Origin of the sequence: Ensifer sp., assembly GCF_031989085.1 — a bacterium.
Classification (GTDB): Bacteria; Pseudomonadota; Alphaproteobacteria; order Rhizobiales; family Rhizobiaceae; genus Ensifer.
Map to the genome: position 1 here is coordinate 1 of NZ_DALZXU010000001.1, position 55,536 is coordinate 55,536.

55 protein-coding genes (1 of these 55 only partly in view) are annotated in these 55,536 nt (G+C 63.0%); 32 read left to right on the plus strand and 23 right to left on the minus strand.

The window, feature by feature from the left end; genetic code table 11:
- Positions 1-250: 250 nt before the first annotated feature.
- From RTP54_RS00005 to deoA, 7 genes are all read left to right on the plus strand, one after another.
- Positions 251-2,590 (plus strand): heavy metal translocating P-type ATPase, encoded by a 2,340-nt coding sequence (locus tag RTP54_RS00005; protein ID WP_312359814.1) that lies wholly within the window; start codon positions 251-253, stop codon positions 2,588-2,590.
- A gap of 250 nt (positions 2,591-2,840) precedes the next feature.
- The gene (locus tag RTP54_RS00010) at positions 2,841-4,376 is read left to right on the plus strand and encodes an ABC transporter ATP-binding protein (RefSeq protein WP_112809401.1); all 1,536 of its coding nucleotides are present in this window, start codon (positions 2,841-2,843) and stop codon (positions 4,374-4,376) included.
- A complete protein-coding gene (locus RTP54_RS00015; RefSeq protein WP_112809400.1) occupies positions 4,373-5,506 on the plus strand; it encodes an ABC transporter permease in 1,134 nt (377 codons plus the stop codon). Before RTP54_RS00010 ends, RTP54_RS00015 begins: the two co-directional genes overlap by 4 nt.
- A 3-nt stretch (positions 5,507-5,509) precedes the next feature.
- Positions 5,510-6,481 carry an ABC transporter permease gene (locus RTP54_RS00020; RefSeq protein ID WP_312359826.1) on the plus strand — a complete coding sequence of 324 codons (972 nt, stop codon included), beginning with the start codon at positions 5,510-5,512 and terminating at the stop codon, positions 6,479-6,481.
- A 4-nt stretch (positions 6,482-6,485) separates the two neighbouring features.
- Positions 6,486-6,878 carry a cytidine deaminase gene (locus tag RTP54_RS00025; protein ID WP_112809398.1) on the plus strand — a complete coding sequence of 131 codons (393 nt, stop codon included), beginning with the start codon at positions 6,486-6,488 and terminating at the stop codon, positions 6,876-6,878.
- Positions 6,875-7,681 (plus strand): purine-nucleoside phosphorylase, encoded by an 807-nt coding sequence (locus tag RTP54_RS00030; RefSeq protein ID WP_312359829.1) that lies wholly within the window; start codon positions 6,875-6,877, stop codon positions 7,679-7,681. The genes RTP54_RS00025 and RTP54_RS00030 overlap by 4 nt, the downstream gene beginning before the upstream one ends.
- Positions 7,678-8,994, plus strand: a complete 1,317-nt coding sequence (gene deoA / locus RTP54_RS00035; RefSeq protein ID WP_312363107.1) for a thymidine phosphorylase — start codon at positions 7,678-7,680, stop codon at positions 8,992-8,994. Before RTP54_RS00030 ends, deoA begins: the two co-directional genes overlap by 4 nt.
- Here the strand turns inward: deoA and RTP54_RS00040 are convergent.
- From RTP54_RS00040 to RTP54_RS00070, 7 genes are all read right to left on the minus strand, one after another.
- Entirely contained in the window at positions 8,987-9,517 is a 531-nt protein-coding gene (locus RTP54_RS00040; protein WP_112809395.1) for a TIGR02281 family clan AA aspartic protease, read from the minus strand. The genes deoA and RTP54_RS00040 overlap by 8 nt on opposite strands.
- 142 nt (positions 9,518-9,659) lie before the next feature.
- Positions 9,660-10,289 carry a uracil phosphoribosyltransferase gene (gene upp / locus RTP54_RS00045; RefSeq protein WP_077499538.1) on the minus strand — a complete coding sequence of 210 codons (630 nt, stop codon included), beginning with the start codon at positions 10,287-10,289 and terminating at the stop codon, positions 9,660-9,662.
- Positions 10,290-10,417: 128 nt separating this feature from the next.
- The gene (locus RTP54_RS00050) at positions 10,418-11,386 is read right to left on the minus strand and encodes an adenosine deaminase (protein ID WP_312359837.1); all 969 of its coding nucleotides are present in this window, start codon (positions 11,384-11,386) and stop codon (positions 10,418-10,420) included.
- Positions 11,383-12,603, minus strand: coding sequence for a phosphopentomutase (locus RTP54_RS00055; RefSeq protein WP_312359839.1), 1,221 nt, complete (start codon positions 12,601-12,603; stop codon positions 11,383-11,385). Before RTP54_RS00055 ends, RTP54_RS00050 begins: the two co-directional genes overlap by 4 nt.
- Positions 12,604-12,743: 140 nt before the next feature.
- Positions 12,744-13,316 carry a TadE/TadG family type IV pilus assembly protein gene (locus RTP54_RS00060; RefSeq protein ID WP_409517079.1) on the minus strand — a complete coding sequence of 191 codons (573 nt, stop codon included), beginning with the start codon at positions 13,314-13,316 and terminating at the stop codon, positions 12,744-12,746.
- Positions 13,317-13,344: 28 nt separating this feature from the next.
- Positions 13,345-13,974, minus strand: coding sequence for a TadE/TadG family type IV pilus assembly protein (locus RTP54_RS00065; RefSeq protein ID WP_312359841.1), 630 nt, complete (start codon positions 13,972-13,974; stop codon positions 13,345-13,347).
- Between the two features lie 115 nt (positions 13,975-14,089).
- On the minus strand, positions 14,090-14,512 hold the full coding sequence (locus tag RTP54_RS00070; protein WP_312359843.1) for a pilus assembly protein N-terminal domain-containing protein: 423 nt from the start codon (positions 14,510-14,512) through the stop codon (positions 14,090-14,092).
- 265 nt (positions 14,513-14,777) lie between these two features.
- Here RTP54_RS00070 and RTP54_RS00075 point away from each other — a divergent pair, with 265 nt between their 5' ends.
- From RTP54_RS00075 to RTP54_RS00115, 9 genes are all read left to right on the plus strand, one after another.
- Positions 14,778-14,957 carry a Flp family type IVb pilin gene (locus RTP54_RS00075; RefSeq protein ID WP_312359846.1) on the plus strand — a complete coding sequence of 60 codons (180 nt, stop codon included), beginning with the start codon at positions 14,778-14,780 and terminating at the stop codon, positions 14,955-14,957.
- Between the two features lie 204 nt (positions 14,958-15,161).
- A complete protein-coding gene (locus RTP54_RS00080) occupies positions 15,162-15,674 on the plus strand; it encodes a prepilin peptidase (RefSeq protein WP_312359848.1) in 513 nt (170 codons plus the stop codon).
- A gap of 150 nt (positions 15,675-15,824) precedes the next feature.
- Positions 15,825-16,637, plus strand: a complete 813-nt coding sequence (gene cpaB / locus RTP54_RS00085) for a Flp pilus assembly protein CpaB (RefSeq protein ID WP_112809388.1) — start codon at positions 15,825-15,827, stop codon at positions 16,635-16,637.
- Positions 16,634-18,190, plus strand: a complete 1,557-nt coding sequence (locus RTP54_RS00090; RefSeq protein WP_312359850.1) for a type II and III secretion system protein family protein — start codon at positions 16,634-16,636, stop codon at positions 18,188-18,190. Before cpaB ends, RTP54_RS00090 begins: the two co-directional genes overlap by 4 nt.
- 56 nt (positions 18,191-18,246) lie before the next feature.
- Positions 18,247-18,942, plus strand: a complete 696-nt coding sequence (locus RTP54_RS00095) for a CpaD family pilus assembly protein (RefSeq protein ID WP_312359851.1) — start codon at positions 18,247-18,249, stop codon at positions 18,940-18,942.
- Positions 18,943-18,960: 18 nt separating this feature from the next.
- Positions 18,961-20,250 (plus strand): CpaE family protein, encoded by a 1,290-nt coding sequence (locus tag RTP54_RS00100; RefSeq protein ID WP_312359852.1) that lies wholly within the window; start codon positions 18,961-18,963, stop codon positions 20,248-20,250.
- A 29-nt stretch (positions 20,251-20,279) separates the two neighbouring features.
- Positions 20,280-21,743: a CpaF family protein gene (locus RTP54_RS00105; protein ID WP_112809384.1), complete on the plus strand. Its 1,464-nt coding sequence runs from the start codon at positions 20,280-20,282 to the stop codon at positions 21,741-21,743.
- Positions 21,744-21,751: 8 nt separating this feature from the next.
- A complete protein-coding gene (locus RTP54_RS00110; RefSeq protein WP_312359855.1) occupies positions 21,752-22,762 on the plus strand; it encodes a type II secretion system F family protein in 1,011 nt (336 codons plus the stop codon).
- 9 nt (positions 22,763-22,771) lie between these two features.
- Entirely contained in the window at positions 22,772-23,758 is a 987-nt protein-coding gene (locus tag RTP54_RS00115; RefSeq protein ID WP_312359856.1) for a type II secretion system F family protein, read from the plus strand.
- A gap of 199 nt (positions 23,759-23,957) precedes the next feature.
- Here RTP54_RS00115 and RTP54_RS00120 read toward each other — a convergent pair whose 3' ends face one another.
- Positions 23,958-24,782: a tetratricopeptide repeat protein gene (locus tag RTP54_RS00120; RefSeq protein ID WP_312359857.1), complete on the minus strand. Its 825-nt coding sequence runs from the start codon at positions 24,780-24,782 to the stop codon at positions 23,958-23,960.
- A gap of 134 nt (positions 24,783-24,916) precedes the next feature.
- Here RTP54_RS00120 and RTP54_RS00125 point away from each other — a divergent pair, with 134 nt between their 5' ends.
- The 3 genes from RTP54_RS00125 (at position 24,917) to RTP54_RS00135 (ending at position 27,710) form a co-directional block, all read left to right on the plus strand.
- Positions 24,917-26,308, plus strand: a complete 1,392-nt coding sequence (locus RTP54_RS00125; RefSeq protein WP_112809380.1) for a leucyl aminopeptidase family protein — start codon at positions 24,917-24,919, stop codon at positions 26,306-26,308.
- Between the two features lie 190 nt (positions 26,309-26,498).
- Positions 26,499-26,849 carry a MarR family winged helix-turn-helix transcriptional regulator gene (locus tag RTP54_RS00130; RefSeq protein ID WP_312359863.1) on the plus strand — a complete coding sequence of 117 codons (351 nt, stop codon included), beginning with the start codon at positions 26,499-26,501 and terminating at the stop codon, positions 26,847-26,849.
- A gap of 6 nt (positions 26,850-26,855) precedes the next feature.
- A complete protein-coding gene (locus RTP54_RS00135) occupies positions 26,856-27,710 on the plus strand; it encodes an NlpC/P60 family protein (RefSeq protein ID WP_312359866.1) in 855 nt (284 codons plus the stop codon).
- 12 nt (positions 27,711-27,722) lie between these two features.
- Here RTP54_RS00135 and RTP54_RS00140 read toward each other — a convergent pair whose 3' ends face one another.
- From RTP54_RS00140 to RTP54_RS00160, 5 genes are all read right to left on the minus strand, one after another.
- Positions 27,723-28,679 carry a glyoxylate/hydroxypyruvate reductase A gene (locus RTP54_RS00140; protein WP_312359867.1) on the minus strand — a complete coding sequence of 319 codons (957 nt, stop codon included), beginning with the start codon at positions 28,677-28,679 and terminating at the stop codon, positions 27,723-27,725.
- 10 nt (positions 28,680-28,689) lie between these two features.
- Complete coding sequence (locus tag RTP54_RS00145) at positions 28,690-30,318, minus strand: ABC transporter ATP-binding protein (protein ID WP_312359868.1); 1,629 nt, start codon at positions 30,316-30,318, stop codon at positions 28,690-28,692.
- 8 nt (positions 30,319-30,326) lie between these two features.
- On the minus strand, positions 30,327-31,469 hold the full coding sequence (locus RTP54_RS00150) for an ABC transporter permease (RefSeq protein WP_112809376.1): 1,143 nt from the start codon (positions 31,467-31,469) through the stop codon (positions 30,327-30,329).
- Positions 31,469-32,551: a microcin C ABC transporter permease YejB gene (locus RTP54_RS00155; protein WP_112809375.1), complete on the minus strand. Its 1,083-nt coding sequence runs from the start codon at positions 32,549-32,551 to the stop codon at positions 31,469-31,471. Before RTP54_RS00155 ends, RTP54_RS00150 begins: the two co-directional genes overlap by 1 nt.
- A 183-nt stretch (positions 32,552-32,734) precedes the next feature.
- Entirely contained in the window at positions 32,735-34,591 is a 1,857-nt protein-coding gene (locus RTP54_RS00160; protein WP_112834278.1) for an extracellular solute-binding protein, read from the minus strand.
- A 200-nt stretch (positions 34,592-34,791) separates the two neighbouring features.
- Here RTP54_RS00160 and mepA point away from each other — a divergent pair, with 200 nt between their 5' ends.
- From mepA to RTP54_RS00190, 6 genes are all read left to right on the plus strand, one after another.
- Positions 34,792-35,865: a penicillin-insensitive murein endopeptidase gene (mepA, locus tag RTP54_RS00165; protein ID WP_409517080.1), complete on the plus strand. Its 1,074-nt coding sequence runs from the start codon at positions 34,792-34,794 to the stop codon at positions 35,863-35,865.
- A gap of 85 nt (positions 35,866-35,950) precedes the next feature.
- On the plus strand, positions 35,951-36,331 hold the full coding sequence (locus RTP54_RS00170) for a methylglyoxal synthase (RefSeq protein WP_112809372.1): 381 nt from the start codon (positions 35,951-35,953) through the stop codon (positions 36,329-36,331).
- A 142-nt stretch (positions 36,332-36,473) separates the two neighbouring features.
- The gene (locus RTP54_RS00175) at positions 36,474-37,493 is read left to right on the plus strand and encodes a glucokinase (protein ID WP_312359883.1); all 1,020 of its coding nucleotides are present in this window, start codon (positions 36,474-36,476) and stop codon (positions 37,491-37,493) included.
- Positions 37,494-37,604: 111 nt separating this feature from the next.
- A complete protein-coding gene (locus RTP54_RS00180; protein WP_312359886.1) occupies positions 37,605-39,407 on the plus strand; it encodes an ABC transporter ATP-binding protein in 1,803 nt (600 codons plus the stop codon).
- 25 nt (positions 39,408-39,432) lie between these two features.
- The gene (dapB, locus tag RTP54_RS00185) at positions 39,433-40,251 is read left to right on the plus strand and encodes a 4-hydroxy-tetrahydrodipicolinate reductase (protein ID WP_112809370.1); all 819 of its coding nucleotides are present in this window, start codon (positions 39,433-39,435) and stop codon (positions 40,249-40,251) included.
- A gap of 31 nt (positions 40,252-40,282) precedes the next feature.
- Complete coding sequence (locus tag RTP54_RS00190; RefSeq protein ID WP_112809369.1) at positions 40,283-40,918, plus strand: 2,3-bisphosphoglycerate-dependent phosphoglycerate mutase; 636 nt, start codon at positions 40,283-40,285, stop codon at positions 40,916-40,918.
- Positions 40,919-40,970: 52 nt separating this feature from the next.
- Here RTP54_RS00190 and RTP54_RS00195 read toward each other — a convergent pair whose 3' ends face one another.
- On the minus strand, positions 40,971-41,843 hold the full coding sequence (locus RTP54_RS00195) for a methylated-DNA--[protein]-cysteine S-methyltransferase (protein ID WP_112809368.1): 873 nt from the start codon (positions 41,841-41,843) through the stop codon (positions 40,971-40,973).
- Positions 41,844-41,916: 73 nt separating this feature from the next.
- Positions 41,917-42,414 carry a DUF2244 domain-containing protein gene (locus tag RTP54_RS00200; protein ID WP_112809496.1) on the minus strand — a complete coding sequence of 166 codons (498 nt, stop codon included), beginning with the start codon at positions 42,412-42,414 and terminating at the stop codon, positions 41,917-41,919.
- A gap of 22 nt (positions 42,415-42,436) precedes the next feature.
- Here RTP54_RS00200 and nth point away from each other — a divergent pair, with 22 nt between their 5' ends.
- Entirely contained in the window at positions 42,437-43,210 is a 774-nt protein-coding gene (gene nth / locus RTP54_RS00205) for an endonuclease III (RefSeq protein WP_312359897.1), read from the plus strand.
- 14 nt (positions 43,211-43,224) lie between these two features.
- On the opposite strand, the gene RTP54_RS00210 is transcribed toward nth, so the two are convergent.
- Positions 43,225-43,818: a TetR/AcrR family transcriptional regulator gene (locus RTP54_RS00210; protein ID WP_112817941.1), complete on the minus strand. Its 594-nt coding sequence runs from the start codon at positions 43,816-43,818 to the stop codon at positions 43,225-43,227.
- A gap of 69 nt (positions 43,819-43,887) precedes the next feature.
- Between RTP54_RS00210 and RTP54_RS00215 the strand changes: the two genes are divergently transcribed.
- Both RTP54_RS00215 and RTP54_RS00220 read left to right on the plus strand, forming a co-directional pair.
- The gene (locus tag RTP54_RS00215) at positions 43,888-44,316 is read left to right on the plus strand and encodes a VOC family protein (RefSeq protein WP_112817940.1); all 429 of its coding nucleotides are present in this window, start codon (positions 43,888-43,890) and stop codon (positions 44,314-44,316) included.
- Positions 44,317-44,402: 86 nt separating this feature from the next.
- Complete coding sequence (locus RTP54_RS00220) at positions 44,403-45,395, plus strand: adenosine kinase (RefSeq protein ID WP_112809365.1); 993 nt, start codon at positions 44,403-44,405, stop codon at positions 45,393-45,395.
- Between the two features lie 43 nt (positions 45,396-45,438).
- On the opposite strand, the gene RTP54_RS00225 is transcribed toward RTP54_RS00220, so the two are convergent.
- The gene (locus tag RTP54_RS00225; RefSeq protein ID WP_409517081.1) at positions 45,439-45,978 is read right to left on the minus strand and encodes an SH3 domain-containing protein; all 540 of its coding nucleotides are present in this window, start codon (positions 45,976-45,978) and stop codon (positions 45,439-45,441) included.
- Between the two features lie 189 nt (positions 45,979-46,167).
- Here RTP54_RS00225 and RTP54_RS00230 point away from each other — a divergent pair, with 189 nt between their 5' ends.
- The gene (locus RTP54_RS00230) at positions 46,168-47,172 is read left to right on the plus strand and encodes a 2-hydroxyacid dehydrogenase (protein WP_112809363.1); all 1,005 of its coding nucleotides are present in this window, start codon (positions 46,168-46,170) and stop codon (positions 47,170-47,172) included.
- Here RTP54_RS00230 and RTP54_RS00235 read toward each other — a convergent pair whose 3' ends face one another.
- Genes RTP54_RS00235 through recF form a run of 3 tightly spaced genes read right to left on the minus strand, consistent with a single transcriptional unit; the run spans position 47,173 to position 49,566 of the window.
- Positions 47,173-47,640, minus strand: coding sequence for a GNAT family N-acetyltransferase (locus tag RTP54_RS00235; RefSeq protein ID WP_312359908.1), 468 nt, complete (start codon positions 47,638-47,640; stop codon positions 47,173-47,175). It lies immediately after the preceding gene.
- Complete coding sequence (locus RTP54_RS00240; protein WP_312359911.1) at positions 47,640-48,413, minus strand: molybdopterin-synthase adenylyltransferase MoeB; 774 nt, start codon at positions 48,411-48,413, stop codon at positions 47,640-47,642. The genes RTP54_RS00235 and RTP54_RS00240 overlap by 1 nt, the downstream gene beginning before the upstream one ends.
- A 28-nt stretch (positions 48,414-48,441) precedes the next feature.
- The gene (gene recF / locus RTP54_RS00245) at positions 48,442-49,566 is read right to left on the minus strand and encodes a DNA replication/repair protein RecF (protein ID WP_112817936.1); all 1,125 of its coding nucleotides are present in this window, start codon (positions 49,564-49,566) and stop codon (positions 48,442-48,444) included.
- 299 nt (positions 49,567-49,865) lie between these two features.
- Here recF and RTP54_RS00250 point away from each other — a divergent pair, with 299 nt between their 5' ends.
- Entirely contained in the window at positions 49,866-50,510 is a 645-nt protein-coding gene (locus RTP54_RS00250) for a DUF47 domain-containing protein (protein ID WP_112809359.1), read from the plus strand.
- Positions 50,510-51,514, plus strand: a complete 1,005-nt coding sequence (locus tag RTP54_RS00255) for an inorganic phosphate transporter (RefSeq protein ID WP_112809358.1) — start codon at positions 50,510-50,512, stop codon at positions 51,512-51,514. Before RTP54_RS00250 ends, RTP54_RS00255 begins: the two co-directional genes overlap by 1 nt.
- 56 nt (positions 51,515-51,570) lie before the next feature.
- On the opposite strand, the gene RTP54_RS00260 is transcribed toward RTP54_RS00255, so the two are convergent.
- Together RTP54_RS00260 and RTP54_RS00265 are read right to left on the minus strand one after the other, a co-directional pair.
- Positions 51,571-52,926: a serine hydrolase gene (locus RTP54_RS00260; RefSeq protein WP_312359918.1), complete on the minus strand. Its 1,356-nt coding sequence runs from the start codon at positions 52,924-52,926 to the stop codon at positions 51,571-51,573.
- Between the two features lie 178 nt (positions 52,927-53,104).
- Positions 53,105-54,004: a LysR family transcriptional regulator gene (locus tag RTP54_RS00265; RefSeq protein ID WP_312359921.1), complete on the minus strand. Its 900-nt coding sequence runs from the start codon at positions 54,002-54,004 to the stop codon at positions 53,105-53,107.
- A 146-nt stretch (positions 54,005-54,150) separates the two neighbouring features.
- On the opposite strand from RTP54_RS00265, the gene RTP54_RS00270 reads away from it, so the two are divergent.
- Positions 54,151-54,900, plus strand: coding sequence for an SDR family oxidoreductase (locus tag RTP54_RS00270; protein WP_112834280.1), 750 nt, complete (start codon positions 54,151-54,153; stop codon positions 54,898-54,900).
- A gap of 345 nt (positions 54,901-55,245) precedes the next feature.
- Here RTP54_RS00270 and dnaJ read toward each other — a convergent pair whose 3' ends face one another.
- Positions 55,246-55,536 carry the end of a molecular chaperone DnaJ gene (gene dnaJ / locus RTP54_RS00275; RefSeq protein WP_077499455.1) on the minus strand. It continues 846 nt past the right edge of the window, so the window shows 291 of its 1,137 coding nt (coding positions 847-1,137); its start codon lies beyond the right edge, outside the window; the stop codon is at positions 55,246-55,248.

A 55,536-nucleotide genomic window follows, 5' to 3' on the forward strand; every position in this document is an offset into this window, starting at 1 on the left:
AAATACATACCTAAAAGCCCGCTGGACAATAACGTCCGCGGGCTTTTTGGCGTTTCGGGCTTCACGCAATGACATGATGATCAGCGAACCGCTATTCGGTCCGCCGGGCATACGCGCCGCACACGTGTGCCGTCCCTAGAGCCGTCGGCCCTGCCCAGGACGAAAAACCGCGCCGGATGGTGCAATTCGCTCTTGCAGCTCTAGTCGCTAGAGGTCGTAGCCTCCTTTCACGTTATGCAAGGAGCAGGTCATGGCAGGCAATATTCGTGAAAACCGCTATCGGGTCGAAGGCATGGATTGTGCGTCCTGCGCTTCGAAGATCGACACCGCCGTTCGGCGCATGCCAGGCGTCGAGGATGTCTCGGTTTCCGTGGCCGCCGGCACGATGTCGGTGAAACACGCCGATGAGGATGACCTTGCGGCAAACATCGTCAGCAAGGTCGGAAAGCTCGGTTACCGGCTGCATCCAATCGCCGCCCACCAGAAGCCGCCGGTTGCGCCCGTTCATGTTTGCTCGGGCGATCACGATCATTCCCATTCCCATTCCCATTCCCATTCCCATTCCCACGACCACGACCACGACCACGACCATCACCACCACGACCATGCGCATGATCACGCCGCACATACGCATGCCGGCCACGAGCACGCCGCCGGCAATGCAGCGCGCCCGGCATCGTCGGCGCCGATCAACGTCCATGGCCACGATCATGGCCCGACCAACGGTCCGTGGTGGCGCTCCGGCAAGGGCCGGCTGACGATCGCTTGTGCGCTGGCGCTTGGCGTCGCCTACGGCCTCGGCCATCTCGTACCGGCCACTGAGCCCTGGATCTTTACGCTCGCCATGCTCGTCGGCCTGTTGCCGATCGCCCGGCGCGCCTTTGCCGCCGCGACCTCCGGCACGCCGTTTTCGATCGAGATGCTGATGACGATCGCGGCCGTAGGCGCGGTCTTCATCGGCGCCACGGAAGAGGCGGCGATCGTCGTCCTGCTCTTCCTCGTCGGTGAGCTGCTGGAAGGCGTCGCTGCCGGCAAGGCGCGGGCGAGCATCCAGGCGCTGACGGCGCTGGTGCCGAAGTCGGCCTATCTCGAACGCAATGGCCGGATGGATGAAGTGCCGGCCGATAGCCTCGAAGTCGGTGCGATCATCCTGGTGCGTCCGGGCGACCGTGTTCCCGCCGATGGCATCATTCTGTCGGGCGAAAGCGCCGTCGACGAGGCGCCGGTCACCGGCGAAAGCACGCCGGTGCACAAGGCCGCGGACGATCAGCTCGTCGCCGGGACGGTCAACGGCGACGGCGCGCTGCGCGTGCGCGTCACGGCGGCCGCCTCGGACAACACCATCGCCCGCATCGTCAGGCTGGTGGAGGAGGCGCAGGAAAGCAAGGCGCCGACCGAACGCTTCATCGATCGGTTTTCGCGTTACTACACCCCGGCGGTTGTCGTCGTCGCGGCGCTTGTCGCGATCCTGCCGCCGCTGCTGGGCGGCGGCGACTGGAATGAGTGGATCTATAAGGGCCTCGCGATCCTGTTGATCGGTTGCCCATGCGCGCTCGTCATCTCGACACCGGCCGCCATCGCCGCCAGCCTCTCGGCCGGTGCACGCCGCGGCCTGCTTCTGAAGGGCGGCGCCGTGCTTGAGAACGTCGGCAAGATCACTGCCGCCGCCTTCGACAAGACCGGCACGCTGACGGAAGGCAAGCCGCGGGTGACCGATATCGTCGGCTTTGTTCGCGCCGAGAACGAGGTGCTGGGCTTGGCTGCAGCGCTCGAGCAGGGATCGAGCCATCCGCTGGCGCGTGCGATCCTGCAACGGGCGGACGAACTGACATTGCAGGTTCCGGCCATCACGACGGTCAAGGCCATCGGCGGCAAGGGCCTGGAGGGTATTGTCGGCACAACAGAGGTTTTCCTGGGATCTCCCCAGGCGGCCAACAGCCGCGTGGCGATGTCACCCGAGCAGGCAGCGCGTGTTTCGGCGCTCAACGACGAGGGCAAGACGGTATCGGTGCTGATCGCCGACAACGAGATCGTCGGCGCCATCGCCATGCGCGACGAGCCGCGCCCGGATGCTGCAGCCGGCGTCAAGGCGCTGACCGATGCCGGAATTCGCGTGGTCATGCTCACTGGCGACAACCGCCGCACGGCCGAGGCGATCGGACGCCAGTTCGGCATGGAGGTGCGCGCCGAACTGCTGCCCGAGGACAAGCAGCGCATCGTCGGCGAACTGAAGAGCGCCGGCTTCAACGTCGCCAAGATCGGAGACGGCATCAACGATGCGCCGGCGTTGGCCGCGGCCGATGTCGGCATCGCCATGGGCGGCGGAACGGATGTGGCATTGGAGACGGCCGACGCGGCGGTGTTGCACGGTCGGGTCGGCGACGTCGCCGCGATGGTCACGCTTTCCCGCTCTACAATGCGAAACATTTTCCAGAATATCGCTATTGCGCTTGGTCTGAAGGCCGTTTTCCTCGTCACCACCATCGTCGGGATCACTGGCCTCTGGCCGGCAATCCTTGCCGATACCGGCGCGACCGTGCTCGTGACCATCAATGCGCTGCGGTTGCTGCGGCCGGTCAAGGCTGCCTGAAGCAGGCGCTTGCAACGGAACCGGCGGCATGGATTGCCGCCGTTTTTTTGTGGCCGATTGGCCCGATCAGCCTGTGTATATTCGCGCTGGACTCTCATCAGCGATCCGGTGAGAGTATAAGGAGATCTCGTTTTGAGGGCTTCCGCGCCGGCAAATCGATGATAAACCTATACCAAATGGTAAAAAAATCGCCGGCACGGTTTCTGGGAAGAAGACCGAAGCGGGCCAGTTTGGGGATCGCAAGGCCAATATGGACAGTATTGCCATCGAACTGCGTGGGATCGACAAGAGTTTCGGTCCGGTTCACGCCAACAAAAACATCAATCTGAAAGTCCGCAAGGGTACGATCCACGGCGTCATCGGTGAAAACGGTGCAGGAAAATCGACCCTGATGTCGATCCTGTACGGCTTTTATCAAGCCGACAGCGGCGAGATCCACGTCGATGGCAAGCAGGTCACGATCCGCGACCCGAATGCGGCGATCGCAGCCGGCATCGGCATGGTGCATCAGCATTTCATGCTGGTCGAGAACTTCACCGTGCTCGAAAACATCATGCTCGGCGCGGAAGAAAGCCAGATCCTCAACAAGGGCATTGCCAAGGCGCGCGAGGAGCTGAAGCGGCTCGAGCGCGAATATGCGCTGGAGGTCAATCCGGACGCAATTATCGAGGAACTGCCCGTCGGCCTGCAGCAGCGCGTCGAGATCCTCAAGGCGCTTTATCGCCGGGCTGACATCCTGATCCTCGACGAGCCCACCGGCGTGTTGACGCCGGCCGAGGCCGATCACCTCTTCCGCGTTCTCGAGCAGTTGAAGAGCCAGGGCAAGACCATCATTCTCATCACCCACAAGCTCAGGGAAATCATGGCGATCACCGACGAGGTTTCGGTGATGCGGCGCGGCGAGATGGTGGCGACGCGCAAGACGGCGGAAACCTCGGTCGAGGAACTCGCCGAACTGATGGTTGGCCGCCGCGTGCTGCTGCGCGTGGAAAAGGGCGCGGCCAATCCCGGTGACGTCAAGCTGTCCGTCAAGGGCCTGACCGTCAAGGACGGCCGCGGCGTCACCATGGTCGACAACGTTTCCTTCGACCTCAGGGCTGGCGAGATCGTCGGCATTGCCGGCGTCGCGGGCAACGGACAGTCGGAGCTGCTGGAGGCGATTTCCGGTATTCGCCGTGCGGTTTCCGGCGACGTCCAGCTGAACGGTCAGCCGGTCAACGTCACCGGCCATGTCGATCCCAAGGACCTGCGCGACCGTGGTCTCGCGCATGTGCCGGAAGACCGGCACCATGTCGGCCTGGTGCTGAAATTCGAGGAATGCGAAAACGCCATCCTCGGCTATCACCACGACAAGCGCTACCTCAACGGCGTGTTTCTCAACGTCGATGCCATCCGCAAGGACGCCGAGCAGAGGATCGCCGAATACGACATCCGGCCGCCGAACGCCCGGCTGAAAACCGCGAATTTCTCCGGCGGCAACCAGCAGAAGATCGTTCTCGCCCGCGAAATGGAGCGGGGACCGGACGTGCTGATCATCGGCCAGCCCACCCGCGGCGTCGACGTCGGCGCCATCGAATTCATCCACAAACGGATCATCGAGATGCGCGACCAGGGCAAGGCTGTCCTGCTTGTTTCCGTCGAACTCGATGAAATCCGCGCCCTGTCGGACCGTATCCTGGTGATGTTTGCCGGCCGTGTGGTCGGCGAGCGCGATCCTGACGCGACCGAGGGCGAGCTGGGCCTGTTGATGGCCGGCGTCGAAGGCCGCAAGGAGGCCGCAGAATGAGCAATCCCTATGCAAAGCTTCCGGGTTGGGTCGAATACGGCCTCATCCCGCTGGTCAATCTCGCCGTCGCCTTCCTCGTTGCCGGCCTCGTGGTGCTGCTCGTCGGCGAAAATCCGTTCGAGGCGGCCTATCACCTGATCAACGGTGCCTTCGGCCGCGGCGAATATATCGGCTTCACGCTCTATTACGCCACCACCTTCATCTTCACCGGCCTTGCGGTCGCGGTCGCCTTCCACGCCGGGCTTTTCAACATCGGCGGCGAAGGCCAGGCCTATGTCGGTGGCATCGGCGTTGCGCTCGCCTGCCTCTGGCTCGACCAGACGATGCCGTGGTTCGTGGTCTTCCCGCTTGCGATCATCGGTTCGGCGCTGTTCGGCGCGGCCTGGGCGTTCCTGCCGGGCTGGCTGCAGGCCAAGCGCGGCAGCCACATCGTCATCACCACCATCATGTTCAACTTTATCGCCTCGAGCCTGATGGTCTATCTCCTGACCCGGGTGCTGAAGCCGCTCGGCTCGATGTCGCCGCAGACGCGTACCTTCGCCGAGGGCGGCCAACTGCCCAAGCTCGATTGGCTGCTGTCGATCTTCGGACTTGAAATCGGAACGGCGCCGTTCAACGTGTCGTTCCTGCTGGCGCTGGTTGCCGCCTTCGGCGTCTGGCTTTTGATCTGGCGCACCAAGCTCGGCTACGAAATGCGCACCATGGGCCATAGCCCTTCGGCAGCGCGTTATGCCGGCATGAGCGAGAGCCGCATCACCGTCGTCACCATGATGATATCGGGGGCGCTTGCCGGCATGATGGCGCTCAACCCGATCATGGGCGAGCAGGGCCGGATGCAGCTGGATTTCGTCCAGGGTGCAGGTTTCGTCGGCATCGCGGTTGCCCTCATGGGCCGCTCGCATCCCGCCGGCATCATCCCTGCGGCCGTTCTCTTCGGTGTGCTCTACCAGGGCGGCGCCGAGATCTCGTTCGAAATGCCTTCGATCTCGCGCGACATGATCGTCATCATCCAGGGTCTCGTCATCCTGTTTGCCGGCGCTCTTGAAAATATGTTCCGGCCGGCCATCACCCGGTTGTTTTCCACATCCAGCCGGCGCGCCGCGGTCGTTGCCCAGACCAAGGGAGCTTGAGCCATGGATTTCTTCCACGTCATCGTGGTGCTCCTCGAGTCCACCATCCGCGTTTCCGTTCCGCTGATCTTCGCAGCCCTCGCCGGTCTTTTCACCGAGCGTGCCGGCATTTTCGATATCGGCCTTGAAGGCAAGATGCTGGGCGCGGCCTTTGCGGCCGGCGCGGTCGCGGCGATCACCCAGTCGGTCTGGCTCGGGCTGCTCGCCGGCGTCCTCATCTCTGTGTGCCTGTCACTGGTTCACGGCTATGCGTCGATTACACAGCGCGGCAACCAGATCGTCTCGGGCGTTGCCATCAACTTCATCGTCGCCGGTTCCACCGTCATTCTTGGCGAAGCCTGGTTCCGCCAGGGCGGACGCACGCCGGCGCTCGCCGAAGGTGCGCGCTTCCAGACGATCACGTTCCCCTTCGCAGACAAGATCCGCGAGATACCCTTCATCGGGCCGATCTACGCGGACTTGCTGTCTGGCCATTTCATCCTGACCTATCTCGCCTTCGCCATGGTGCCGATCAGCTGGTGGATCCTCTATCGGACCCGCTTCGGCCTCCGGCTGCGTGCCGTCGGTGAAAATCCGGGTGCGGTCGATACCGCCGGCATTTCGGTGATCTGGATGCGGTATCGCGCCGTCATCTGCTGTGGCATCCTGTGTGGCTTTGCCGGCGCATACCTGTCGCTGGCAATGACCGCCGGTTTCGTCAAGGGCATGACGGCCGGCAAGGGCTATATCGCTCTTGCAGCGCTGATCTTCGCCAAGTGGCGCCCGTTCAACATCATGCTGGCGTGCCTGCTCTTCGGTTTCCTCGACGCCTTCGCGATCCGCCTGCAGGGCAACCCCCTGCCGCTGATCGGCCAAGTGCCGGTGCAGCTGATGCAGGCGCTGCCCTACATTCTCACCGTCATCTTGCTTGCCGGCTTCATCGGCAAGGCCATCCCGCCAAAGGCCGGCGGCGTCCCCTATGTGAAGGAGCGGTAGGACCATGGAAAACGAGCTCTTCGAGGCCGCGCGCGAGGCGATGGCCAAGGCGCATGCGCCCTATTCCAAGTTTCCCGTAGGCGCTGCCATCCGTGCGGAAGACGGCCAGATCTACACTGGCGCCAACATCGAGAACCTGTCCTTCCCGGAGGGATGGTGTGCCGAGACGACGGCGATCAGCCACATGGTCATGGCCGGCCAGCGCAAGATCCTGGAAGTGGCCGTGATCGCTGAAAAGCTGGCGCTCTGCCCGCCCTGTGGCGGGTGCCGGCAACGGCTTGCCGAGTTCTCGGGCGCCAGCACCCGTATCTTTCTCTGCGACGAGACCGGTGTGAAGAAGACGCTGGCACTGTCGGATCTGCTGCCGCACAGCTTCGAAACCGAGATCCTCGGATGAACAGCGCTGCTGCATTCCTGCTAGCCAGGCTTGGCGGCCTGTCGCCGCGCTATGGCATTGTACTCGGTTCAGGCCTTGGCACGCTGGTCGAAGCGGTCTCCAGCCCTATACGCATTTCCTATGCCGACATCCCGGGCTTTCCCGTCAGCAGCGTTTCCGGCCACGCCGGCGAGCTTGTCGCCGGCTTTCTCGGCGATGTCCCGGTGGTGATGCTGTCCGGCCGTGTGCATTATTACGAGAGCGGCGACGCCAATGCCATGCGCGTGCCGCTCGAGACGCTGAGGGATCTCGGCATCGGAAATCTGGTGCTCACCAATTCCGCGGGCTCGCTCAAGGATGAGCTGCCGCCGGGATCGGTGATGCGGATTTCGGACCATATCAATTTTTCCGGCTTCAATCCGCTGATCGGCGTCGAGAGCGACGATCGGTTCGTCGGCATGACCAGTGCCTATGACCCCGCGCTTGGCGACCGCATGCAGGCTGCCGCCGAGCGGCTTGGCATTCCCCTGCAAGCTGGCGTTTACATGTGGTTTTCGGGCCCGAGCTTCGAGACGCCGGCGGAAATTCGCATGGCGCGCGTTCTCGGGGCCGATGCGGTCGGCATGTCCACTGTGCCGGAGGTCATCCTCGCGCGCTTCATGGGGCTCAAGGTTGCGGCTGCCTCGGTGATCACCAACTTCGGCGCGGGCATGACCGGCGGCGAACTCAGCCACCATGAGACGAAGGACATGGCGCCTGTCGGCGGCAAGCGGCTCGCCGCCATTCTCAAGGAAATGATCTCCACCGACACGGCGGCCGGCTGACCATGCTTCCGCAGGAGATCATCCGTCGCAAGCGAAACGGCGAGCGCCTCGAAGCATCGGATATCGCAAGCTTCGTGCGCGGCCTTTCCGAAGGCTCGATTTCGGAGGGCCAGGTCGCCGCCTTCGCCATGGCCGTGTGGTTTTCGGGCATGAGCCGCGACGAAACGGTGGCGCTGACCCTGGCGATGCGTGATTCCGGCGAAACCCTCGATTGGAGTGCCGTCGGCCGACCGATCGTCGACAAGCACTCGACCGGCGGCGTCGGTGACAACGTCTCGCTGATGCTTGCGCCGATCGTGGCAGCATGCGGGCTGGCCGTGCCGATGATATCGGGACGAGGGCTCGGCCACACCGGTGGCACGCTGGACAAGCTCGAATCCATACCCGGCTATGATATCCAGCCGTCGGCGGCGCTTTTCAGGAAGACCGTTGACGAGGTCGGATGCGCCATCATCGGCCAGACGGCCAATCTGGCGCCGGCCGACAAGCGGCTCTATGCCATTCGTGACGTGACCGCGACGGTCGATTCCGTTCCGCTGATTACCGCGTCCATACTTTCAAAGAAGCTTGCCGCCGGCTTGCAGTCGCTGGTGCTCGACGTCAAGGTTGGCAATGGCTCTTTCATGAGCGACAGCGCAGAGGCCGAGATCCTGGCCCGGTCCCTCGTCGATGTCGCCAATGGCGCTGGCGTGCGCACGTCGGCGCTGCTGACGGACATGAACGAACCTTTGGCCGATGCTGCCGGCAACGCGCTTGAAATCTGGAACTGCATCGCCTTTCTCAAGGGCGAGAAGCATGGCACCCGCCTCGAAACCGTGGTGATGGCCTTTGCCGCCGAAATGCTCGTTGCGGCGGGTGTCGTGCCGGATCCGGCCTCCGGCGAAGCACTTGCTCGAGCGGTGCTTGAAAATGGCGCGGCCCTCGAGAGGTTTGCCCGGATGGTGCATGCGCTCGGTGGTGCGGCGGATTTCGTCGATCGGCCGGGGCAATATCTTTCGGCTGCACCCGTCATCCTGCCTGTCACAGCCGAAAGGCACGGCTATCTGCACTCCTGCCGAACCCGTGATCTTGGCATGGCGGTCATCGGGCTTGGCGGTGGACGGACGCACCCGAACGACGAGATCGACCACCGTGTCGGCTTCTCCGCGCTGAAACCGTTGGGGACGCGGATCGAAAAGGGGGAGCCGATTGCGTTCGTGCATGCGGCTGACGAGAGCGCGGCCGAACGGGCGCGCCAGGAGCTCCTGGCGCTCTATGAGATCGCCGATGTTCAGCCGGAGGCGGTCTCGCCGATCCTTTCCAGGATCATCTGACGAGGTGCATCGCACCATCTTCGACGCGGTAGGACGATAGGCGGCGCAGGAAGCTCATGCCGACGAGCATCCCCGAAAGCGATTTGTCGGGCAGCACCAAGGCGTCAACGTCGCGCAGGGAAATGCCGCCGATCTCGACCCTGTTCAGCTTCGCCCGTGCTGCTTCGACCTCGCCATTGGCAGTTCCGACGCGAACGTCGAATGAGAGTGTTCCCGTTGAAAGGCCGAGCCGGCGTGCCGTCGAGACATTGATCGCAATGGTGCTTGCACCGGTGTCGACGAGGCCGCTCTGCGTGCGGCCATTGATGCGGAAATCGCCGAAGAAATGGCCGGACCGGTCGGCCTGAAGCACGATGGTTCTTCCAGAGGCATACTTTGCCGTTGACGCCGGAGTGGAGCGGTTTGCTGCCGCCTTGCCCGTATCGGGCGCGTCAGGGCGTGAAAGATAGGAGCTGGCAAGGTCGGGGACGACCAGCGCCGCAACGGCGATGCCGCCGGCAAATGTCAGCAAACGTCCGAACATGGCCTTGGTCCTCCACACCGGGCTGCGAACACGCGCGCCGATCCAGGGCAGTAGAACAGGCAAGGGCTAACACCACACAAAAAAACCGCCGGATGGCCGGCGGTTCAGGGTCAAATTCGCGTGCTGGTTAAGAAACGGAAAATCACTTCGTTCCGTACATGCGGTCGCCGGCATCGCCGAGCCCAGGCATGATGTAGCCAAGCTCGTTCAGGTGGCTGTCGATCGACGCGGTGAAGATCGGGACATCCGGATGGGCGGCCTGGAAGTTGCGGATGCCTTCAGGAGCCGCCAGCAGGCAGAGGAAGCGCAGGTTCTTGGCGCCGCGTTCCTTCAGCTTGTCGATCGCCGCGATAGAGGAGTTGCCGGTGGCAAGCATCGGATCCACGACGATGATCAGCCGCTCGGAGAGGCTTTCCGGCGCCTTGAAGAAATACTCCACCGCTTCCAATGTGTCGTGGTCGCGATAGACCCCGATGTGGGAAACGCGTGCGGAAGGCACGAGTTCGAGCATGCCTTCAAGCAGACCGTTGCCGGCGCGCAGGATCGAGGCGAAGACAAGCTTCTTGCCTTCGAGCACCGGCGCGTCGATCTCCTGCATCGGGGTCTCGATGCGCTCCATCGTCAGTTCCAGATCGCGCGTCACCTCGTAGCAGAGCAGCGTCGAGATTTCCCGAAGCAGCCGCCGAAAACCGGCGGTGGAGGTTTCCTTCTTGCGCATGATGGTCAGCTTGTGTTGCACAAGCGGATGATCGATCACTGTTACGCCGTCCATGGCTACCTTCCCGGAAGTTTCTGTATTCGCCCTTTTTCCATGGATTGCTCCGCGGCCGCAAGGGCATTGGGCGGCTCGTTGTGGTCATCCCCAGCCGTGCCGTTCGCGCGGACAGGCGCAGGCACCGGTCAGAGGCGTGAAATCAGGGCCCGACGTGTCGCCTCGTCGACGAACGCCGCCTCGATCGCCGTCCTGGTCATGCCGTTGATGTCGTCTTCTTCAAAGCCCATCACCGACGAAGCGATGTCGTATTCCTGGGCAAGGGAGGTGTGGAAGAATGGCGGATCGTCGGAATTGAGCGTCACCCGAACGCCGGCCTGGTGGAGAGCCCGCAATGGGTGGGCGGCGAAGTCCGGGAACACTTGCAGCGAGATGTTGGATCCGGGGCAGACCTCCAAAACGACACCCTCGTCGGCGAGCCGCTTGACGAGATCCGCATCCTCGATCGCCCGCACGCCGTGGCTGATGCGCGACGGTCTCACATGGTCGAGCGCATCGCGCACGCTGAAGGCGCCCGAAAGCTCGCCTGCATGGATCGTCAGACCCAGGCCGGCATCGCGCACGATATCGAAGGCCCGGGCAAAGTCGGCGACCCGGTGCATGCGCTCTTCGCCTGCCAGATTGAAGCCGGTCACCAGTGCGTGCTCTCTCCTGGCGGCAAATTCTGCTGTCTTGATAACGGATTCCGGCCCGAGGTGGCGGATGCCGGTGATCAGCATGCGCGCTTCGATCCCGGTCTTTGCCCTGGCAGCGACAATGCCGGCGGCCAGGCCCTCGAGATAGGCGTCGGCGCCCAGCCCGATGGTGTTGCCATGATCCGGCGAAACGATGATTTCGCTGTAGATCGTGCCGGCCTCCGCCAGTTCCGTCAGGTAGGTTTCGGCAAGAAGCGCGTAGTCTTCCTGGGTGCGAAACAGCGAGGCGACGCTGTCGTAGCATTTGACGAAACTGGTAAAATCCGTCCAGACATAGGCGCGGTCGGCGATGATGTCGCTGGTGTCGAGCCCATATTTCTGCGCCTGCCGCAGCGCGAGTTCAGGGGGCGTCGCGCCCTCGATGTGGCAGTGCAGTTCCGCTTTCTTCAGATGTGCGGTCAAATGAGGCTTCTCCCGTGTAGGCCCGGTGCGATACCGAGATGTCTGGCGACCGTTTCGCCGATATGCGCAAAGGTATCGGCAATCCCGAGCGAGCGGCTGCGCACGGCCGGGCCGAACATCAGCACCGGCACGCGCTCGCGCGTGTGGTCGGTTCCGCGCCAGGTCGGATCGCAGCCGTGGTCGGCGGTCAAAATGACGATGTCGCCCTGCTTCAGCCGGCGGTCGAGATCGGGCAGGCGCGCGTCGAAGGCTTCGAGCGCTGCGGCATAGCCGGCGACATCGCGGCGGTGACCGAAAAGCATGTCGAAATCGACGAAGTTGGTGAAGACCAGGTCGCCGTCCTCGGCCTCGTCTATGGCCGCAAGGCTTGCATCGAACAGCGCCATGTTGCCGTCGGCCTTGGTCAGCTTGGTCACGCCCTGGTGGGCGAAGATATCGCCGATCTTGCCGATCGCATGCACCGTGCGTCCGGCCTGCGCCAGCCGGTCGAGAACCGTCGGTTCCGGCGGCAGGACCGAGTAGTCGCGCCGGTTGCCGGTTCGCGTGAAGGTCTGTGCGTTGTGGCCGATGAAGGGGCGGGCGATGACGCGGCCGATATTGTAGTCGTCGACGAGGCGCCGGACGATCTGGCAGAATTCCAGCAGGCGCTCCAGTCCGAAAGTATGCTCATGGGCTGCGATCTGAAAGACGCTGTCCGAAGAGGTGTAGCAGATCGGCTTTCCCGTGCGCATATGCTCTTCGCCGAGCCGGGCGATGATGTCGGTGCCGGAGGCGTGGCAATTGCCCAGAATGCCGTGGACATTGCCCTCGCGGCAGATCGCCTCCACCAGCTCGGGCGGAAACGCATCGCCCTCGGCGGTGAAATAGCCCCAGTCGAACATGACGGGCGTTCCCGCAATCTCCCAGTGGCCCGACGGTGTATCCTTGCCGCGCGACACTTCGCTGGCCGCACCATAGGCGCCGTAGACCCGGCCCGGGACCGGCATGCCTGCGGGTGTGCGGCCGGTGGCCAGCTTGGCCGCGTGCACCAGGCCGAGGGCAGACATGTTGGGAAGATTGAGCGGTCCCTCGCGCAGGCCAGGACGGTCAGCCGCCCCGTTTGCGCAGAATTCGGCGATGTGGCCCAGCGTGTCGGCGCCGAGGTCGCCATAGGTCTCGGCATCAGGTGCACCGCCAATGCCGAAGGAATCAAGGACGAAGAGAAAAGCGCGCGCCATGAACGTTCCGATAGGCCGAAGCGCATGGGCAGAGCCTCACGGTTCGGTGCTGCAACAGGCGCGCAGGCGTATCCCCGAGCGCAATCCCGAAGGAATAGCGCTGGTGGCCCCGCATTGCAATTGGGTCGGCAGGGCTCAGATCAGCAGTTCGTGCAGCTGATCGTTTCGGCCTGACGCGAGCGGAAATACGCCGTCTTGGCGAGGTTGATTTTGGTGATCGATTTCGACGCGAGGTTCGGAGCAAACAACAAAAGCTCATGCGGAACGATCAGCTCCGTGCGGATGACGAAGGCGCCCTTTGTCGCAAATTGCGCCGGCAGGTTCACGATGCTGTTGACCGCGTAGGGCGTTGCGCCATTTTGGTCGCGGGACCAGATCACGGTGCCCTTGTTTGTGTTGTCGACCTTGATACCGCTGATCTTGAGCGTGAAATCGGAGCCCTTGTAGGGTGCCAGCATCGTCTGGGCGACATTCTTCATGTTGCCGAGATAGGTCTTGTCGACCGTCGATTGCTGGGCGACCAGATCGGCGACCGTGCTTGATGCCCTGGCGACCTTTCCCGATACGGTGAACCCCAGGGAAATCTCGAAGGCTCCGATATAGGCCATGATCAGAATGGGTGTGACGATGGCGAATTCGACGGCGCCGACCCCCTTCTTGTCCCTGGCCAGCGACGAAAAGAGCGATCCGAGGCGGGGAGCGGTCAAGCGCATGGCTTTCGTTAGCGTTTTCACCTTGCCCTCACTCGCTCTCGGTTCGGAATATGGCGGTCGAAACCATCAGGTAGTCTTTCGGCATGCTAGTGCCGGCCGGGCGCAGATTGGTGATGAACGGTCTGACGAGATCCGTGATGACGCTCCACCTGTAAAAGGCGCGCATCATGTTGGTTGTTCCGGGTCCTCCCGGGGCGAACTTGAAGTCGGCCACACTGACGTCGGACGAGTTCGAGGTTGTCGTGCGGGGGACAGCATCGGGAAATTTAGCGAGGTCCGTAACGGGGCGAACGTCGATGTAGAGCTTGTTGGGCAGTGTCGTCTCGGTCGCCGAACATGTCATCATGACAGAGATTTCGTCGCAGAAGGCCTGCCTGAACTGTTCATTGCTCTTGTAGCCCGGCTTTCCGACCTGGAACGTGATTTCGCCGGTGCGGATCTTTCGCGCCATCGTGTCGGTCGCGCTCATGAGCAACTGCTCGCCGGTGAAGGCGATGAACGTCTCGATCGACGCAAACAGAACCATCATGAAAGGGATTGCGAGAATGGTGAATTCAATCGCGGCCGCACCTTCGCGATTACGAAAAAGGCGACGAAATATTCCGTCACGGCAAACTGACGTTTGCTTCGGCTGCGGTGTTTCCTGCTCGATCGTCATACCGTCGTTCCATCATGTCACGCCTGTCGGACGGCACAGTGATGGGCAAGCGTTGATATTTCGTATGCGTCAATTTCAAGCATTTTAGCGATCTGCAAAAATCGCAGCGGCAGAATCAGTTGGTCGCGCCCGTTGCTTTTCGCTCCGCGTGCCGTTCGCAATTGGGGGTGCAGGACAGGACCGTTCGCGATGTCTGCTTGTAAACACGCACCGTGTTGCCCTCGTCGATGGTGACGAGAATGCGCTCGTCGACAATCGCGTTGCCGTCTTGATCCAGGATGACAAGGTTGGTCGTGCCGAAATTGCGCCCGGTAACGACGATGGTGCGCGCGTCCGCGACGGTTGCGTCTGCGACCTCTGCATTGCCGATGATGACCTTGCTCACGGGGCGGTCGAGTTTCAAAACACGTGCGTGATCCATGTAGACGCGCATCGTGTCTTCGGCGGCATGGGCGCTGCCGGCCGACGCAAGCGCAAGCTGGCCGGCGATCGCGACTGCAAGTATGGCGGCTCGGCTGCCGGCGAGGGGCAAGGTCATCGTTTTTCCTTGAAATGACGTTCGACCCATCCTCGCCGTTCTTGGTGAATGAAGCGTTAAGTGGCGAAGATCGACTTTCAAGGCCACTCGGCGATCACCGGATTTGCCGTTCGTTTACCCAAAAATCAGCGATGCGACGTTCATCATTTGGTAACTGCTTTCCTTAAGCCAGTAGCAATCCGACGGGCCTAGGGTGAGTGCATCCGATCAACGGCAACAGTTGGCGGACGTGCTGAACAACAAACGTGAAGTTAGGAGAATCATCATGAAGAAGATTTTTGCCCGTCTGATCAAGGACGAGTCCGGCGCAACCGCCATCGAATACGGCCTGATCGCAGCTCTCATCTCCGTTGCCCTCATCGGCGGCGCAACGACGCTCGGCACCAAGTTGAGCAACCAGTTCACCAACCTTGGCTCGTACATGAATGTTGCGAAGTCTCCGTGATCTTTGCATCGTTTTCTGAGCGCAGGGCGACATAACGCCCGCAATCAGCTTAAAGTGCGAGGCCGCCCTTCCGTGGGGCGGCCTTATCTTTGTGCAAGCATCGACCTGGACCTTTGTACGCCGGCTGCAGGGTCGGGATGGATCATACCCAGAACCCGAGAGGGTTAGGCGACGAATGAAGATTTTCACTCGAGGAGACGACCGGTGATCGTGGCTGCCATCTTCGTAGTTTTTCCGTTTTGTCTGGCGTTCTCCGCCTTCTCAGACGCATTCACCATGACGATACCCAATCGGGTTCCGATCATTCTGATGGGGACATTCGCCATCGTCGCGCCGCTTGCGGGGCTCGGACTTTCGGAAATCGCGTTCCACATCGCCACGGCCCTTGCTGTTTTCGGCCTCTGCTTCGTTCTCTTCGCGCTCGGGACCATGGGTGGCGGTGACGCCAAGCTTCTGACGGCGTGCGCCCTGTGGTTCGGCGCCAACGGCTCGCTGATGGAATTCCTGCTTTCCGTTTCCCTGTTTGGCGGTGTGCTGACTGTCGCGATCTTGCTTCTGAGGGCACAGGAGGATTTCATTCTGTCCTCGCGGCTCCCGATCCCGAGATTGCTGTTCACCGCCAACAAGATCCCCTACGGGATCGCGATCGCCGCCGGCGGTTTTGTTGCCTACCCCTCGTCCCCGCTCGTGCAACTGGCGCTATCCAGCCTCCATTGAGCTTGCGGTCGGTGCCGCGGCGCGTGTTCGCGGCACGCAATCAATAAGGTAGGCAATTGTTAACCATGGCCGTAAGTGCCTTGTTAACTATAATTACACCAATTCCTGATCAATCTGCCTCCAGCATCTCTCTGGGGCCTCGAAACGATCATGAAACCGGTTCGCATCATCATCCTGGCAGTGGCCGTTGGTTCGGCTGTTCTGGCCGGCTTGCTCGCGATGAACCTCACGCGTGGACCAGCGCCACAAATGGCGGAGCCGGTCATCGAGCGCGCTCCAACCGTCAACGTGCTGGTCGCCAGCAAGAGCCTGCCCGTGGGGTCGCGCCTTGGCGGCGACCTGGTCCACTGGGTGGCTTGGCCGAAGGACGGCATCGTCGATGGGTTGATCACCGAGGAAACCCGTCCAACCGCCATCGATGATCTCACCGGATCCGTCGTGCGCCTGCCGATCTTCAACGGCGAGCCGGTGCGCAGCGAAAAGATCGCCGACAGCTCCAGCCGCATCATGTCGTCCTTGCTGCCGGCGGGCAAGCGCGCCGTCGCGACCGAGATCACCGTTGCGACCGGTGCCGGCGGTTTCATTCTGCCGAACGACCGGGTCGACGTCATCATGGTACGCAAGGGTGATGGCGAGCTCTTTCTGACCGAAACCGTTCTCAGCAACGTCCGCGTTTTGGCGATCGACCAGCAGGTCGAGGAAAAGGACGACGGATCCAAATCCGTGGTCGGCACCACGGCCACGCTGGAACTGACGCCGGATCAATCCAAGGTCATGACCGTGGCACAGCAGATGGCCGAGCGCATCTCGCTTGCCCTTCGCAGCGTTGCCGACGCGCAGGAACCTGACACCGCTGCCGCGGACTATCTTCTGAGCGGCGACGGTCAACCGAGCATTCAGGTCATCAAATCCGGCTCGATCGTAAAGAACGACGGTTCCGTCGGCCAGGGCCAACAACAATGAGCGATCGAGCGGAGCGCAAGGTGAAACGGAACGGTAACAAATTTCGGGCCTCGATCGCAGCCGGCCTTTCGTTCTGCCTGACATTTTCGGGCATGGCGCTGCCGACGCTGCCATCCGCGGAGGCGGCTGCCTCCTCGGTGGTCAGGATCGTTGAAAGCGGCCCGGGCGTGAAAAAGAAGGTGAGCCTGGGGCTGAACAAGGCCGTCGTCATCGATCTGCCGGCCGACGCCCACGATATTCTCGTTGCCGACCCGTCGCTTGCCGATGCCGTGACCCGCACGTCGAGACGCATCTATCTCTTCGGCAAATCCGTCGGGCAGACCAACATCTTTGTCTTCGGAGCGAACGGCGAGGAGGTCGTCAGCCTCGATGTCGAGGTCGAACGCGACATCGCCAACCTGCAGTCCAATCTGCGGCGCTTCATTCCCGATGCCGACATCAATGTCGAAATCATCTCCGACAACATCGTTCTGACCGGGACCGTGCGCACGCCGCTCGATTCGACGCGCGCCGTCGATCTCGCCAAGGCCTTCCTCCAGGGCGGTGAAGCGACGACGCGCAACATCACCGCGCAGGGCAACAATGGCGACGCCGACATCTTCGCCGAAGACCGGCAGGTCTCGCAGATCGTCAATCTCCTGACGATCGACGGTGACGACCAGGTCACGCTGAAGGTGACGGTCGCCGAAGTCAGCCGGCAGGTGCTGAAGCAGCTTGGCTTCAACGGCCGTGTCGGCGACGGCGAAAGCGGCATCGCGTTCCGTAATCCGGCGAACCTCGGCGATGCCGTCGGCGTCGCGGCGAACGCCGTGATCAAGGGATCGATCGGCGGAACGACGATCGCCAGCTACATCAATGCCATGGAGCAGGCCGGTGTCATGCGCACGCTGGCCGAACCGAGCCTGACGGCGATTTCGGGACAGGAGGCCAAGTTCTATGTAGGTGGCCAGTTCCGGATTGCCGGTGTTCAGGAGGTCGGTACCGGCGAGAACGACGGCATCGAGGTCAAGCGCGAGGTCAACGACGTCGAATACGGCATCAGGCTGAATTTCAAGCCGGTTGTCCTTGGCCCCGGCCGCATCAGTCTCCAGATCGAGACCAACGTCTCCGAGCCAACCTATGAAGGCTCGGTCGTCACCGGCAACGGCATGACCAATGTTCCCGGTCAGACCTTCCTCGGCATTCGCAAGCGCGAGGCATCGACCAGCGTCGAGCTTCCCTCGGGCGGTTCGATCGTTATCGCCGGCCTGGTACAGGACAACATCCGCCAGGCGATGTCGGGTCTGCCTGGCGCCTCGAAGATCCCGGTTCTCGGAACGCTGTTCCGCAGCAAGGATTTCGTCCGCAACGAGACCGAACTTGTCATCATCGCCACGCCCTATCTGGTGCGCCCGGTGCCCAGAAGCGCGATATCCAGGCCCGACGACAATTTCAACGCCGCCAACGATCTCGAAAGTTTCTTCCTTGGTCGCGTGAACCGCATCTACGGCCGCCCGGAAGCATCCGCACCTGCCGGACGCTACCATGGCAATGTCGGCTTCATCTACAAATAGGTCGGGCCATGCAACCGCGAAACAGCTTCAACGAGAGTTCCGAAAGGCCGAGTGCCATGCGCCACAGCACGTCCGCAGTTTCCGCCCGTCATTTGCGGCGCGCTGCAATCCTCGTCGTTGCCGCCGGGCTGCTGGCCGGCTGCGGCACCAAGGACAATCTCGCAACGGGCTCCATCCCGGATGACTACCGCACCCGTCATCCGATCGTGCTGGCCGAGGGCGAGCGCGCGATCGATATCCCGGTCGCCTCCGGCGACCGCCGGCTGACGCAGGGCACGCGCGACGTCATCAGCGGCTTTGCTGCCGAGTACCGCAATTCGTCGACCGGCGTGTTCCAGATCATGCTGCCGCGCGGCTCGGCAAACAGCCATGCCGCGCAAGCGGTGCGCAAGGAGATCCGCGGCGTGCTCGTTGCTGCCGGCGTCCCGGCCAAGCGCCTGATCGAGGCTGGCTACGAGGCTGGCCAGACCGGCGACGCTGCCCCGATTCGCCTCAGCTACGTGGCGATCATGGCGCAGACCGGACCGTGCGGCGAGTGGCCCGAGGATGTGGCGCTCAACACGATGCAGAACCGCAACTACTACAATTTCGGCTGCGCATCGCAGTCCAATCTTGCAGCGCAGATTTCCAACCCAACCGATCTGCTCGGACCGCGGCAGATGTCGCCGATCGATGCGGAACAGCGCGGTCAGGTCATCAAGGACTGGCGCGGAACCGAGAAGAGTGACGGACCCGTCATCATCTTCAATTGATATCGTTGGGATCAGCAGATGAGCACCATTGACTACAGGATCGAAACGGGTGCCGAAGCCGGCGACCTCGGCTTCGATACGGTGCAGCCGGGCGACCTCGATCAGGTCCGCCCGTTGCCGCGCATCTCGATCCATGCGTTTTGCGAGAGCGAGGCCATGCAGCGGCTGATGGAGCGTTGCGGCCAGGATCGCCGCATGGCGAAGGTCAGTCTGCGTATCAACAGCGGTGGCATCGATGCGGCGGCCAACATGTTCGCGACGGTGCCGACGCCGAACCTGATCGTCCTGGAAACATCGACCGAGCCGCGTGCACTTTTGACCGAACTCGCGCCGCTCGCCGCGGTCTGCGATCCGAGCACCAAGGTCGTTCTCCTCGGCAAGCACAACGATATCGCGCTCTATCGCGACCTTATCCGCAACGGCATTTCCGAATACATGGTCGCGCCCGTCGCGATGCCGGACATTCTGGCGGCGATTGCATCGATCTTCGTCGATCCCGATGCCGAGCCCTTGGGACGCAGCATGGCGTTCGTGGGCGCCAAGGGGGGCTGCGGATCGTCGGCCATCGCGCATAACTGCGCCTGGGGTATCTCCAACCTCTTTTCGACCGAGACCATCCTTGCCGATCTCGATCTGCCCTATGGCACCGCCAACATCGACTTCGATCAGGACCCGCCGCAGGGCATATCCGAGGCGGTCTTCGCTCCCGAGCGGCTCGACGAGGTCTTTCTCGATCGTCTGCTGACCAAATGCTCCGAGCATCTTTCGCTGCTGGCTGCGCCGTCGATGCTCGACCGCGCCTATGACTTCGAGGGCGCCGCCTTTCATCCGATCCTGGAGATCCTGCAGCGCAGCGCCCCGGTGACCGTGCTCGATATTCCGCATATGTGGACGGAATGGACGCGCTCTGTCCTTGGCGAGGCGGATGAGGTCGTCATTACGGCGGTCCCGGACCTTGCAAGTCTGCGCAATACCAAGAACCTGCTCGATGCGATGAAGAAGCTTCGGCCGAACGACAAGCAGCCGCACCTCATCTTGAACCAGGTGGGCATGCCGAAGCGCCCGGAGATCGCCGTCAGCGAATTCTGCGAATCGCTGGAGATCGAAGCGGCAGCCATCATTCCGTTCGACGCCATGCTCTTTGGCAACGCGTCGAACAGCGGTCGCATGATTGCCGAGATCGACAAGAAATCGGCAGCCGCCGAAACCTTTTCGCAGCTCGCACATCTGTTGACCGGACGGGCATCGATGAAGAAGGCGCGTCGCGGCGGGCTCGGCAAGGTGCTGGCCGCACTCGGCAGAAAATAGACGACGCATAGAACGGACGGATCAGGAACATGTTCGGCAAACGCGGAAACGAAGGCTTCGGCAAGGGCGGCGCGACGGGTGTCGCAATGCCGCCGATCGCGCCAGCCACGCAAGCGGCAGTGATCGAGCGTGCCGTGCCGGTGCTCGCCGACGCGCATGCGCCCGCAACGCGCGCGCCGTCGCCCGCTCCAGCCCAGAGGAAGCGCCCGGCCCGCAACGAGGATTACTACGATACGAAGTCGCAGGTCTTCTCGGCTCTGATCGATACGATCGATCTTTCGCAGCTCGCCAAGCTCGACACGGAAAGCGCCCGCGAAGAAATCCGCGATATCGTCAATGACATCATCACGATCAAGAACTTCGCGATGTCGATTTCCGAGCAGGAGGAACTGCTCGACGATATCTGCAACGACGTGCTTGGCTACGGTCCGCTCGAGCCGCTGCTGGCACGCGACGATATCGCCGACATCATGGTCAACGGTGCCGGCCAGACCTTCATCGAAGTCGGCGGCAAGACCATCGAATCGGAAGTCCGCTTCCGCGACAACGCCCAGCTTTTGTCGATTTGCCAACGCATCGTCGGACAGGTCGGCCGCCGGGTCGACGAATCGAGCCCGATCTGCGATGCGCGCCTTCCGGATGGCTCGCGCGTCAACGTCATCGCGCCGCCGCTCGCCATCGACGGCACCGCGCTGACGATCCGCAAGTTCAAGAAGGACAAGCTGAAGCTCGATCAGCTGGTGAAATTCGGTGCGATCACGCCAGAGGGCGCCGTCCTCCTCCAGATCATCGGCCGCGTCCGCTGCAACATCGTCATCTCCGGCGGTACCGGTTCGGGCAAGACGACGCTGCTCAACTGCCTGACCGGCTTTATCGACCTCGATGAACGGGTGATCACCTGCGAGGACACGGCCGAACTGCAACTGCAGCAGCCGCATGTGGTGCGCCTGGAAACCCGTCCGCCCAACATCGAAGGCGAAGGCGAGATCACCATGCGCGATCTCATCAAGAACTGCCTGCGCATGCGGCCCGAGCGCATCATCGTCGGCGAAGTGCGCGGACCCGAGGTGTTTGACCTCTTGCAGGCGATGAACACCGGTCATGACGGCTCCATGGGCACGATCCACGCCAATACGCCGCGCGAATGCCTCGCTCGCATGGAATCGATGATCGCCATGGGCGGTTACACCCTTCCGGCGAAGACCGTGCGCGAGATCATCGCCGGCTCCGTCGACGTCATCATCCAGGCGGCGCGCCTGCGCGATGGCTCGCGCCGCATCACCCACATCACCGAGGTGACGGGCATGGAAGGCGATGTCATCATCACCCAGGACCTGATGCGCTACGAGATCGACGGCGAAGATGCCAACGGTCGCATCGTCGGGCGCCACATGTCGACCGGTATTGGTCGCCCGCATTTCTGGGATCGTGCCCGCTACTTCAACGAAGACAAACGCCTGGCGGCGACGCTCGACGCCATGGACAAGGGCTAGGAGCCGCGATGTTCGGCATCAGCATTCCCGTCCTGGCGCTGGCTCTGCTCGTTGCAATCTCTGCAGCGGCGCTCGCCTATGTCGTCCTCTATTCGCGCATCGAGACCGAGAAGAAGGCCGAAGGCCGCATCCGCAAGGTCGGTGCCGCCGAAACGGACCGGGTCAAGGTCAAGGCGGCGCGCGATCGCGTCAGCGAAATGTCGAAGCGGCGCAAATCCGTTCAGGACTCGCTGAAGGAACTCGAAAAGAAGCAGCTGGAAAAATCGGCAAAGACCGCACCGTCGATGAAGGTGCGCCTGGCGCAGGCCAATCTGACGATATCCCTGACCCAGTTCTACATTTTCAGTGCGGCTTTCGGCTTTGTCGCCTTCATCCTGGCCCTCATGGTGGGCGCGGGTCTCGCGATATCAGCCGGCATCGGCATCATTGCCGCGGCCGGTTTGCCGCGCTGGTTCATCGGTTTCCTGATCAAGCGCCGCTGTAAGAAGTTTCTCGAAGAGTTTCCGAACGCGCTCGACATCATGGTCCGGTCGATCAAGTCGGGCCTTCCCCTGAACGATGCCTTGCGCCTCATCGCAAACGACGGACAGGAGCCGGTGAAGACCGAATTTCGCCGCGTCGTCGATTCGCAGCAGGTGGGCCTCAGCGTCACCGAGGGATGCGCCCGCATGATCAACAGCATTCCGCTGGCGGAGGTGAATTTCTTCGCGATCGTCATCGCCATCCAGGCACAGGCCGGCGGCAACCTGTCAGAAGCGCTCGGCAATCTCTCGAAGGTGCTGCGCGAACGCAAGAAGATGAAGGCCAAGGTCAGTGCCCTCTCGATGGAAGCGAAGGCTTCGGCGTGGATCATCGGCGCCCTGCCGTTCATCGTGTCGTTCCTCGTCTATGTGACCTCGCCCGCCTACATGACGGTCCTGTTCACCGACCCGCGCGGGCATCTCATCATCGGCCTCGGCCTGGCCTGGATGTCCATCGGCATCCTGGTGATGCGCAACATGATCAACTTCGATATCTGAGGGGCGGCGATGAGCGACGATTTGATCAAGACACTGACGGATCCCAATATCGTCTTCGCCGTTCTCGTCTCGTTTGCGGTGCTGGCGACGTTCTATTCGCTCATCGTGCCGCTGTTCGAGCGCGGCGACCTCGGCAAGCGCATGAAATCGGTCGCGACCGAGCGCGAACAGATCCGGGCGCGGGAACGCGCGCGGCTGGCGAGCGAGGTCTCGAACGGAAAGGCCAGCCTGCGCGGGCAGCACAACACCTCCGTGCGCCAGGTCGTAGAGCGGCTGAACCTGCGCAAGGCGCTGGTCGACGACAACACCGTCAACCGCCTCAAGACAGCAGGCTATCGCTCCCAGAACGCACTCAATACGTTCCTCTTCGCGCGCTTCTGCCTTCCGTTCGTGTTTCTCGTCATCGCGGTCATCTATATTTTCGTTCTCGGGAATTTCGCCGACAAGCCGTTCATGATGCGGTTCGCCTTCGCCGTCGGTTTTGCCTATGTCGGTTTCTATGCGCCGAACATCTTCGTCGCCAACGCCATCTCCAAGCGACAGCACTCCATTCGGCGCGCCTGGCCCGACGCGCTCGATCTCCTGCTGATCTGCGTGGAATCCGGTGTTTCGATGGAGCTTGGCATGCGCCGTGTCGCCGACGAAATCGCCGGTCAGTCGCCGGCTCTCGCCGAAGAACTCGTGTTGACCACGGCCGAGCTTTCCTTTCTTCCCGAACGCCGTCTGGCGCTGGAAAACCTTGGTCACAGAACCGGGCTCGACGACGTGAAGTCGGTGGTCCAGGCCCTGATCCAGGCGGACCGCTACGGAACCCCGATCGCGCAGGCACTGCGGGTGCTGGCGCAGGAAAGTCGCGACCAGCGGATGAACGCCGCCGAGAAGAAGGCGGCAGCTCTCCCGCCGAAGCTCACCGTGCCGATGATCCTGTTTTTCCTGCCGGTACTCGTCGCCGTCATCCTGGGACCGGCCGGTATCCGGGTCGCCGATAATTTCTGAGCTGCTGCTGCGGCCGCCTCGACGGGGAAGCGATTGCGCAGACGCGTGGCGCGACATTCAGGGCGTGCGCGCGCCCGACGCGTCTCTGATCGCGCCGCCGCCGTTCCGCAACGACCGGCCGCGCGCATCACAGCGGCCGAGCCAGGCCGGTCCGTGGCGAGACTGCCACGTTCGGCAGAATCGCCTGCACGCACGAATGTCAGTTGGTGTTTTTGGCCTGGTCTGCCTTGGCAAGCTCTTTCCAGGCGCCCTGCTGCGACAGCATCGAGCGCAGGTAGGTGACGTTCGCCTCGGCCTGGTCTGCGGACAATTCCTGGCGCGCGATCGTCTCGGCTTCCTGGAAGCGCCCCTGCAGCCCGACGGCAAGAGCGAGGTTCTGCCTTACGCTGCTGTCGGCGCCGGGCTGGCCGGTTGCCGATTTCAGGTAGGTTTCCGCCGTGCGCAGGTCCTTGGTCAGGAGATAGGACATGCCGAGATTGGAAAGGACCGAGGGTTCGTTGGGCTTCAGTTCGAGCGCTTCACGGTAGCGCAGGCGCGCTTCCTGTGCCCGGCCAAGCTGGTCGAGGATCGCGCCTTCGGCGGATTTCAGCTTCCAGTCCGGCCGGTCCGGCGTCTGGGCGCGGCTGATCGTGTTCAAGGCCAGTTCCAGCTGTCCTGCTGCTGCCTGCGCCTTGCCGTAGGCGCCGAGCACCTCGCGGTCCTGCGGATGGTTGATGGCGACCTGCTGCATGACCGCGAGCGCCTGTTCGTTGCGACCGGTCATGCGCAGAAGATTGGCGTAGTTCAGCCCCGCCTCGCGATCCCGTGGGTTCTTTTCATAGGCCTGGCCGATGCCTTCGGCGGCCTGGGACAGTTCCGAGGCGGTCATCGATTGAACCGGCTTCGACGTGCGCGAGATGGAACCGGTCGTCAGCTCCTTCTTCGGCTGGTTGGCACAGCCGGCGACCGACAGGGCGACGATCGTGATCGCGACGCCCTGCAGCAGGCGGGTAACGGTTCTGGAAGAGGTCGTGCGTTTGGCCATCGGTGGTGTCCCCAGCATGCATTCGCGCACCAGAACTCCAAACAACATCGGCGCAACTTTCACTCCAGCAATAATCTGTTAACCCTAACAGAGCGTTAATTGCGCGAATCCATCTCTGTCATTCGAGGACTTCCATGGCCCCCTATCAGTTCATCGAGCGGCCGTCGCCGTTCAACACCAGCGCCGGCAAGACGCTGCCGATCTTCGCGGTCACGCCGGCGCATATCGAAACGGGAGCCATCGATCCGATTGCGCTTGATTGGGCTCGCAAGGCCGGCTTCAAGGCCGAATCGGGCGCCGTGTTGCTGATCCCGTCGTCGGACGGGCATCTCGGCGGCGCCCTTTTCGGCCTCGGCGGCAACCCGTCCGAGGCGCCGTTCCTGACGGGCAAGCTCGCCCGCGCCCTGCCGGCCGGCAAGTGGCACATCGAAACGGCACCGCTGACGGCAAACCGGCTGGCGCTCGGCTACGGCCTCGGCTCCTATCGCTTCGAGCGCTACAAGACGGCCAAGGGCGAGCCACCGACCCTGCTGATCCCGACCGATGCCGATGCGACCGATATCAAGCGCCAGCTCGCCGGCGTCTTTCTGGCCCGCGACCTTATCAATACGCCGACCAACGACATGGGGCCGGAAGCGCTGGAAGGGGCATTCCGCGCGCTTGCCGCACACTATAAGGCCGATGTCTCGGTGATCTCGGGCGAAGCGCTTCTGACGCAGAATTTCCCGCTCGTGCACACGGTCGGTCGGGCGAGTGCCGAAGCGCCGCGCCTTCTCGAGCTGCGCTGGGGCAAGAAGGGTCACAAGAAGGTGACGCTGGTCGGCAAGGGCGTGTGCTTCGACACCGGCGGCCTCGACATCAAGCCGGCATCCTCGATGCTCCTGATGAAGAAGGATATGGGCGGTGCCGCCAATGTCATGGGCCTGGCGTTGATGATCATGGACGCCAAGCTCAAGATCGATCTGCGCGTCATCATCCCCGTCGTCGAGAATTCGATCTCGGCCAATGCCTTCCGCCCCGGTGACATCTATCGCAGCCGCAAGGGCCTGACGGTGCAGATCGACAATACCGATGCCGAGGGACGTCTGATTCTCGCCGATGCGCTGGCCTATGCCGACGAGGAGAAGAACGACCTGCTCGTCGACATGGCGACGCTCACCGGTGCTGCCCGTGTCGCGCTCGGGCCCGACCTGCCGCCGTTCTTCACCGACGATGCAGAACTGGCGCGCGATCTCTCCGACGTGAGCCTCGAGGTCGACGATCCGATGTGGCGCATGCCGCTGCACATGGGCTACGACAAGGATGTCTCTGCGCGCATCGCCGACCTGACCAACGCGCCCGCAGGTGGCATGGCCGGCTCGATCACGGCAGCCCTGTTCCTCAAGCGTTTCGTCACCAACACCAAAAGCTGGGTGCATTTCGACATCTTCGGCTGGGCCCAGTCCGAGCGGCCGCATTCGCCCGTCGGCGGCGAAGCGCAGGCAATACGCGCGCTGTACCAGCATATCGGGCAGATGGCCAAGTAAAGCGCCATGCAAGGACGACCGGCGCGCACCCCGCGCCGGTCGTCGAAAATGAAACGCTTGCGTAACGGTCCGCGGCTATGGTTGCGGGTCACGGGGCAGTCCCGCGCGTCATCGGGACGCGAAGGGGACGCCGTTAGATTGCCCGCATTATCCTCTCACGCAGGGGAATGCGGCCGCGCAGGAGGCGCCATTGCCGATCGAACTGACGCCCTCCCAGGCCCTTGGGCTCTGGCACAAGGTCTCGCTGGAGCAGGTGAGGGTCGATGGCCGCGACCTGACGCTGCGCCAGATGGCGATCCTGCTGCAAATCTATCTCGTGCCGCCACCACACACCGTTCGCGGTCTTGCCGCCACGCTTGGCGTCACCAAGCCGGTGATCACGCGGGCGCTCGACACCATGGGTGCGCTTGGCCTCGTCGATCGCGTCCGCGATGACCGCGATCGCCGCAATGTCGTCATCAAAAGGACAGTCGATGGTGCTCTCTATCTTGAAAAATTCGGCGACCTGATCATTGATCAGGGCCGCAAACAGCCTAAGTGAGTTGACATGTCGACACTTCCCGATCGCCGTCTGAATGCCTACCGAGCCGACCTCGCAGAAAGCCGCCTTCGCGGTGTTGTCGAAGCCGAACGTTATGTGGAGGGCAGCGTCGCCCGGGTGTCCGTGCCAGTGACGCCGCTGCGCGCAAAGCCCGATCTGGCATGCGGAACCGACACGGAATTGCTGCTCGGCGAGAGCGTGCATGTGATCGATACCAATGAGAGCTGGTGCTGGGTCAAGGCCGATCTCGACGGCTATGTCGGCTATCTGCCGGAATATTGCCTCGCGCCCGTCATCAAGAGCCCGACCCATATTGTCTCGGCGCCGCGCACCTTCGTCTATTCCGGTCACGACCTGCGTCTTCCGACCGTCTATCCGTTGTCGATGGGCAGCCGCCTGACTGTCGTCGACGAACGCGAAACCCGAGGCACGCGCTATTTCCTGCTCGATGGTGGCCAGGCGGTAGTCGCCGACCACTGCATCGAGGTCGGCAGCGTCCTGGCGGGTGATTATGTTTCGGTCGCTGCCCGCTTCGTCGAAACGCCCTATCTCTGGGGCGGCCGCTCCGGCTTCGGCATCGATTGCTCCGGCCTCGTGCAACTGTCGATGATGATGGTCGGCCAACACGCTCCGCGCGATTCCGACATGCAGGCTGCGGGCCTGGGTACGCCGATCTCCCGCGAGGCGCTGAAGCGCGGCGACCTGGTATTCTGGAAGGGCCACGTCGCGCTGATGGAGGACGAAGAAACGCTGATCCACGCCAACGGCCACACGATGACGGTTGCGCGCGAAGGCCTTGAAGCCTCGATCGAGCGCATCGGCTGGCTCTATGACCAACCGACGGGCTATCGCAGGCCCTGATCGCCCTGTGTTTCAGTAGCCGGCTAATTTATCGACGACGTGCTGCAACGGCTGGCCCGATTCCAGACGGGCAATCTGCTGTTCGACGTGAGCAAACAGCGCCTTGACGTCCGAGGACGCGGCGACATGCGGCGTAACATAGACATTCGGCATCTGCCAGAAACGGCTGCCTGGCGAAAGCGGCTCCTCCTCGAAGACATCGAGGGAGGCCGCGCCGAGAATACCGGTATCGAGGCACGTCAAGATATCGGCCTCGACCTGGCTGCCACCGCGGCCGCCATTGATGAAGACCGGCGCGCCCAGCGGGCCGTTTCGGCGCAGCCTGGCGAAAAGCCCGGCATTGAAGATGCCCCGCGTCTCCGGCGTCAACGGCAACAGGCCGACCAGAAAATCGGTACGCGCAAGGAAAGTGTCGAGTTCGTCGCCGCCATAGGTCTCAATGCCCTCGACGGCCTTCTTGCCACGCGACCAGCCGACCACCTTGAACCCCATGGCCGAGAGCTTGCGGGCCGCATCCTGGCCGAGAACGCCCATGCCCATGATGCCGACGGTAACGTCGGCCGCTTCCGGTTGGGACAGATCGCGCCACTGGCGCTTGGCCGCGAGCGCCTCGTAGGTCCGGTGCTGGCGCAGATGCATCAGGCATTGCATCACCACCCACTCGCTCATGCGCGTCGTCAGGCTGCGATCGACGAAACGCACGAGCGGCACTTCCGGCAATCCCGGCAGCGTCAGCACATGGTCGACCCCGGCGCCGCCGGAGAACACCACTTTGAGATCGGGCGCCCTGTCAAAGAGATCCGGTGCCGATTTCCACACCACCGCATAGTCGATGCCGGAGAGGTCGCGATCGTCATGGATGGCGTCGGCCCGATTGATCACGTCGCGGTCGGGAAAGGCGCCTTTCAGCGCAGCCTCCACCTCTTCGGGGATGAACTTCAGATCGACGATGACGGGGCTTTTCGACATTGCGAGGGCTCTACTGGCGAATGGCTGAGAGATTGACGGCTTCGAGGTTGAAGGCGGCGGCCATCAGCGCCTTCGTGTAATCTTCCCGGGGCGTGTTGAAGATACGCTCGGCCGGGCCCTGTTCGACCACCTTGCCCATGCGCATGACGATCATCTCGTTGGCCAGCGCCCGCACCACCTTTAGGTCGTGGCTGATGAAGAGGTAGGCGAGATCGTGCTTCTGCTGCAGGTCGCGCAACAGGTCGACCACCTGTGCCTGCACGCTCATGTCGAGCGCCGATGTCGGCTCGTCCAGCATCACGAATTTCGGCTTCAGCACCATCGCCCGCGCGATCGCGATGCGCTGGCGCTGGCCGCCGGAGAACTCGTGCGGATAGCGCCAGCGGGTGGCGGGATCGAGCCCGACCTCCTCCAGAGCCGCCGCGACAAGCGCATCGCGGCCGTCATCCGATAGCGCCGGTTCGTGGATCTTCAGCCCTTCGGCGATGATGTCGGCAACCGACATGCGTGGGCTGAGCGAACCGTAGGGGTCCTGGAATACCACCTGCATGCGGTTTCGAAGCGGCCGCATTTCGCGGAAACTGTAGGCATTGATGTCCTTGCCGACGAAGGCGATCCGCCCCTTGGACGAGATCAGTCGTGTAAGCGCCAGCCCCAGCGTCGTCTTGCCGGAGCCCGATTCGCCGACGACGCCGAGCGTCTGGCCGGCGCGCAATTGCAGGTCGATGCCGTCGACCGCCTTCACGTGGTCGACCACCTTGCGCAGGAACCCGGCCTTGATCGGAAACCACACCTTCACATCGTCCGCTTCCATGACGACCGGCTTGGAGGCGTCGGAGGGTGGCGGGTTGCCCCGTGGCTCGGAGGCGAGCAGATGGCGGGTATAGGCATGTTGCGGATTGGCGAAGATCTCGGCGGTCGGCCCGGTCTCGACGATCTTGCCCTTGGTCATCACGCAGACGCGGTCGGCGATCTTGCGCACGATGCCGAGGTCGTGGGTGATGAACAGCATCGACATGCCGTGGTCGTCCTTGAGCGTCTTCAAGAGCTCGAGGATCTGCGCCTGCACGGTGACGTCGAGCGCCGTCGTCGGCTCGTCGGCAATCAGCAGCTCCGGTCGGTTGGCGAGTGCCATCGCGATCATCACACGCTGGCGCTGACCGCCGGAAAGCTCGTGCGGATAGGCGCCGAGCCGCTTTTCCGGCTCGCGAATGCCGACCTGATTGAGGAGTTCGAGAATGCGCGTGCGGGCGGCAGCACCTTCAAGCCCCTGGTGCAACTCGAGAATCTCGCCGATCTGCCGCTCGATCGGGTGCAGCGGGTTGAGCGATGTCATCGGTTCCTGAAAGATCATGGTGATGTCGTTGCCGCGCACATGGCGCAACTCCGCATCGCTGGCTTTCAGGAGATCCTTGCCGTTGAACCGGATCTCGCCGCTCGGGTGGCTTGCCGAGGGGTAGGGCAGGAGCTTCAGGATGGAGTTGGCGGATACCGACTTGCCCGAGCCGGACTCGCCGACGAGGGCTACCGTCTCGCCGCGTTTGATGTCGAAGGAAATGCCGTCGACCGCCAGCGAGGTGTTGCCACCCTGATGAAAGGCGACCGACAGATCGCGCACGGAGAGAATGGGGTCGGTCATCGTCGCGCTCACCGGAATGTCTTTCTCGGATCGAAGGCATCGCGGGTCGCTTCGCCGACGAAGATCAGCAGCGACAGCATGATCGACATGACGCAGAAGGCCGTCAGCCCGAGCCAGGGTGCCTGCAGGTTGGATTTGCCCTGCGCGATCATTTCGCCGAGAGACGGCGAGCCGGGCGGCATGCCGAAGCCCAGGAAGTCGAGCGAGGTCAACGTGGTGATCGAACCGGACAGGATGAACGGCAGGAAGGTCAGCGTCGCGACCATCGCGTTCGGCAAGAGGTGACGATACATGATCGTGCCGTTGCCGACGCCGAGCGCGCGCGCCGCATTCACATATTCGAAGTTTCGCGCCCGCAGGAACTCGGCGCGCACCACGCCGACGAAACCCACCCAGGAAAACAGGAGCATGATGCCGAGCAGGATGAAGAATCCGGGCGGCAGGATCGCGGCGATGATGAGCAGGATGTAGAGCACCGGCATCGACGACCATATCTCGATGAAGCGCTGCATCAGAAGGTCGGTCCAGCCGCCGAAATAGCCCTGAACCGCCCCTGCCGTCACGCCGATGACGGCCGAGGCGATGGTGAGAATCAGGCCGAAAAGCACCGAAATGCGGAAGCCGTAGATCATGCGCGCGGTGACGTCACGCGCCTGGTCGTCGGTGCCGAGCCAGTTGAGGTTGCCGGCGATGCAGTTGCGGTCGGCCGACCCTTCCGGATAGGCGGAGCAGCGCTCGTCCTTGCTCATCAGCCAGAAGGGCTTGGTCGGCGCCGAATGCGGAATATTCGAGTTGACAGTCTGGTAGGAGTAGCGGATCGGCGGCCAGACCATCCAGCCGTTGGCCTCGATCTCGTCGCGGATGAAATCCGAGCGGAAGTCGGTCTCGGCGAGGAAGCCGCCGAACTTTTCTTCCGGATAATCCACCACCGCAGGAAACAGAATCTCGCCCTTGTAGGAGGCGATGATCGGCCGGTCGTTGGCGATGAACTCTGCAAAGAGACTGAGCACGAACAGGAGCAGGAACAGCCAGAGCGACCAGTAGCCGCGCCGGTTCGCCTTGAAATTCTGCCAGCGCCGTTTGTTGACCGGCGAAAGCCAGCCGCGCGGCGGGGCTGCAGCCTGCGTGGGGGCAGTGGTGACGATGCTCATCACACGTCCCTCCGCTCGAAGTCGATGCGCGGATCGACCCACGTATAGATGAGGTCGGAGAGCAGGCTGACGAGCAGGCCCATCAGCGAGAAGATGAAGAGCGTCGCAAAGACGATCGGATAGTCGCGCTTGACGACGGAATCATAGCCGAGCCGCCCCAGCCCATCGAGGGAGAAGATGTATTCGATCAACAATGAACCGGTGAAGAAGGCGGAGATGAAGGCGCTCGGGAAGCCGGCGATGATGATCAGCATGGCGTTGCGGAAGACGTGACCGTAGAGCACCTGACGGTCGGTCAGCCCCTTGGCGCGCGCCGTCGTCACATATTGCTTCTTGATCTCGTCGATGAACGAATTTTTGGTCAGCAGCGTCGTCGTCGCGAAGGCCGAGAGCAAAAGCGTAATCAGCGGCAGCGTCATGTGCCAGAAATAGTCGAGGATCTTCTGCCACCAGGGCAGGTCCCAGAAATTGTCCGAAACGATGCCGCGCAGCGGAAACCAGTCGAGGAACGATCCGCCGGCAAAGACCACGATCAGCAGGATACCGAACAGGAAGCTGGGAACCGCATAGCCGACGATGATGATGCCGGATGTCCAGATGTCGAAGGTCGACCCGTCGGACACCGCCTTCTTGATGCCGAGCGGGATCGAGATGGCGTAGGAGAACAGCAGGATCCAGAGGCCGAGCGAGATCGAGACCGGCATCTTCTCCTTGATGAGGTCGATGACCGAGGTGTTGCGGAAGAAGCTCTCGCCGAAATCGAAGCGGATGTAGTTCCACATCATCGTGCCGAAGCGCTCGAGCGGCGGCTTGTCGAAGCCGAACTGCTTCTCGAGCTTGGCGATGAATTCCGGATCCAGCCCCTGGGCGCCGCGATACTGGCCGCCCTGGTCGCCGCCCGCCTGCATCAGGTCGCCGCTGCTGCCGCTCAAGCGGTCGGAGCCGCCGGCGTTGGTGAGGTCCGAGATCACCTGTTCGACCGGTCCGCCGGGGGCGAACTGGATGACGGTAAAGGAAATCGCCATGATGCCGATGATCGTGGGGATCATCAGAAGCAGGCGACGCAGGATATAGGCACCCATCAGGCCAGCCTCTCGATCGACGTGTTGCCGGTGGCCCGGACCCGCGAAGCGTCGGCGTGCGCCCTATTGTGTCTCAATCCTCACGTCTCCTTGCGGCTGTCGGGCCCAGCTCGGGCCTATATTCGATTTCAGTGATTCGTTTTTCTGCATTTGGAATCGAGACGGCTTCCAAGCGCAAGGGCTTCATTTGGCCGTGGCGTTTTTCGACCACCAGGCATCCGGGAAGCCGGTGCCGTAATAGGGCAGCTCCTTCGGGTGGGCGAGGTGGTTCCAATAGGCCACGCGGATGGCTTTTGAATAGAAAAGCGGGACGACGTACTGATGGGCAAGAAGGACGCGGTCGAGCGCCCGCGTCGTTGCGATCAGTTCCTCGCGATTGGGCGCGAAGATGATCCTGCGGATCAGCTCGTCGATCGCCGGATCGGCAATGCCGGCATAGTTCCTCGATCCCGGCTGGTTGACCGAGCCCGAGCCCCAGTAGTCGATCTGTTCGTTGCCCGGCACCAGCGTCTGGGCCCAGATGCCGTAGATCATATCGTAGTCGAAGCTTCTGACGCGGTTGGTGTATTGCGAATCGTCGACGGTGCGGATGCGGGCGTCGATGCCGATTTTCTTGGCGCTGTTTATGAACGGCGTGACCGTGCGCTCGAAGGACGGGTTGGACAGAAGCAGCTCAAAACCGAAGGGTTCGCCGGTCTTGGTATTGACCAGGCGGTTCCCCTTGAGCTCGTAGCCCGCCTCCTTGAACAGGTCGAGCGCCTTGCGCAGGTTGGTGCGCACTTTCTGCGGATCGCCGTTGATGGGGTTCACGTAGGGCGTGGTGAAGACCGAGGCCGGCACCTTGTCCTTCAGTTCCTCGAGGATTGCCTTCTCGCGACCTTCGGGAAGCTTGGAGGAGGCAAGCTCGGTGCCCCAGAAATAGCTGTCGACCCGCTGATAGGCGTTATAGGCGAGATTGCGGTTCAGGTCTTCGAAATCGAAGACATAGTTCAGTGCCTCGCGTACCCGCTGATCCCTGAATTTCTCGCGGCGCATGTTCGGCACAAAGGCCTGCATGACCCCCGTTGCCCGCAGCGGGTTTTCGATCTCCTCGCGGATCACCCGGCCGTCCTTCATCGCCGGAAAGTCGTAGGCGGTTGCCCAATGGCTCGCGCTGCTGTCTCGATAGAAATCGACGTTGCCGGCGCGAAATGCTTCGAATTCCACGTTCCTGTCGCTGAAGAAGGCATAGCTGATCGTGCGGAAATTGTACTGGCCGACATTCACGTTGAGGTCCTTGCCCCAATAGTCGTCCCTGAGTTCGAAGCGGATGGATCCGCCTGCCTGGAACGAGGCGATCTTGTAGGGGCCGGAGCCCATCACCGGTTCCAGCGTCGTGCGGGAGATATCGCGCTTGTTGCCCTTTTCGTCCTGTCCTTCCCACCAGTGTTTTGGGACGATCGAGAGCTGGCCGAGAATGTTCGGCAGTTCGTGGTTGTTCTTCTCGTCGAAGCGGAAGGTAACATCGCGCTCGCCGGTCTTTTCCGCTGCAACCACGTGGCGGTAATAGTTCGACAGGAGCGCATTGTGCTCCTTCACCATGTTGAGGGAGAAAATGACGTCCTCAGGCGTCACCGGCTTGCCGTCCGCCCACTTGGCCTCCTCGCGCAGACGAAACGTCGCCGACGAGATGTCGTCGGGATAGGAGACGCCCTCGGCAAGCAGGCCGTAGGACGTGGTGATCTCGTCCTCGGCGGATTTCAGCAGCGTATCGAAAACCAGGGACGCAACGCCGGTCGCTGCCTCGCCCTTGGAAAGGATAGGGTTGAAGGTGTCGAACGTGCCGCTTTCAGACAGCCTGAGCTCGCCGCCTTTCGGTGCATCCGGATTGACGTAATCGAAGCGCGCAAAGCCATCTGCGTATTTGAGCTTGCCGATCGACGACGTGCCATGGTGCCAGACGGGCTCTTCTTGCGCATTCGCTGCAGGGGGAAGGAAAAGAAGTGCTGTCAGAAGCGAGGCCGCCAGGCCAGGTTTCACGGTCCTGCAGAAGTTTGGCATCCAGCCGGTACCCCTTATATTTCAAGGTTCTTTTGCCAGAGAATAGGCGAAATCGGGGCAAATGACAGGCGCCGCCGCAAATCAGGCGAAATTTTTGCGTCACATCCCGGTGATTGACAAGGCTGAGGCAACGACCACGGCTTAGGATAGGGGTTCATCGGGTACGGCGCGCCTCGCGTTGGCCGCGATGTCTGCGGAACATGAACGGGACGAAATTGATGGTTGCTCCACTTCGACGTTGCGGCTCGGCGCTTCTGGCGCTTTTGCTCGGCACGAGCGTCCTGATCGCCGATGGCGCAAGGGCCGATGAGACGCCGGCAAAGGCGCTGTTCGGCGCCAAGGCCTTGCCGGCGCAGATGGCGCCGTCGTCCTATGGTTTTTATGCCAAGGGCTGTCTTGCCGGCGGCGTGGCGATCCCGACGGATGGTCCGACCTGGCAGGCGATGCGGCTGTCGCGCAACCGGCGCTGGGGTCATCCGCAGATGATCGCGCTGATCGAGCAGTTTTCCCACGATGCCGCCGAAAAGGTCGGCTGGCCCGGGCTTCTGCTCGGCGATATCTCGCAGCCGCGCGGCGGCCCGATGGTATCGGGCCACGCCTCCCACCAGATCGGTCTCGATGCCGATATCTGGCTGACGCCGATGCCACAGCGCACGCTGACGGGCCGCGAGCGCGAGGACATCTCCGCGACGTCGATGCTGCAGAAGAACAAGTTTCTGACGGTCGATCCCTCGATCTGGACGCCTGCGCATGCGCGTCTGATCATGCTGGCGGCGAGCTACCCGCAGGTCGAGCGGGTCTTCGTCAATCCGGCGATCAAGAAGAAGCTCTGCGACACCTGGAACGGCGACCGCTCCGCGCTCGGCAAGGTCCGGCCCATCTACGGGCACGACTACCATTTCCACATCCGCATCAAATGCCCTGAGGGGTCGACCACCTGCAAGGATCAGGCGGCCGTTCCGGCCGGCGATGGCTGCGACAAGTCGCTCGCCTGGTGGTTTACAGACGAGCCCTGGGCAAAGCCGAAGAAGAAGCCGGACGAAAAGCCGGTGAAGCCGAAGGTGACAACCATGGCCGATCTGCCGAAGGCCTGCACACTGGTGCTGAACGGCCCGGCGCCCGCCTCCGAGCGGGACGCGACGTTCGGCATGGCCTATCGCGCCGCCGCGCCGGCACCCGCTGAGCAGGGTATCGAGCAGGTGATCGGCAACGCGGCGACGGATCTGCCGCCATCGGATGTTCCCGTACCGCTGCCGCGCCCGGCGCTGCAGTAGCGGTCCGGACTGGCGCCTTTTCAATCCCGCCACGCTCATGTATACGGCAATCAAATCGATTTAAATTTGATGGCGGGGAGATGGCATGGCGGATCGGAAATGCGTGGCCCTGATCGCGCACGATCAGAAAAAGGACGATCTGGCGGCCTTTGCCAAGGCAAACGAATCGGTCTTTGCGCAGTGGAAGATCGTCGCCACCGGAACGACCGGGGGCCGCGTTCTTGACGTTTGCCCCGGCCTCGACATCACGCGGCTGAAAAGCGGTCCGCTCGGCGGCGATCAGCAGATCGGCGCGATGATCGCAACCGGCGATATCGAGCTTTTGATCTTCTTTGTCGATCCGTTGACGGCGATGCCGCACGATGTCGACGTCAAGGCGTTGATGCGGCTTGCGATCGTCTACGATATTCCGATGGCGCTCAACCGCGCCACGGCCGAGCAGTTGATCGACTTCAACCACAACTGATATTGCATAACTCCTGGGATCGGATCCGATCTCAGGAGTTATGCGGCAGCTTAAGTGCTGCAGCGTCCCTTGCGCGTCATGTTCGACGCGCGGCACTGCAGCGAATTCGAAACCAACGGCGACGATCAGGATGGACAGTGCGATGCCCGGTGCGAGTGAGAACAGCTTTTCCTTTCCGATCCTGATCGGCGACATCGGCGGCACCAATGCGCGCTTCGCTTTGCTGCTCGATGCCTTCGCCGAGCCGAAGCAGTTGCCGCCGATCAAGACAGGCGATTTCGAGACCATCGAGGAAGCGCTGCAAAAGAGCATCCTCGACAAGACCTCTGTCCAGCCGCGCTCGGCGATCCTCGCCGTCGCCGGCCCGATCAAGGGCGACGAGATCCCGTTGACCAATGCCGGCTGGGTGATCCGCCCGAAGGACATGCTGACGAGCCTTGCCCTTGAGGACGTGCTGATCATCAACGATTTCGAAGCGCAGGCTCTGGCCGTCGCGGCGCCGGCTGCCGAAGATCTGGTGCAGATCGGCGGCGGCAACGTACGCCCGCTGACATCCCGAGTCGTTCTCGGCCCGGGCACGGGCCTGGGCGTTGGCGGCCTCGTCTTTGCGCAGCACACCTGGTTTCCGGTGCCGGGCGAAGGCGGGCATGTCGATATCGGTCCGCGCACGGAGCGCGACTTTCAGATCTGGCCGTTCCTGGAGCCGATCGAAGGGCGCATGGCCGGCGAGCAGATCCTGTGCGGTCGCGGGATCATGAACCTCTATCGGGCCGTTTGCGCCGCCGATGGCGAGGAGGCCGTGCTGACCGATCCTGCCGAGGTCACCACGAGCGCGCTTTCCGGCAGCAATCCGACTGCGGTGGAAACGATATCGCTGTTTTCGACCTATCTCGGCCGTGTGGCCGGTGACATGGCGCTGATCTTCATGGCGCGTGGCGGCGTTTTCCTGGCGGGCGGCATTTCCCAGAAGATCCTGCCGGCGCTGCAGAAGCCGGAGTTCCGTGCCGCCTTCGAAGACAAGGCGCCGCATTCCGCGCTGATGGCGACCATTCCGACCTTTGCAGTCATTCATCCCATGGCGGCCCTGTCCGGTCTGGCGGCATTCGCTCGCACACCGAGAGACTTCGGTGTTGCAACAGAGGGACGCCGCTGGAGAAGCTGAAGGCGGCGACGCGCGCAAAGACTCGCCAAAGCCGCATCAAACCACTATAGAGCCCGGGAAAGGTAGCGTCGACTTCCGATGCACCGCACAGGCTCAGGGAAAACAGGCTTTTTGAGCGCTAAAGATAAAACTCACCACGCTGTCGATACCGACACCATCAGCGGGATTCTGAAGCGGGTCATCGCGGAAAACGGCCGCGATCACATCCGTGGCTACCTCTTTGCCATTTCCTGCCTTGTCGTCGTCGCCGCGACCACCGGCTTTACCGCCTCGATCATGGAAACCGTGATCAACGAAGCCTTCGCCAACAAGAATGCCAGCATCGTGCTGCTGGTCTGCGGCTCGATTTTCGCGGCCTTCGTTCTGCGCGGTTTTGCCACTTACGGCCAGGCCGTTGCCTTGTCGAAAATCGGCAACAACATCGTCGCGCGCTACCAGAAGCGGCTCTACGCGCATCTGATGGCGCTGAGCATCGGCTATTTTAGCGAGACGCGCTCGGCGCAGCTTGCGGCACAGATCAGCCAGAACGTCAGTGGTATCCGCGACGTGCTCAATCTGACAGTCACCTCGATCGCGCGCGATCTGTTGACCCTGATCGGCCTGATCGGCGTGATGTTCGTCAAGGATTGGCTGCTGTCGATCATCGTGTTCGTCACGGCTCCGCCGCTGCTGCTCGGCCTGCGATATGTTTCCAAGCGGCTGCGCGCGGCGACCCGGGAAGCCATCGATGTGAACAGCCGTGTTCTCGGCGCCATGCAGGAGACGATCCAGGGCATTTCCATCGTCAAGGCTTTCACGATGGAGGGCGAACTGCGTGGCAAGGTCGATGCGATCGTCGAGCGGGCGGAGAACCGTGCCAACCGGATTGCGCGCCTGAGCGAACGCACGGCGCCGATGACCGAGACCTTTGCGGGTCTCGCCATCTCCAGCGTGCTTGCCTATTCCGCGTTTCGCGCGATCTACAACGACGTTCCGCCCGGCGCCTTCTTCGCGTTCGTGGTTGCCCTGTTGATGGCCTATGATCCGGCCCGGCGGTTGGCCCGGCTCCAGGTTTCAATGGAGCGCGCCGCGGTTAACGCCCGCATGGTCTACGAGATCCTCGATACCGTCCCGCATCAGCGCGACAAGCCCGACGCAAAGCCGATCGACTTCAAGGACGCGACGGTCGAGCTGCGCGACGTCAGGTTCCGTTATGCCAATGGCGACGAGATCCTCAAGGGCGTCAGCTTCGTCGCCGAAGGCGGCAAGACCACCGCGCTTGTCGGCCCTTCCGGGGCCGGGAAGTCGACGGTGATCAGCCTGGTTCCGCGCTTCTACGATCCGACTGCCGGTCAGATCCTGATCGACGGACAGGATATCGCCGACGTGACCAAGCAGTCGCTGCGCAGTGGTATCGCCTATGTCTCGCAGCAGCCTTACCTGTTCGAAGGCTCGATCCGCGACAATATCCGCTACGGCCGCCCGGAGGCCACGGACGCCGAAATCGAGGAAGCCGCGCGTCTTGCCTATGCGCATGACTTCATCCTGACCCAGCCGCAGGGATATGACACGCCGGTAGGCGAGAACGGGGTCACGATGTCTGGTGGCCAGCGACAGCGCCTGTCGATCGCTCGCGCGCTGGTGCGCAACGCACCGCTCCTGCTTCTCGACGAGGCGACCTCGTCGCTCGATACCGAATCGGAAGCGGCAGTCCAGAAGGCACTGGACGAGGCGATGCACGGACGCACCGTGATCGTCATCGCCCACCGTCTTTCGACCGTCGTCAACGCCGACAAGATCATCGTCATGAAGGACGGGCTTGTCGTCGAGGAAGGCCGGCACGAGGATCTTGCGCGCTTGCAGGACGGTCTCTACGCTCGCCTGCACAATCTCCAGGGCAAGGCCCCAGAGGCGTCTGTCGACGCCGCAATCTAGTCATGAGCCGGAAGGAAATGCGCCGATGAGCACGACGGAGATGAAGCTTGTGGTCGTCGGCGCGGCTGGCCGGATGGGCCAGACGCTGATCCGCGCGGTCCATGGCATGGAGGGGGTTCGCCTGCATGCCGCCATCGAACGACCGGGCTCGCCCTTCCTCGGGCGGGACGCCGGTGAGCTTTCCGGCCTCGGTTCGATCGGCATCGCCGTCACCGACAAGCCACTCGAAGCCTTCGTCGAAGCGGAAGGCGTGCTCGATTTCACCGCGCCAGCCGGCACGGTCGAGTTTGCCGGTCTCGCCGCACAGGCGCGCATCGTGCATGTCATCGGCACCACCGGCTGCGGGGCGGACGACGACGCGAAAATCCGCGCGGCTGCCCGTCATGCCCGCATCGTCAAATCGGGCAATATGAGCCTCGGCGTCAACCTTCTCGGCGTGCTCACGGAGAAGGCGGCGCGTGCGCTTGGCCCGGCCGCCTGGGACATCGAAATCCTCGAGATGCATCACAAGCACAAGGTCGACGCCCCCTCCGGGACAGCATTGCTTCTGGGCGAGGCGGCCGCCAAGGGACGCGGCATCGCGCTGTCGGAACATTCCGTGCGCGTGCGCGACGGTCACACCGGCGCCCGCGCCGAGGGCACGATCGGTTTTGCGACGCTGCGTGGCGGCTCGGTGATCGGCGAGCACTCGGTGATTCTCGCCGGGGAAGGCGAACAGGTGACCCTGTCCCACAGCGCCACCGACCGCTCGATCTTTGCCCGCGGCGCGGTTACCGCGGCGCTCTGGGCACGGGACCAGAAGCCCGGCTTCTACTCCATGCTCGACGTTCTCGGGCTCAACTGACACCATCTCTATCGTTTCAAGGGGAAAATATATGAGCGGCACTCTCGTCCTCGTCCGGCATGGCCAAAGCGACTGGAACCTGAAGAACCTGTTCACCGGATGGCGCGATCCCGACCTGACCGAGCTTGGCGTCGAAGAGGCCAAGGCAGGCGGCCAGGCGCTCGCCGACTACGGTATCAAGTTCGACATCGCCTTCACCTCGTCGCTGATCCGCGCCCAGCGCACCTGCCAGTTCGTGCTCGATGCCGTCGGCCAGCCGTCGCTCGAAACCATTCGCGATCAGGCCCTGAACGAGCGTGACTATGGCGACCTCTCCGGCCTCAACAAGGACGATGCCCGCGAAAAGTGGGGCGAAGAGCAGGTGCATATCTGGCGCCGGTCCTACGACATCCCGCCGCCGGGCGGCGAAAGCCTGCGCGACACGGGCGCGCGCGTCTGGCCCTACTACCTGACGGAAATCCTGCCGCGCGTTCTCGCCGGCGAGAAGGTCCTGGTCGCCGCGCACGGCAATTCGCTGCGTTCGCTGGTCATGGTTCTCGACCGCTTGAGCAAGGAAGAGATCCTCAAGCTCAACCTCGCGACCGGCGTGCCGATGGTCTACAAGCTCAACGCCAATTCGACCGTCGCTTCCAAGGAAGTGCTCGGCGACATGTCGGCTGCCCACTAAGCTGACATGCATCAATAAGAAAAAGGGGCGCATCGCGCCCCTTTTGTCGTTTTCAGGCCTTGCCGGCTTCCCAGCCGAGGATCGCGCGCTTGCGCGTCAATCCCCAGTGATAACCGGTGAGAGCGCCGCTCTTGCCGACCGCCCGATGGCAGGGAACGACGAAGGAGATCGGGTTGGCACCGACGGCCGCTCCGACGGCGCGCGAGGCAGTCGGCTGGCCGATCTCGCCGGCGATGGTCGAATAGGTCGTCGCGCGTCCAAGCGGGATCTTCAAGAGCGCCTGCCAGACCCGGATCTGGAAGTCGGTGCCGATCAGGAAGATGCGCAAGGGCTGGTCTGCACACCAGCGTTCCGGATCGAAGATGCGGGCGGCATACTGCGCCGTCGCCGCGCTGTCTTCGACATAGCTCGCGTTCGGCCAGCGATGCGCCATGTCCTCGAAGCTCTCCTGCTCGCCGCCGCCATCGGCAAAGGCAAGGCCCGCCAGTCCCCGTTCGGTGATCATCACCAACGCGGTCCCGAAAGGCGAGGGGTGGTAGCCATAGCGGATGGTGATGCCGGCGCCGCGGGCCTTCCACTCGCCCGGCGACATCGCCTCATGGGTGACGAAGAGATCGTGCAGCCGGCTCGGGCCGGATAGCCCGACCTCGATGCTGGCCTCCAGAAGTGGCATATCTTCCTGACGCAGCAGCCGCTTGGCATGATCGAGCGTGACCGCCTGCAGGAAGGCCTTCGGGGAAAGTCCGGCCCAGCGGGTAAAAACCTTCTGCAACTGCGTCGGCGATTGCTTGAGCCTGCGCGCGATCGCGTCGAGCGATGGCTGCTCGCGATACTCTTCGGTGAGCATCTCGATCACGTTTCTCACCGTGTCGTAATCGGTGCCGCCAGGCGTGATATCGGTCGGGAGGGTTGTCGCTATGTTCATCGGTCATCTCCTGTCATGACACAGGTAATCATGGTGCTGGTGTCGTCGCCACCCGAAACTTGATCGGCCTTCGTCAGCGCCGGCGCACGGTGGCAAGCGCCCCGGAGAAGGCCGTGGCAAAGGTTTCGCGATCGTCTCGGTTGAGGAAGGAGCCTATGTCCGTGTGCCGTCCGCCATCGCTTACGCTCATCGAGACGATGCCGATCTCCTGGTGTCGCGCGATGTTGAAGCGTGCCCAGAACGGATTGAAGCGATGCTCGACCATCCGCCCCGATGGCGTGAACTTGCGCACGGAAACGTCGGTGCGCGAAACGCGCACCTCTTCGCGCGCGCGCGCCGAGCGATAGTTCAGCCAGAACGCGCCGAACAGGAGGGCAAAGTCCAACCCGAAGAAGAAGACGATCGGCCAGGCGCCGATCACCATGAAGACGACCGCATGCACCAGGCTCAGCAGCCCGGCGATCAGAAGAAATACCTTGAAGCCCCTGAAACCGAGCGAGCGGTAAGGGGTCAGTTCGGCGCTGAACACCGGCGCTTCGCCGGCGGGCGTCTGGTCGTTGCCATCGGTCATGACCATTGACTATAGATGCATCATGAAAAACGTGAAGCCGAAAGTGCCGGGCAAGCCCGCGAAAACGAAGTCAGCGGCCGGCCGGCGCACCGGCAAGGCGGTGGGCGTCTACAGCCGCGAGGAAATTTCCGAGATCTTCCGGCGCTTCTCGATCCAGCGGCCGGAGCCGAAGGGAGAGCTCGAGCACGTCAATCCCTTCACCCTGGTGGTGGCCGTTGCCCTGTCGGCGCAGGCGACCGATGCCGGCGTCAACCGGGCGACGCGCGCGCTCTTTGCCCTTGCCGATACGCCGGAAAAGATGCTGGCGCTCGGGGAGGAGAAGGTCCGCGAGCACATCAAGACCATCGGCCTTTTCCGCAACAAGGCGAAAAACGTCATCGCGCTCAGCGAAAAGCTGATTACCGATTTCGGTGGCGAGGTGCCGCGCACCCGCGAAGAACTGGTGACCTTGCCGGGCGTCGGGCGCAAGACCGCCAACGTCGTTCTATCAATGGCCTTCGGCCAGGCGACGATCGCCGTCGACACCCACATCCTGCGCATCGCCAACCGGCTCTGTCTGGCACCGGGCAAGACCCCGGACGAAGTCGAAGCCAAGCTCTCGCGCATCATTCCCGACGAATATCTCTACCATGCGCATCACTGGCTGATCCTGCATGGCCGCTATTGCTGCAAGGCGCGCAAGCCGGAATGTGAACGCTGCGTCATTGCCGACATCTGCAAGTCACCGGAAAAGACCTTTGACATCCCGGCGCCGCTGGTCGAGCTGCCGCAGCAGGTTCTACCCGTCGCCGGCTGACGCCGGAGCTTCGCTCAGGTGGCAATCAGGCCGTCGATCAGATCGCCGATTGCTCCGGCATAGAGATCCGTTGCGCCGCCTTCGGCAATTTCCAGCGCTGCGCGATCGAAGGCGGCAGACAGCAGCGTCGCTGTTGCCTTGAGCACGGCCGGATGCAGGGTTTTCGGCGCCATTGCCTCAGCAAGGCCCTCTTCCAGTGTGCGCTGGGCATGTGCCGCATCGATCGCCGCCATCTCGCGCGTGCCGAGCACAGCCGGACCGTCGAGAATGAGGATGCGAACCCTGCCCGTTTCGGCCATCGCCTCGAAATAGGCTCTTGCGCCGGCCAGGAGCGCCTGGCGCGGTGTCAGGCCATCGAATGCGGCCGCTTCGATCTTGGCGGCCACCGCGGCGGCCTCCCGCTCGGCAACGGCACGAAACAGCGCCTTCTTGTCTTCGAAATGATGGTACAGCGCGCCGCGCGTCATGCCGGCGGCAGCCACGATGTCGGGCGTCGACGTTTCCGCATATCCCTGCGCCACGAACAGACCGTGCGCGGCGTCGAGGATCGCAGCTCGGGTCGTATCGGAGCGCTCGCGGTTGGAGCGGCGGGGCGATTCCATTTGCATACATTCAGCCTGTATGTTAATTAAAATATACATGCAGATTGTATGATAATGTGACCATGAGGAAAAGCCATGAAATCGACGAGCTATTACCCAGTCATCATGACGGCGGACGTGGCGGCCACCACGGCCTTCTACGTCGACAATTTTCGCTTCAAAGCGCTCTTCACCAGCGATTGGTACGTGCATCTGCAGTCGGTGGAATCAGACGCCGTGGCGCTCGCGATCCTCGACTATCGTCACGAGACCATCCCGGCAGAGGCCCGCAAGCCTGCCGCTGGCCTGCTGCTGAACTTCGAGGTCGAGGATGCCGATGTCGTCTATGCCGACTGCCGCGCGGCCGGCTTGCCGATCCTGCTTGCGATCCGCGACGAGGATTTCGGCCAGCGCCACTTCATCACTGCGGACCCGAACGGCGTTCTGATCGACGTCATCAAGCCGATCCCGCCGAGCGCCGAGTTTGCGGCCGCCTATGATGCCAGCGCGCTTCCGGCGGAATGATCGCAAAGACCGCGTGTTTTGTCTTCCAAATGGCTGGAAAACCGCTATTAACGAACACCGGCCATTAGGGAAACTGGACGGAGTTCATGACAAAATACGACGTGCTGACGATCGGCAATGCGATCGTGGATATCATTGCGCGCTGCGATGACGGATTTCTGGACGAAAACGGCATCATCAAGGGCGCAATGAACCTCATCGACGCCGATCGGGCGGAACTGTTGTATTCGCGCATGGGCCCGGCCGTGGAAGCGTCCGGCGGCAGCGCCGGCAACACGGCAGCCGGTGTCGCCAGCCTTGGCGGACGCGCCGCCTATTTCGGCAAGACGACCAACGACCAGCTCGGCGAGATCTTCGCGCACGACATTCGCGCCCAGGGCGTCTATTTCCAGACCGCGCCGCTCGAAACGCTTCCGCCGACGGCGCGCTCGATGATCTTCGTCACCGAAGACGGCGAACGCTCGATGAACACCTATCTCGGTGCCTGCGTCGAGCTCGGCCCCGAAGACGTGGAAGCCGACGTCGTCGCCGAGGCCAAGGTCACCTATTTCGAGGGTTATCTCTGGGATCCGCCGCGCGCCAAGGATGCGATCCGCGAAGCCGCCAAGATCGCCCATGCGCACGGTCGCGAAACCGCCATGACCCTGTCGGACAGTTTCTGCGTCCACCGCTACCGCGACGAATTTCTCGAACTGATGCGCTCCGGCACCGTCGACATCGTCTTTGCCAACAAGCAGGAAGCGCTGGCACTCTACGAGACCGAGGACTTCGATCTGGCGCTGGAGAAGCTGTCGAAGGACTGCAAGCTCGCAGCCGTCACCCTGAGCGAGGAAGGCTCCGTTGTCGTGCGCGGCGCAGAACGCGTGCGCGTCGGCGCGACCCCGCTCGCTCAAGTGGTCGACACGACAGGGGCCGGCGATCTCTATGCTGCCGGTTTCCTCTATGGCTATACCGCCGGTCGGTCGCTCGAGGATTGCAGCAAGCTCGGCAATCTCGCAGCCGGCATCGTCATCGGCCAGATCGGCCCGCGGCCGATGGTGTCGCTGGCCGCCGCCGCCAAACAGGCAGAGCTCGCCTGAGGCGAGCCGGCCATTCTTTCAAAGTGCAAAGCGGGCGTTGCCTTTACTTGAAGGCTTCGCCCGGATAGGCGCCCCAGATCTCGCTCTGGACGATCCAGCCGTCGACGCCCTGGGTTTCGATGTGGCACCAGTCGCCGTTGCATTCGCCAACGCGGATGACGACGCCCGGCTCCATGCGGGCAACGATCGACGCGGTGCTCTGCGGCTCTCGGCGCAGGTTGACGAACACGCCTTCGCCCTTGCCGCGCATCCATGGCGCTGTGACGGCGGTGCGGTCGCCCGACAGCAGCGCCTGGTTCACCCAGCCCTCCGTGCCGTCGGCATCGCGGATGCGGCGCCAGTTATCGTATTCCTGAATGATTTCCACCGGTACGCCCGGCCTAAGGTAACGGAACGCCACCGCATAGTCGACGCTCGGGCCGATGCGCAGGTTGACGCTCTTGGCCTTGAGGCTGACGAATCGCGGCAGCGGCAACCCGCTGGCTCCCTTTGCTGCCTGGGCATGGGCGCCCGAAGACGTCATGACCGCGCCGACGAGGGCGGCGATCAACGCAAAGGAGAGTTTGGAAACGACGTGACGCATGACGAAGCTCATTTTCCGTGGCAACTTGCAGGCGCAGTTCACCCAGGGCACAGGACCGGGGCGTAAATCGCGGGGACGACGCAGCGAGTTTTGTTTGTCTTCCCGACCGGGTCTGGTAGAAATTGCGGCTACAAGGAGAAAGTATCACCCAACTTGGTTAAGGACCCGTCAACGAGGCCCATCGCAGCAATGACAAGCAAGAAGAAGCCCAAGGTCTACATCACCCGGAAACTGCCGGACATCGTCGAAACCAGAATGCGCGAGCTGTTCGACGCCGAGCTCAACATCGACGATACGCCACGCAGCCAGCCCGAGCTGGTGGCGGCCGTAAAGCGCGCCGACGTGCTCGTGCCGACCGTCACGGACCGCATCGACGCGGCGCTGATCGAGCAGGCCGGTCCGCAGCTTAAGCTGATCGCGAGCTTTTCGAACGGGGTCGACAACATCGACGTCGACGCCGCCGCGCGCAAGGGCATCACGGTCACCAATACGCCGAACGTTCTCACCGAAGACACCGCCGACATGGCGATGGCCCTCATTCTCGCCGTGCCGCGCCGGCTTGCCGAAGGTGCGCAGATCCTGACGGATCGCAAGGGCGAATGGGCCGGCTGGTCGCCGACCTGGATGCTCGGCCGGCGCATCGCCGGCAAGCGAATCGGCATCGTCGGCATGGGCCGCATCGGCACCGCTGTGGCGCGGCGCGCCAAGGCCTTCGGCCTCTCGATTCACTATCACAACCGTCACAGGGTCAAGACCGAAACCGAGGAGATGCTGGAGGCGACCTATTGGGACAGCCTCGACCAGATGCTCGCCCGCGTCGACATCGTCTCGGTCAATTGCCCCTCTACGCCGGCTACCTATCATCTGCTTTCGGCCCGTCGCCTGGCGCTGATGCGCCCGGAAAGCTACATCGTCAACACCGCCCGCGGCGGCATCATCGACGAGACGGCGCTGATCAAGAGCCTGCGTGAAGGCAAGATCGCCGGTGCCGGGCTCGACGTCTTCGAGAACGAGCCCGCCGTCAATCCCAAGCTCATCAAGCTTGCCGGCGAGGGCAAGGTCGTGCTGCTGCCGCATATGAGTTCGGCGACGCTCGAAGGCCGCATCGACATGGGCGACAAGGTGGTGATCAACATCCGCACCTTCTTCGATGGCCACCGGCCGCCGGACCGGGTGCTGCCCGGCCGCGATTGATCAAAGCGTCTTGCGCATCTCGACCGTTGTCGGGCGGGTAAAGCCGGCATGCGCCGTCCTGCCGGTCTCGACAAAGCCCCAGGCCGCGAAGGTCCGGTGGTTTTCGACAAGCTCGATGCGCGTCTGAAGCCTCAGGGCAGAGAGGTTGAGACTGCGTGCCGTATCTTCGGCCCTAGCCAGCAACAGCCGGCCGACACCTTTGCGCTGGTAAGCGACGGCGACCGCAAGCTTGCCGACATAGAGGCAGTCGCTCTCCGGTTTGCAGAAGATGCAGCCGGCCAGGTCCGATCCATCGAGGGCAATCAATCCGATTTCGGCCGAGGCTTTCTGCTTCAGCCCTTCGATCGTCAGCGTATGGGCCGAAGACGGCGGATCGATCCGCCCGTCCATGGAGGCAAAAGCGCCCAGGATCAGGTCCAGCAAGTCCGCGTAGCGATCGAAGGCCGCGTCGATCCCGATGATCTGCATCAGTCCGCCTGCCTGTCCTTGCGTCTGCGGTAGCGAATGGTGCTGAACTGCGCCGAGAGCGCATCATACATCAACAGCCGGCCGACGAGCGGCTCGCCGATGCCGGCGATCACCTTGATGGCTTCCATAGCCTGCAATGTTCCGATGACGCCGGTGAGTGCACCGATGACGCCGGCCTCGGCGCAGGACGGCACGACGCCCGCAGGCGGCGGCTCCGGAAAAAGATCGCGGTAGGACGGGTTCGGTTCGCCGTCCTTGCCGGCGCGATAGGGCATCAATACCGTCAGCGACCCGTCGAAACGGCCGACCGCGCCGGTGACGAGCGGGATGCCGATGCAGGCGGCCGTATCGGCTGCGAGATAGCGGGTGTCGAAATTGTCGGAGCCGTCGATCACCAGGTCGTATCCGGCAAACAAAGCCTCGGCATTGTCGGCATCAAGGCGAACGGGATGCGCCTCGACCACCACATGCGGATTGAGCGCGCCGATCGCCGCCGTAGCGCTATCGACCTTTGGCTGGCCGATATCGGCGGTGCGGTGGATTACCTGGCGCTGCAAGTTCGACAGCGATACCACGTCGTCGTCGACGATGCCGAGCGTGCCGATGCCGGCAGCGGCGAGATAGTGCAGCACCGGCGCGCCGAGGCCGCCGGCGCCGATGACGAGGACGCGCGCGCGTTTAAGCGTCTGCTGCCCCGCGCCGCCCAGTTCCGGCAGCATGATGTGGCGCGCATAGCGGGCGATCTCCGACGGGTCGAGGCTGGTGTTGCTCATGAGAGGGCACTTTCCATGATCGGCTCCATCATCCCGAAACGCTGCCATGCTCCACGGTCAGGAAGCGACCGCGCTCGCCGAGCGCGTCGAACATTGCACGATCCGTTCCGGTCATGAAGGCCTGACCGCCAAGCCCGTCGACCAGATCGAAAAGCGCGGCGCGGCGGCCCATGTCTAGATGGGCTGCGATCTCGTCCAGAAGCAGGATGGGCGCGTGGCCGGTCATGTCGCCGACGAGGCGCGCATGCGCGAGCACCAGGCCGACGAGCAGCGCCTTCTGTTCGCCGGTCGAGCAGCGCTCGGCCTCCATGTCCTTTTCGCGGTGGCGGATCAGGAGGTCGCTGCGATGTGGTCCGTCCAAAGTCCGTCCGGCGGCCGCGTCGCGTGGTCGACCGTCGCGCAGCATGGCGAGATACTGCTCCTCGAGATCGAAGGCCGGCCTGTGGCTCTCGCCGTCGAGGAAGCCCGCAAGCGCCAGGCGCGCGGAAGGGAAGACGCTGTCGCCGGTGTTTCTTTCGACCAGCGCCGTCAGCAGCCCCAGCATTTCCTGGCGCGCCAGCGCCATCGACACGCCGAGCCCGGCCATTTCTTTTTCGATGGCGGTCAGCCAGGCCGGATCGGGACGAAAGTCGCTGAGCAGCCTGTTGCGGCTGCGCATGGCACGGTCGAACTCGCTGGCGCGGCGGCCGTGCTCGGGATCGAGCGACAGCACCAGCCGGTCGAGGAAGCGGCGCCGATCGGCCGATGGGCCGGTGAAAAGTCCGTCCATTGCCGGCGTCAGCCACAGCACGCGCAGATGGTCGGTCAACTCGTCGACCGCGCTTGCGGCCGTGCCGTTCAACCGCAGCCGTCGCGATTGTCCTTCGTTTGTACCGGCCGTGCCGGTGCCGATCTCGACCGGACCTTCCATGCCCACCACCTCGGCAAAGACCGAGAAGCCGTCGCTGGCGCCGACGCGGGTCACATCGGCATAGGCGGCGCGCCTGAGGCCACGCCCGGGCGACAGGAACGATACCGCTTCCATCAGATTGGTCTTGCCCGCGCCATTCTCTCCGGTCAGCACGATATGCCGCTGGTCAAGGGAAAGCGATAGCGCCGCATAATTGCGGAACTCGCTCAGCTTCAGGCGGTTGAGAAAGACCTTCTGGGGCATTCCGGGTCCGGGCTCGACGTCCGCGCCGACGACAACGCGCCGAACACGACACGCAAGGGCGCTGTAATACTCTAAACGCGCTGTAAATTCATGCCTTGGACCGATGCCGATCCAGGACGTCATGCAGTAGGACGAAAGCGCCCGCCAAGGCAAGACGAAAGGCAATCGCGGCCAAGTGTCGTTGAAAAGGCGCGATAACGGCGGGGAAAGCCCCGCAATCCCTGTGTTTCAGCGCTTTTCTTGAAGGCTTGCGTACAATATGACAGCCGCATGACAATCCACGAACGGAAATTTATGTGATGCTGGCCTGGTTCCGCAAACTGCTTCCCCGCGAAGACCGCTTCTTCGATCTCTTCGCCAACCATTCGCGCACCGTCGTCGGTGCCGCCGAAGCGCTCGACAAGCTTCTGGCCGGCGGTCCCGACCTCGAAAAGCATTGCGACCGCATCGTCGCTCTCGAGGACGAGGCCGACGACATCACCCGCGACGTGCTTCTGGCCGTTCGCCGCTCCTTCATCACGCCGTTCGATCGTGGTGACATCAAGGATCTCATCCAGTCGATGGATGATGCCATCGACATGATGCACAAGACGGTCAAGACCATCCGGCTCTACGAGCAGAAGACGTTCGATCCGGGCATGCAGGAAATGGGCGCCATCGTCGTCAAGGCCGCGCATCTGATCGCCGAAGCCATTCCGCTCCTCGACCGCATCGGCGTCAACCATGGTCGCCTCATTGCCATCGCCGAAGAGGTCATGCGCATCGAAGGTCGCTCCGACGAACTGCATGACCAGGGCCTGAAGGACCTGTTCCGCCGCCACGGCGCCGGCAACACCATGGCCTACATCATCGGCAGCGAGATCTATGGCGAACTCGAGAAGGTCGTCGACCGCTTCGAGGATGTCGCCAACGAAATCAGCGGCATCGTGATCGAGAACGTCTGATGGACGCGACACTCGCCCTGCCGCTGCTGATCGCCCTCATCGGGTTCGCGCTGTTCTTCGACTTCCTCAACGGGCTGCACGACGCCGCCAACTCGATCGCGACGATTGTTTCGACCCGGGTGCTGCGGCCGCAATACGCGGTCATGTGGGCGGCGTTCTTCAATTTCATCGCCTTCCTGTTCTTTGGCCTGCATGTGGCCGAAACGCTGGGCAAAGGCATCATCGATCCCAGCATCGTCACGCCTTTGGTGATTTTCTCGGCCCTCATGGGTGCGGTCGTCTGGAACATCGTCACCTGGCTGTTCGGCATTCCGTCGAGCTCGTCGCATGCGCTGATCGGCGGTCTCGTCGGTGCAGGCCTCGCGCGCACCGGTGGCGACGCCATCGTCTGGACCGGGCTCCTGAAGACCGTCGGCGCCATCTTCATGTCGCCGATGATCGGCTTCTTCCTGGCCCTGATGCTGATCCTCATCGTGTCCTGGATTTTCGTGCGCCAGACGCCGTTCGCCGTCGACCGCAAGTTCAGGGTGATGCAGTTCATCTCGGCCTCGCTCTACTCGCTCGGCCATGGCGGCAACGATGCGCAAAAGACCATGGGCATCATCGCGGTGCTGCTGTTCTCGCAGGGCTATCTTGGTTCCGAGTTCTACGTGCCGTTCTGGGTGGTGATCACCTGCCAGGCGGTGATCGCGCTCGGCACGCTGTTCGGCGGCTGGCGCATCGTGCACACGATGGGTTCAAAGATCACCAAGCTCAATCCGATGCAGGGCTTCTGCGCGGAGACTGGCGGCGCCATTACGCTGTTTGCCGCCACCTGGCTCGGTATTCCCGTCTCGACCACCCACACGATCACCGGCGCCATCATTGGCGTGGGGGCGGCCAAGCGCGTCTCGGCCGTTCGCTGGGGTCTTGCCGGCAACATCGTCATCGCCTGGTTCGTGACCATGCCGGCCGCCGCGGCGATCTCGGCACTCACCTACTTCGCCGTCGACCTGTTCCTCTAGGTTGATCCACCTCCGGCCAAGGGCCGGGGGCGGAACCCATTTTCCGTCGGCGCGTCTCAGTCGCCGACGCGCGGGGCCGGATGGCCCCGGCCATCCTGATGCAGTGTCAGCTTTTTCGCGCGGGCCGTTTCGCCAGCCTCGAACGTGAGTTGCGCATCGACCGATTTTGCAAAGAAACGGTGCTCGGCCTCCGGGAAGATCTCAATCGGTTTCTGTCCCGTCGCCTGCGTAAACAGCCTGTCGCCGTCACGCGAAACCGTCAGATCGAAGCCGGGTGCCAGGCGGTAGGTGCCGACATAGGCATCATAGCGCGCCGGGTCCATGGTGATGGCGACGCGCAGGACCGGGGCGGGCGCCAGCGGCTTCTCCCGGTCGAGCAGGTGCAGGCCGATATCGTCGACGCCGGCCTCGGTCGCGGTGTTCGACAGCACCACGACGCCGACACCCGTCGAGGGACGGAAGCCGACGAACGATCTGTATCCGCCGGTTCCGCCATTGTGCCAGACGACCTGCTGGTCGCCGCGCCCGACAATCACCCAGCCGAGCGCCTGCTCGGCGCTGCCATCGCCAAGCGGCACGCGCGTCGCAAGCATCGTGGCAAACGCAGGCGCAAGCGGTGAGGGCTCCTTGCCCATTGCTGCCTTGAGGAAGATCAGCAGATCATTCGCCGTCGAGCGCAAAGCGCCCGCACCCTGTAACGCCACAAGGTCCCAATCGCTGACCGGTTCCAGCCCGGCATCGTGACCCGTGGCTCGTCGTCCCTTCAATTCGGGGCGGGGCGTGATTGCGGTATCGCTCATGCCGAGCGGGGCGGCGATGTGTTCGGTCACGAGCGCTTCGTAAGACCCGCCCGACCGCAATGCCAGCGCATGGCCGAGCAGGCCGGAACCGACATTGGAGTACTCGTTCTCGGCGCCGGGCGCGCGGACTGGCCGGTGGCTGGAAAGAAACGCATAGAGTTCGGTGATGCCATAGTCGGCATAGGGGTTGTTGTCGTCGGCCGGCGCGAAATTGTCCGGCAGTCGCGGCAGGCCGGACATATGGGTTGCAAGATGTCCGAGCGTGATGGACCCGGCACCATCGGCCAGCTTCATGACGACGCTTTGCGGCAGCAGTTGCGAGACCGGCGTGTCGAGCTTGACGTCGCCGCGCTCGATCATGTCGGTGAGCGCAAGCGCTGTGAAGACCTTGGTCACCGAGCCGATCTCGAACACGGTGTCGCCATCGACGGCTCGCGGGTCGTCCTTCGCCAACGTACCGTGGGCGATGATCCGTTGCCCGTCGGGCTCAATGATCCCGACGACGATGCCGACCGACTGCCTGTGCACGTCGATACGCTCGGTGAGGATCTGGCGGATTTCGTCGTCGGTCGCGGACGGAGGCTCTGCGCGAGCGGTGGTGGCGAGGGTCATGAGGGTGATCCCGGTGAGGAGGAGGTAGCGCATGCCAAGGAGATAGGTGTTCCATTCATGGTTGCAAGGCGCGTCGGGCGCATGCGACCTCCGGATTGTGGGGATCCGGTCAAGGCTCGGTCGAGGTATCGCGGACTTCCCGCGAGCGCAGCGCCGCCATCGCCGAAGCAGTGCCGGTTCACGGATCCCAGTGCGGCGGATCGCCGAAAGCCTGCTTCAGGTGTTCGGCGATGGCCCTCAGCTTGGCAGAGGCGCGCCGTCCCTCGGGATGGGCCATGTAGATGAATTCCGGTTCCGGCCGAAATCCGACATCGATTTCGCGCAACCGGTCGTCGCGCACCGCGGGGCCGCAGATGAAGGCCGGCAGCAGCGCTATGCCGAGTCCGGCAATGGCGGCATCGCGGATCATGTCGCCGTTGTTGACCCTGAGCGCCATCTGGCCGCGCACGACGGTTGCGCCCGTCGGCCCCTCGAACCGCCAGTCGGTTGCGCCGCGGTTGGTGTAGAAGATGCCACGGTGACCGTCGAGATCGGCAAGCGACGCCGGCGTGCCGTGGCGGGCGAGGTAGTCGGGCGAGGCGACCAGCAGGCGCCGGCTTTTGGCCAGCTTCCACACGACCAGGCGGCTGTCTGCGATGACCCCGTGGCGCACGATCGCATCATAGCCTTCGGAGGCGACGTCGACGCGGCGATCGTCGAGATCAAGCGTCAGTTCGATCTCGGGATGCGCCGCCAGAAAGGGATAGAGCGCCGGCCCAAGGTGCAAATGCCCGAAGCTGACGGGGGCTGCGATGCGCAGCGGCCCGGTCAGGTTTCCCCGCCGCTCGGCCAGATCGCTGGCGGCTGCCTGGACCTCGCCGACGATGCGCACCGCGCGTTCGCGAAAGGCGATGCCGTCCTCCGTCAGCGTCAGCTTGCGCGTGGTGCGATGCAGGAGTGTGGCATTGAGGCTGCGCTCAAGCTCCGCCACCCGTTCGCTGATGACGGATTTCGACAGCCTGAGCCGGCGGGCCGCCTCGCTGATCGAGCCCGCTTCCGCAACGGCGACAAAGGCGGCAATTCCTTCTATCTTCAGCATCGTTCGGCTTTTCCGAATTCGAATTCCACGATTGGCAGACTAATCCGAACGGCGATCTTCAGCCATATCTATCGTCATCGAAGGACGGCGATCGATGGAAAGAAAACCGGTCCGAACCCCAAAAGCTGAACAGAAGGAATTGCATCATGTCACGTCTAGCAAACAAGACCGCGTTGATTACCGGCGGCACCAGCGGCATCGGTCTGGAGACGGCCCGCCAGTTCATCGCCGAAGGCGCGCGAGTGGCTGTTACCGGCACCAGCCCGAAGAACATCGCCGAGGCGCGCAGGGTGCTTGGCGAAAGCGCCCTCATCATCGAAGCCGATGCCGGCGACGTGGCCAGCCAGGCCGCCGTTGCAGAGCAGGTGAAAGCCGCCTTCGGCCATCTCGATATCCTCTTCGTCAATGCCGGCATCGCCAAGCTGCAACCGATCGAAAGCTGGGATGAAAAAAGCTTCGACCGGTCGCTCGACATCAACGTCAAGGGGCCCTTCTTCCTGATCCAGGCACTGCTGCCGGTGTTTTCGAACCCGGCCTCGATTGTGCTCAACACCTCGATCAACGCCCATATCGGCATGCCGACTTCCAGCGTCTATGCGCTCAGCAAGGCGGCGCTGCTGTCGCTCGCAAAGACGCTTTCAGGCGAACTGATCGGTCGCGGCATCCGCGTCAATGCCGTCAGCCCCGGGCCGATCCGCACGCCGCTGCACGACGGCCATGGCTCCACGCTGGCGGAAAACAAGGAGATCGTCGCGTCGATCGCGGCGCAGATCCCGCTCGGTCGCTTCGGCGATGCCAGCGAGATCGCCAAGGCGATCGTCTTTCTTGCCTCCGACGAGGCGGCCTTCACCGTCGGTGCCGAACTGATCATCGATGGCGGCATGGCCACGCTTTAAGGTTACCCCTGCCGCCGCCGGGGCCCGGCTCCGGCGGCGGCGAAATCTCGCGTCGATTGAAAGGCATGCGCGGTCGCAGTGGCCCCCCTCGGGCTCCTCGCCAGCTTTTAGTCCCTGCATTCGGGCAATCACCGCAAAAACAGCAATCTGGCGCCGACAGATGTTGCCGGGCGCCGGGTCGCTTCTGCGCCGGATAAGCCTGTTTTGGTGGAGGGAGTTGATGGGCGTCACCGAAGGACGCCTGCGCGGGGCAATGACCGGAACAGGCTACAGCGCCCCCAATCGTCATGGCCTGGCTTTTGGCAGCCTGCGGCCATGACGTGGTTCCGTCCGAATGGCTGAGCGTCAGTCGCTCAGCGTGTCGAAGAAATCCTTCATCCGGGCAAAGAAGCCGGCAGATTCCGGGTTGTTGTCCTTGGAGGAGATCTGTTCGAACTCCTGCAACAGTTCGCGCTGGCGCTTGGTCAGCTTCTGCGGCGTCTCGATCTGCATCTGGATGTAGAGATCGCCGGTCTGGCTGGAGCGCAGCACCGGCATGCCCTTGCCCTTCAGGCGGAACTGCTTGCCGGCCTGGGTGCCTTCCGGCACCGTCACGCGCGACTTGGTGCCGTCGAGCGTGGTGACGTCGAACTTGCC

What these genes read in the sequence shown, in the direction of transcription:
- RTP54_RS00005 (WP_312359814.1), top strand. Translation starts at nt 251, where the DNA reads ATGGCAGGCAATATTCGTGAAAACCGCTATCGGGTCGAAGGCATGGAT.
- RTP54_RS00010 (WP_112809401.1), top strand. Translation starts at nt 2,841, where the DNA reads ATGGACAGTATTGCCATCGAACTGCGTGGGATCGACAAGAGTTTCGGT.
- RTP54_RS00015 (WP_112809400.1), top strand. Translation starts at nt 4,373, where the DNA reads ATGAGCAATCCCTATGCAAAGCTTCCGGGTTGGGTCGAATACGGCCTC.
- RTP54_RS00020 (WP_312359826.1), top strand. Translation starts at nt 5,510, where the DNA reads ATGGATTTCTTCCACGTCATCGTGGTGCTCCTCGAGTCCACCATCCGC.
- RTP54_RS00025 (WP_112809398.1), top strand. Translation starts at nt 6,486, where the DNA reads ATGGAAAACGAGCTCTTCGAGGCCGCGCGCGAGGCGATGGCCAAGGCG.
- RTP54_RS00030 (WP_312359829.1), top strand. Translation starts at nt 6,875, where the DNA reads ATGAACAGCGCTGCTGCATTCCTGCTAGCCAGGCTTGGCGGCCTGTCG.
- RTP54_RS00040 (WP_112809395.1), bottom strand. Translation starts at nt 9,517, where the DNA reads ATGTTCGGACGTTTGCTGACATTTGCCGGCGGCATCGCCGTTGCGGCG.
- upp (WP_077499538.1), bottom strand. Translation starts at nt 10,289, where the DNA reads ATGGACGGCGTAACAGTGATCGATCATCCGCTTGTGCAACACAAGCTG.
- RTP54_RS00055 (WP_312359839.1), bottom strand. Translation starts at nt 12,603, where the DNA reads ATGGCGCGCGCTTTTCTCTTCGTCCTTGATTCCTTCGGCATTGGCGGT.
- RTP54_RS00060 (WP_409517079.1), bottom strand. Translation starts at nt 13,316, where the DNA reads ATGCGCTTGACCGCTCCCCGCCTCGGATCGCTCTTTTCGTCGCTGGCC.
- RTP54_RS00065 (WP_312359841.1), bottom strand. Translation starts at nt 13,974, where the DNA reads ATGACGATCGAGCAGGAAACACCGCAGCCGAAGCAAACGTCAGTTTGC.
- RTP54_RS00070 (WP_312359843.1), bottom strand. Translation starts at nt 14,512, where the DNA reads ATGACCTTGCCCCTCGCCGGCAGCCGAGCCGCCATACTTGCAGTCGCG.
- RTP54_RS00075 (WP_312359846.1), top strand. Translation starts at nt 14,778, where the DNA reads ATGAAGAAGATTTTTGCCCGTCTGATCAAGGACGAGTCCGGCGCAACC.
- cpaB (WP_112809388.1), top strand. Translation starts at nt 15,825, where the DNA reads ATGAAACCGGTTCGCATCATCATCCTGGCAGTGGCCGTTGGTTCGGCT.
- RTP54_RS00090 (WP_312359850.1), top strand. Translation starts at nt 16,634, where the DNA reads ATGAGCGATCGAGCGGAGCGCAAGGTGAAACGGAACGGTAACAAATTT.
- RTP54_RS00095 (WP_312359851.1), top strand. Translation starts at nt 18,247, where the DNA reads ATGCGCCACAGCACGTCCGCAGTTTCCGCCCGTCATTTGCGGCGCGCT.
- RTP54_RS00100 (WP_312359852.1), top strand. Translation starts at nt 18,961, where the DNA reads ATGAGCACCATTGACTACAGGATCGAAACGGGTGCCGAAGCCGGCGAC.
- RTP54_RS00105 (WP_112809384.1), top strand. Translation starts at nt 20,280, where the DNA reads ATGTTCGGCAAACGCGGAAACGAAGGCTTCGGCAAGGGCGGCGCGACG.
- RTP54_RS00110 (WP_312359855.1), top strand. Translation starts at nt 21,752, where the DNA reads ATGTTCGGCATCAGCATTCCCGTCCTGGCGCTGGCTCTGCTCGTTGCA.
- RTP54_RS00115 (WP_312359856.1), top strand. Translation starts at nt 22,772, where the DNA reads ATGAGCGACGATTTGATCAAGACACTGACGGATCCCAATATCGTCTTC.
- RTP54_RS00120 (WP_312359857.1), bottom strand. Translation starts at nt 24,782, where the DNA reads ATGGCCAAACGCACGACCTCTTCCAGAACCGTTACCCGCCTGCTGCAG.
- RTP54_RS00125 (WP_112809380.1), top strand. Translation starts at nt 24,917, where the DNA reads ATGGCCCCCTATCAGTTCATCGAGCGGCCGTCGCCGTTCAACACCAGC.
- RTP54_RS00135 (WP_312359866.1), top strand. Translation starts at nt 26,856, where the DNA reads ATGTCGACACTTCCCGATCGCCGTCTGAATGCCTACCGAGCCGACCTC.
- RTP54_RS00140 (WP_312359867.1), bottom strand. Translation starts at nt 28,679, where the DNA reads ATGTCGAAAAGCCCCGTCATCGTCGATCTGAAGTTCATCCCCGAAGAG.
- RTP54_RS00145 (WP_312359868.1), bottom strand. Translation starts at nt 30,318, where the DNA reads ATGACCGACCCCATTCTCTCCGTGCGCGATCTGTCGGTCGCCTTTCAT.
- RTP54_RS00150 (WP_112809376.1), bottom strand. Translation starts at nt 31,469, where the DNA reads ATGAGCATCGTCACCACTGCCCCCACGCAGGCTGCAGCCCCGCCGCGC.
- RTP54_RS00155 (WP_112809375.1), bottom strand. Translation starts at nt 32,551, where the DNA reads ATGGGTGCCTATATCCTGCGTCGCCTGCTTCTGATGATCCCCACGATC.
- RTP54_RS00160 (WP_112834278.1), bottom strand. Translation starts at nt 34,591, where the DNA reads ATGCCAAACTTCTGCAGGACCGTGAAACCTGGCCTGGCGGCCTCGCTT.
- mepA (WP_409517080.1), top strand. Translation starts at nt 34,792, where the DNA reads ATGAACGGGACGAAATTGATGGTTGCTCCACTTCGACGTTGCGGCTCG.
- RTP54_RS00170 (WP_112809372.1), top strand. Translation starts at nt 35,951, where the DNA reads ATGGCGGATCGGAAATGCGTGGCCCTGATCGCGCACGATCAGAAAAAG.
- RTP54_RS00175 (WP_312359883.1), top strand. Translation starts at nt 36,474, where the DNA reads ATGCCCGGTGCGAGTGAGAACAGCTTTTCCTTTCCGATCCTGATCGGC.
- dapB (WP_112809370.1), top strand. Translation starts at nt 39,433, where the DNA reads ATGAGCACGACGGAGATGAAGCTTGTGGTCGTCGGCGCGGCTGGCCGG.
- RTP54_RS00190 (WP_112809369.1), top strand. Translation starts at nt 40,283, where the DNA reads ATGAGCGGCACTCTCGTCCTCGTCCGGCATGGCCAAAGCGACTGGAAC.
- RTP54_RS00195 (WP_112809368.1), bottom strand. Translation starts at nt 41,843, where the DNA reads ATGAACATAGCGACAACCCTCCCGACCGATATCACGCCTGGCGGCACC.
- RTP54_RS00200 (WP_112809496.1), bottom strand. Translation starts at nt 42,414, where the DNA reads ATGACCGATGGCAACGACCAGACGCCCGCCGGCGAAGCGCCGGTGTTC.
- nth (WP_312359897.1), top strand. Translation starts at nt 42,437, where the DNA reads ATGAAAAACGTGAAGCCGAAAGTGCCGGGCAAGCCCGCGAAAACGAAG.
- RTP54_RS00210 (WP_112817941.1), bottom strand. Translation starts at nt 43,818, where the DNA reads ATGCAAATGGAATCGCCCCGCCGCTCCAACCGCGAGCGCTCCGATACG.
- RTP54_RS00215 (WP_112817940.1), top strand. Translation starts at nt 43,888, where the DNA reads ATGAAATCGACGAGCTATTACCCAGTCATCATGACGGCGGACGTGGCG.
- RTP54_RS00220 (WP_112809365.1), top strand. Translation starts at nt 44,403, where the DNA reads ATGACAAAATACGACGTGCTGACGATCGGCAATGCGATCGTGGATATC.
- RTP54_RS00225 (WP_409517081.1), bottom strand. Translation starts at nt 45,978, where the DNA reads ATGCGTCACGTCGTTTCCAAACTCTCCTTTGCGTTGATCGCCGCCCTC.
- RTP54_RS00230 (WP_112809363.1), top strand. Translation starts at nt 46,168, where the DNA reads ATGACAAGCAAGAAGAAGCCCAAGGTCTACATCACCCGGAAACTGCCG.
- RTP54_RS00235 (WP_312359908.1), bottom strand. Translation starts at nt 47,640, where the DNA reads ATGCAGATCATCGGGATCGACGCGGCCTTCGATCGCTACGCGGACTTG.
- RTP54_RS00240 (WP_312359911.1), bottom strand. Translation starts at nt 48,413, where the DNA reads ATGAGCAACACCAGCCTCGACCCGTCGGAGATCGCCCGCTATGCGCGC.
- recF (WP_112817936.1), bottom strand. Translation starts at nt 49,566, where the DNA reads ATGCCCCAGAAGGTCTTTCTCAACCGCCTGAAGCTGAGCGAGTTCCGC.
- RTP54_RS00250 (WP_112809359.1), top strand. Translation starts at nt 49,866, where the DNA reads ATGCTGGCCTGGTTCCGCAAACTGCTTCCCCGCGAAGACCGCTTCTTC.
- RTP54_RS00255 (WP_112809358.1), top strand. Translation starts at nt 50,510, where the DNA reads ATGGACGCGACACTCGCCCTGCCGCTGCTGATCGCCCTCATCGGGTTC.
- RTP54_RS00260 (WP_312359918.1), bottom strand. Translation starts at nt 52,926, where the DNA reads ATGACCCTCGCCACCACCGCTCGCGCAGAGCCTCCGTCCGCGACCGAC.
- RTP54_RS00265 (WP_312359921.1), bottom strand. Translation starts at nt 54,004, where the DNA reads ATGCTGAAGATAGAAGGAATTGCCGCCTTTGTCGCCGTTGCGGAAGCG.
- RTP54_RS00270 (WP_112834280.1), top strand. Translation starts at nt 54,151, where the DNA reads ATGTCACGTCTAGCAAACAAGACCGCGTTGATTACCGGCGGCACCAGC.